This is a genomic window from Collimonas sp. (assembly GCF_039923675.1).
In the GTDB taxonomy this organism is placed as follows: domain Bacteria; phylum Pseudomonadota; class Gammaproteobacteria; order Burkholderiales; family Burkholderiaceae_D; genus Collimonas.
Genome location: NZ_JBDTCG010000015.1, coordinates 1 through 57671, shown reverse-complemented (window position 1 = coordinate 57671; position 57671 = coordinate 1). Strand labels below are relative to the sequence as shown.

At 58.1% G+C, this 57671-nt stretch carries 50 protein-coding genes; 27 read left to right on the top strand and 23 right to left on the bottom strand.

The annotated features are described in order from the left end of the window. Window positions 1-723 precede the first annotated feature (723 nt). Window positions 724-2025: an aspartate carbamoyltransferase gene (locus tag ABI171_RS03130; RefSeq protein ID WP_348091152.1), complete on the top strand. Its 1302-nt coding sequence runs from the start codon at window positions 724-726 to the stop codon at window positions 2023-2025. Window positions 2026-2078: 53 nt separating this feature from the next. Here ABI171_RS03130 and ABI171_RS03125 read toward each other — a convergent pair whose 3' ends face one another. Next, window positions 2079-4100 carry an AsmA family protein gene (locus ABI171_RS03125; protein WP_348091151.1) on the bottom strand — a complete coding sequence of 674 codons (2022 nt, stop codon included), beginning with the start codon at window positions 4098-4100 and terminating at the stop codon, window positions 2079-2081. Between the two features lie 277 nt (window positions 4101-4377). On the opposite strand from ABI171_RS03125, the gene ABI171_RS03120 reads away from it, so the two are divergent. Continuing rightward, entirely contained in the window at window positions 4378-6360 is a 1983-nt protein-coding gene (locus ABI171_RS03120; RefSeq protein ID WP_348091150.1) for a DUF3300 domain-containing protein, read from the top strand. 131 nt (window positions 6361-6491) lie between these two features. Here the strand turns inward: ABI171_RS03120 and putA are convergent, their stop codons facing one another. Then, complete coding sequence (putA, locus tag ABI171_RS03115) at window positions 6492-10220, bottom strand: trifunctional transcriptional regulator/proline dehydrogenase/L-glutamate gamma-semialdehyde dehydrogenase (protein WP_348091149.1); 3729 nt, start codon at window positions 10218-10220, stop codon at window positions 6492-6494. 23 nt (window positions 10221-10243) lie between these two features. Here putA and ABI171_RS03110 point away from each other — a divergent pair, with 23 nt between their 5' ends. From ABI171_RS03110 to ABI171_RS03100, 3 genes are all read left to right on the top strand, one after another. After that, window positions 10244-10450, top strand: a complete 207-nt coding sequence (locus tag ABI171_RS03110; protein ID WP_348091148.1) for a hypothetical protein — start codon at window positions 10244-10246, stop codon at window positions 10448-10450. 80 nt (window positions 10451-10530) lie between these two features. Continuing rightward, window positions 10531-10989: an Lrp/AsnC ligand binding domain-containing protein gene (locus tag ABI171_RS03105; RefSeq protein WP_061945582.1), complete on the top strand. Its 459-nt coding sequence runs from the start codon at window positions 10531-10533 to the stop codon at window positions 10987-10989. A 44-nt stretch (window positions 10990-11033) separates the two neighbouring features. Next, a complete protein-coding gene (locus ABI171_RS03100) occupies window positions 11034-11345 on the top strand; it encodes a hypothetical protein (protein WP_348091147.1) in 312 nt (103 codons plus the stop codon). Between the two features lie 289 nt (window positions 11346-11634). Here ABI171_RS03100 and ABI171_RS03095 read toward each other — a convergent pair whose 3' ends face one another. Continuing rightward, window positions 11635-12669, bottom strand: a complete 1035-nt coding sequence (locus tag ABI171_RS03095; RefSeq protein ID WP_348091146.1) for a LacI family DNA-binding transcriptional regulator — start codon at window positions 12667-12669, stop codon at window positions 11635-11637. 384 nt (window positions 12670-13053) lie between these two features. Here ABI171_RS03095 and gntK point away from each other — a divergent pair, with 384 nt between their 5' ends. Next, window positions 13054-14610 carry a gluconokinase gene (gene gntK / locus ABI171_RS03090; RefSeq protein ID WP_348091145.1) on the top strand — a complete coding sequence of 519 codons (1557 nt, stop codon included), beginning with the start codon at window positions 13054-13056 and terminating at the stop codon, window positions 14608-14610. 111 nt (window positions 14611-14721) lie between these two features. On the opposite strand, the gene ABI171_RS03085 is transcribed toward gntK, so the two are convergent. Continuing rightward, window positions 14722-15687, bottom strand: coding sequence for a LysR family transcriptional regulator (locus ABI171_RS03085; RefSeq protein WP_348091144.1), 966 nt, complete (start codon window positions 15685-15687; stop codon window positions 14722-14724). A 419-nt stretch (window positions 15688-16106) separates the two neighbouring features. Between ABI171_RS03085 and ABI171_RS03080 the strand changes: the two genes are divergently transcribed. Next, on the top strand, window positions 16107-16424 hold the full coding sequence (locus ABI171_RS03080) for a hypothetical protein (RefSeq protein WP_348091143.1): 318 nt from the start codon (window positions 16107-16109) through the stop codon (window positions 16422-16424). A 307-nt stretch (window positions 16425-16731) separates the two neighbouring features. Here ABI171_RS03080 and ABI171_RS03075 read toward each other — a convergent pair whose 3' ends face one another. After that, window positions 16732-18603 carry a phosphoenolpyruvate carboxykinase (GTP) gene (locus ABI171_RS03075; RefSeq protein WP_348091142.1) on the bottom strand — a complete coding sequence of 624 codons (1872 nt, stop codon included), beginning with the start codon at window positions 18601-18603 and terminating at the stop codon, window positions 16732-16734. A gap of 515 nt (window positions 18604-19118) precedes the next feature. Here ABI171_RS03075 and ABI171_RS03070 point away from each other — a divergent pair. Beyond that, entirely contained in the window at window positions 19119-20111 is a 993-nt protein-coding gene (locus ABI171_RS03070) for a D-2-hydroxyacid dehydrogenase family protein (protein ID WP_348091141.1), read from the top strand. Between the two features lie 21 nt (window positions 20112-20132). Here ABI171_RS03070 and ABI171_RS03065 read toward each other — a convergent pair whose 3' ends face one another. Beyond that, a complete protein-coding gene (locus ABI171_RS03065) occupies window positions 20133-20885 on the bottom strand; it encodes an L-asparaginase (protein WP_348091140.1) in 753 nt (250 codons plus the stop codon). Between the two features lie 153 nt (window positions 20886-21038). Between ABI171_RS03065 and ABI171_RS03060 the strand changes: the two genes are divergently transcribed. Genes ABI171_RS03060 through ABI171_RS03045 form a run of 4 tightly spaced genes read left to right on the top strand, consistent with a single transcriptional unit; the run spans window position 21039 to window position 25213 of the window. Next, window positions 21039-21662 (top strand): sorbitol dehydrogenase family protein, encoded by a 624-nt coding sequence (locus ABI171_RS03060; RefSeq protein ID WP_348091139.1) that lies wholly within the window; start codon window positions 21039-21041, stop codon window positions 21660-21662. Window positions 21663-21664: 2 nt separating this feature from the next. Next, on the top strand, window positions 21665-23266 hold the full coding sequence (locus tag ABI171_RS03055) for a GMC family oxidoreductase (protein ID WP_348091138.1): 1602 nt from the start codon (window positions 21665-21667) through the stop codon (window positions 23264-23266). Continuing rightward, a complete protein-coding gene (locus ABI171_RS03050; RefSeq protein ID WP_348091137.1) occupies window positions 23263-24687 on the top strand; it encodes a cytochrome c in 1425 nt (474 codons plus the stop codon). Before ABI171_RS03055 ends, ABI171_RS03050 begins: the two co-directional genes overlap by 4 nt. Before the next feature lie 40 nt (window positions 24688-24727). Beyond that, window positions 24728-25213, top strand: coding sequence for an asparaginase domain-containing protein (locus ABI171_RS03045; RefSeq protein ID WP_348091136.1), 486 nt, complete (start codon window positions 24728-24730; stop codon window positions 25211-25213). 81 nt (window positions 25214-25294) lie between these two features. Here ABI171_RS03045 and ABI171_RS03040 read toward each other — a convergent pair whose 3' ends face one another. The 6 genes from ABI171_RS03040 to ABI171_RS03015 all read right to left on the bottom strand — a co-directional run bounded on the left by ABI171_RS03040 (window position 25295) and on the right by ABI171_RS03015 (window position 34109). Further along, complete coding sequence (locus tag ABI171_RS03040; RefSeq protein WP_348091135.1) at window positions 25295-27487, bottom strand: M3 family metallopeptidase; 2193 nt, start codon at window positions 27485-27487, stop codon at window positions 25295-25297. Window positions 27488-27661: 174 nt separating this feature from the next. Next, entirely contained in the window at window positions 27662-28738 is a 1077-nt protein-coding gene (locus tag ABI171_RS03035; RefSeq protein ID WP_348091134.1) for a porin, read from the bottom strand. A 112-nt stretch (window positions 28739-28850) separates the two neighbouring features. Next, window positions 28851-29936 (bottom strand): ABC transporter ATP-binding protein, encoded by a 1086-nt coding sequence (locus ABI171_RS03030; RefSeq protein WP_348091133.1) that lies wholly within the window; start codon window positions 29934-29936, stop codon window positions 28851-28853. A 32-nt stretch (window positions 29937-29968) separates the two neighbouring features. Then, the gene (locus ABI171_RS03025; RefSeq protein WP_348091132.1) at window positions 29969-31774 is read right to left on the bottom strand and encodes an iron ABC transporter permease; all 1806 of its coding nucleotides are present in this window, start codon (window positions 31772-31774) and stop codon (window positions 29969-29971) included. Between the two features lie 72 nt (window positions 31775-31846). Further along, on the bottom strand, window positions 31847-32947 hold the full coding sequence (locus tag ABI171_RS03020) for an ABC transporter substrate-binding protein (protein WP_348091131.1): 1101 nt from the start codon (window positions 32945-32947) through the stop codon (window positions 31847-31849). Window positions 32948-33119: 172 nt separating this feature from the next. After that, window positions 33120-34109 carry a tripartite tricarboxylate transporter substrate-binding protein gene (locus tag ABI171_RS03015; protein ID WP_348091130.1) on the bottom strand — a complete coding sequence of 330 codons (990 nt, stop codon included), beginning with the start codon at window positions 34107-34109 and terminating at the stop codon, window positions 33120-33122. A gap of 191 nt (window positions 34110-34300) precedes the next feature. Here ABI171_RS03015 and ABI171_RS03010 point away from each other — a divergent pair, with 191 nt between their 5' ends. From ABI171_RS03010 to ABI171_RS02980, 7 genes are all read left to right on the top strand, one after another. After that, window positions 34301-34984 (top strand): response regulator, encoded by a 684-nt coding sequence (locus tag ABI171_RS03010; RefSeq protein WP_348091129.1) that lies wholly within the window; start codon window positions 34301-34303, stop codon window positions 34982-34984. Then, window positions 34981-36492 (top strand): sensor histidine kinase N-terminal domain-containing protein, encoded by a 1512-nt coding sequence (locus ABI171_RS03005; protein WP_348091128.1) that lies wholly within the window; start codon window positions 34981-34983, stop codon window positions 36490-36492. Before ABI171_RS03010 ends, ABI171_RS03005 begins: the two co-directional genes overlap by 4 nt. A gap of 82 nt (window positions 36493-36574) precedes the next feature. Continuing rightward, on the top strand, window positions 36575-36886 hold the full coding sequence (locus ABI171_RS03000; protein ID WP_348091127.1) for a metal-sensitive transcriptional regulator: 312 nt from the start codon (window positions 36575-36577) through the stop codon (window positions 36884-36886). A gap of 117 nt (window positions 36887-37003) precedes the next feature. Next, the gene (pilV, locus tag ABI171_RS02995; protein WP_348091126.1) at window positions 37004-37546 is read left to right on the top strand and encodes a type IV pilus modification protein PilV; all 543 of its coding nucleotides are present in this window, start codon (window positions 37004-37006) and stop codon (window positions 37544-37546) included. Further along, window positions 37543-38109 carry a PilX N-terminal domain-containing pilus assembly protein gene (locus ABI171_RS02990; protein ID WP_348091125.1) on the top strand — a complete coding sequence of 189 codons (567 nt, stop codon included), beginning with the start codon at window positions 37543-37545 and terminating at the stop codon, window positions 38107-38109. The genes pilV and ABI171_RS02990 overlap by 4 nt, the downstream gene beginning before the upstream one ends. Window positions 38110-38154: 45 nt before the next feature. Beyond that, window positions 38155-39987, top strand: coding sequence for a PilC/PilY family type IV pilus protein (locus ABI171_RS02985; protein WP_348091124.1), 1833 nt, complete (start codon window positions 38155-38157; stop codon window positions 39985-39987). A 13-nt stretch (window positions 39988-40000) separates the two neighbouring features. Next, window positions 40001-40429: a type IV pilin protein gene (locus ABI171_RS02980; protein WP_348091123.1), complete on the top strand. Its 429-nt coding sequence runs from the start codon at window positions 40001-40003 to the stop codon at window positions 40427-40429. An 81-nt stretch (window positions 40430-40510) separates the two neighbouring features. On the opposite strand, the gene ABI171_RS02975 is transcribed toward ABI171_RS02980, so the two are convergent. After that, complete coding sequence (locus tag ABI171_RS02975; protein ID WP_348091122.1) at window positions 40511-40855, bottom strand: hypothetical protein; 345 nt, start codon at window positions 40853-40855, stop codon at window positions 40511-40513. A 223-nt stretch (window positions 40856-41078) separates the two neighbouring features. On the opposite strand from ABI171_RS02975, the gene ABI171_RS02970 reads away from it, so the two are divergent. The 4 genes from ABI171_RS02970 (at window position 41079) to ABI171_RS02955 (ending at window position 44053) form a co-directional block, all read left to right on the top strand. Beyond that, the gene (locus ABI171_RS02970) at window positions 41079-41654 is read left to right on the top strand and encodes a TMEM175 family protein (protein ID WP_348091121.1); all 576 of its coding nucleotides are present in this window, start codon (window positions 41079-41081) and stop codon (window positions 41652-41654) included. Window positions 41655-41687: 33 nt separating this feature from the next. After that, window positions 41688-42029, top strand: coding sequence for a DUF6404 family protein (locus tag ABI171_RS02965; protein ID WP_348091120.1), 342 nt, complete (start codon window positions 41688-41690; stop codon window positions 42027-42029). Between the two features lie 309 nt (window positions 42030-42338). Continuing rightward, complete coding sequence (locus tag ABI171_RS02960; RefSeq protein ID WP_348091119.1) at window positions 42339-42968, top strand: histidine phosphatase family protein; 630 nt, start codon at window positions 42339-42341, stop codon at window positions 42966-42968. 17 nt (window positions 42969-42985) lie between these two features. After that, window positions 42986-44053: an AI-2E family transporter gene (locus ABI171_RS02955; protein WP_348091118.1), complete on the top strand. Its 1068-nt coding sequence runs from the start codon at window positions 42986-42988 to the stop codon at window positions 44051-44053. A 78-nt stretch (window positions 44054-44131) separates the two neighbouring features. Here the strand turns inward: ABI171_RS02955 and ABI171_RS02950 are convergent, their stop codons facing one another. Both ABI171_RS02950 and ABI171_RS02945 read right to left on the bottom strand, forming a co-directional pair. Beyond that, the gene (locus ABI171_RS02950; RefSeq protein ID WP_348091117.1) at window positions 44132-45217 is read right to left on the bottom strand and encodes a glycoside hydrolase family 5 protein; all 1086 of its coding nucleotides are present in this window, start codon (window positions 45215-45217) and stop codon (window positions 44132-44134) included. 60 nt (window positions 45218-45277) lie between these two features. Continuing rightward, a complete protein-coding gene (locus ABI171_RS02945; RefSeq protein ID WP_348091116.1) occupies window positions 45278-45709 on the bottom strand; it encodes a hypothetical protein in 432 nt (143 codons plus the stop codon). An 86-nt stretch (window positions 45710-45795) separates the two neighbouring features. Between ABI171_RS02945 and ABI171_RS02940 the strand changes: the two genes are divergently transcribed. After that, on the top strand, window positions 45796-46155 hold the full coding sequence (locus ABI171_RS02940) for a MerR family transcriptional regulator (RefSeq protein ID WP_348091115.1): 360 nt from the start codon (window positions 45796-45798) through the stop codon (window positions 46153-46155). Window positions 46156-46200: 45 nt separating this feature from the next. Here the strand turns inward: ABI171_RS02940 and ABI171_RS02935 are convergent, their stop codons facing one another. The 8 genes from ABI171_RS02935 to rpmH form a co-directional block, all read right to left on the bottom strand. Then, window positions 46201-46815: a cold shock and DUF1294 domain-containing protein gene (locus ABI171_RS02935; RefSeq protein WP_348091114.1), complete on the bottom strand. Its 615-nt coding sequence runs from the start codon at window positions 46813-46815 to the stop codon at window positions 46201-46203. Between the two features lie 828 nt (window positions 46816-47643). Continuing rightward, entirely contained in the window at window positions 47644-47946 is a 303-nt protein-coding gene (locus ABI171_RS02930; protein ID WP_348091113.1) for a DUF3761 domain-containing protein, read from the bottom strand. A 48-nt stretch (window positions 47947-47994) separates the two neighbouring features. Next, window positions 47995-48891 (bottom strand): restriction endonuclease, encoded by an 897-nt coding sequence (locus ABI171_RS02925; RefSeq protein WP_348091112.1) that lies wholly within the window; start codon window positions 48889-48891, stop codon window positions 47995-47997. Between the two features lie 265 nt (window positions 48892-49156). Then, window positions 49157-50554, bottom strand: a complete 1398-nt coding sequence (gene mnmE, locus ABI171_RS02920) for a tRNA uridine-5-carboxymethylaminomethyl(34) synthesis GTPase MnmE (RefSeq protein ID WP_348091111.1) — start codon at window positions 50552-50554, stop codon at window positions 49157-49159. Between the two features lie 116 nt (window positions 50555-50670). Beyond that, window positions 50671-52347 (bottom strand): membrane protein insertase YidC, encoded by a 1677-nt coding sequence (gene yidC, locus ABI171_RS02915; protein WP_348091110.1) that lies wholly within the window; start codon window positions 52345-52347, stop codon window positions 50671-50673. A 19-nt stretch (window positions 52348-52366) separates the two neighbouring features. Continuing rightward, the gene (gene yidD / locus ABI171_RS02910; RefSeq protein ID WP_348091109.1) at window positions 52367-52654 is read right to left on the bottom strand and encodes a membrane protein insertion efficiency factor YidD; all 288 of its coding nucleotides are present in this window, start codon (window positions 52652-52654) and stop codon (window positions 52367-52369) included. A gap of 105 nt (window positions 52655-52759) precedes the next feature. Then, window positions 52760-53167 (bottom strand): ribonuclease P protein component, encoded by a 408-nt coding sequence (rnpA, locus tag ABI171_RS02905; protein WP_348091108.1) that lies wholly within the window; start codon window positions 53165-53167, stop codon window positions 52760-52762. A gap of 28 nt (window positions 53168-53195) precedes the next feature. Further along, window positions 53196-53330, bottom strand: coding sequence for a 50S ribosomal protein L34 (gene rpmH, locus ABI171_RS02900; protein ID WP_061535510.1), 135 nt, complete (start codon window positions 53328-53330; stop codon window positions 53196-53198). A gap of 425 nt (window positions 53331-53755) precedes the next feature. On the opposite strand from rpmH, the gene dnaA reads away from it, so the two are divergent. The 3 genes from dnaA to ABI171_RS02885 form a co-directional block, all read left to right on the top strand. Continuing rightward, a complete protein-coding gene (dnaA, locus tag ABI171_RS02895) occupies window positions 53756-55198 on the top strand; it encodes a chromosomal replication initiator protein DnaA (protein WP_348091107.1) in 1443 nt (480 codons plus the stop codon). Window positions 55199-55626: 428 nt separating this feature from the next. Continuing rightward, a complete protein-coding gene (gene dnaN, locus ABI171_RS02890) occupies window positions 55627-56733 on the top strand; it encodes a DNA polymerase III subunit beta (RefSeq protein WP_038483788.1) in 1107 nt (368 codons plus the stop codon). Window positions 56734-56959: 226 nt separating this feature from the next. Then, window positions 56960-57671: ATP-binding protein (locus ABI171_RS02885; RefSeq protein WP_348091106.1), on the top strand; the 712-nt coding region annotated here is incomplete at its 3' end.

The following is a 57671-nucleotide window of genomic DNA, read 5'->3' as shown; positions in this document are numbered from 1 at the left end:
CTGTGGATAAGTCTACATTTGACTATTCATTCAATCACTTACAGCTTGGATAAGCGCTGAGTAAACCTTGTATCTGGAAAGAACATTTCTTGGATAAAAATAAGGTTGTGCATAACTGCTTCGCTTATGCACATTGGATTCCTATAGTTATCCAAAGACTTATCCACAGTTGTATTTCTGCATCTCTTTAATCTCAACTTTCTTTGCAATTTCTTTCCTTGATTTACCAAAGCCCGTTCTTAAAAAAACAATTTTCTGAAAAAATTGTTTTTTTAACTTCATTTTTAAAATTCTTTTTTTTAAAGCAACTTCAACAGAAAAAGCTTTTCGGTTTTGTAGTTAAAGATTTATATATATAAATAGTAATAGTAGTTAACACCCTGTTTTTCTGTGGATAACCAGAAATTTGACCGTTCATTCAATGACTTACTGCCTGGATAAACGCTTGGTAATCGGTGTATCGAATAAGAATAATTCTTGGATAAAAAGTCGCCGGTGGAAAACTAAGTACGATATCCACAATGAGAAAACAGGATGTCCACAGCCTTATCCACAAAATGGCAAAAACAGCACATTTATAATGTTTTTAAAGCAATAAATAATTCAGTGTTCATGAAATTAGTAAACTGCACAAAAAATGAGCAGTGCAACGGCAAGAGAAAAATCTAGGCAAGTGAAATGCGATCCTTTAATGTACGCAAAGCGTATATAAAGGAGAAGCGAATGATCGATCAGCAGACATTTCTTCGCGACGCCATGCGTCGCCTGAACCTGACCCGGGAAAATTTCTCGGACAGGATCGGTATTAGAAAACGTGCGCTGGATACCTGGCTGCTGCCTGAAACATCAGGTGAATTCAGGGTCATGCCGGATATTGTGACCAAATTTGTCAATGAAATACTGCAAGGCGGCGTAGCTGGATCAGGCGATACGCAGAGCGTATATATGCCCGATCCCAATGCACCTCTCCACTCGCGCATCGGCCGCGACGGCAAGCCACAACTACTCTCGGTGGATCAATTTTCACGTGATTCGCTGGAAGAGCTGTTTCGCATCGCCGACATCATGCAGCCCATTGCAAGGCGCCAGAAGGTCTCGCGCATCCTCGAGGGTGCCGTACTAGCCAATTTGTTCTTTGAAGCCAGCACGCGCACGCGTATCAGCTTTGGCGCGGCTTTTTGCCGGCTGGGTGGCTCGGTGTGCGATACCACCGGGTTTACGTTCTCATCGATGACCAAGGGAGAATCGATTTACGACACCAGCCGCGTCATCAGCGGCTATGTCGACGCGTTGGTAGTGCGGCATCCGGAGCAAGGCGCGGTCGACGAATTCGCCCGCGCCACCAATATCCCGGTGATCAATGGTGGCGACGGGCCCGGTGAGCATCCGAGCCAGGCAATTCTCGACCTGTACACCATCCAGCGTGAGTTTTCCCGGTTGGGCAGGCTGGTCGACGGCGCTCACATCGTCATGGCCGGCGATCTCAAGTACGGCCGCACGGTGCATTCGCTGATCAAGCTGCTGGCGCTGTACCGCGGTCTCCGGTTCACGCTGATTGCGCCGACCGGCCTGGAGATGCCGGCACATATCCTTGAGCGCATCGCCCGCGGCGGCCATGTGGTGGAAACCTCGACCTCGTTGGCGCATGGTTTGAAAGGCGCGGATATCGTCTACGCCACCCGGATCCAGAAAGAACGCTTTGCCGACGAGGCAATCGAAGGCTACACACCGGACTTCCAGATCAACCAGACACTGATCGACGCCACCTGCAGCGCCGACACCATCGTCATGCATCCGCTACCGCGCGACGGCCGCCCGGGAGCCAACGATCTCAGCACAGACCTCAACCACGACCCGCGCCTGGCCATATTCCGCCAGACCGACAACGGAATTCCGGTAAGAATGGCGATTTTTGCAACCTTGCTAGGAGTGGAAAACCAGGTGCAGCACTCGATGCGTGACGTCACCTGGCGCTCGCCGCACCATGTGGGGCCGGACGACGCGGCGTTTGACGGACTGGATTGAAATTTGCAGGCCCGGCCGTTGCGAGAACGGCCGGGCGCTGGCAGGACCGGAATCTATTTCTTGGGACGGCTGGTTTTACCAGGGGGCGGCGCCACCGGTTTCTGTTTCGCCTGCGCCAGTAGCGCGGCACAATCGTTTTCGGGTGCAGGCGTGACATTGATCAAGGGGATCACCGCCGCCACCGGCGCCAGCACACCCAGCGCAATCGCGCCGCCAGCCTTCAAGGCCAGCACACCCTTGTCCACCCCCACGTCGGGATTTTTAAAGCTGCCAGTGACGTGCAGCGGTGATCTGAGCGAGAAAATCCGCATGCCCTTGGATTCCGGCTTGACCAGCAGCGCCAGCGTCTCCTGCGCCAGGTTGACCTGGCCCTGGACATTGATGACCGCGTCCTCGGTATCCATCACGAAAGTGCGGGCGTTCATCACACCGTTTGTCACTGCAAAGTCGCTGGCCAGGCAATTCAGCTTGACCTGCTTGTCGCCGAACAGCTTGCTGATCAAGACATTGCCGATATTCAGGCCGGCGGCCTCCAACAGGAATTTACTGATGGTGCCATGGTCGATCAGCGTCTTCAGTTCGCCATTCGAGGTACCAAGCAATGTCGCCACCGAATTGCCTACACCGCTCAGGGACGCATCGCCGTTGACTTCACCCAGGCTGGCCTGGGCCGATTCAAAGGTTGGAAACAACTGCTTGATCTTCAGGTGACGCGCCGAAATCTTCATTTCCGCCTTGATCTGCTTGTTGTTGCCATCCAGTTTGATGGTGGAAACCAGATTGCCGCCCGCCACGCCGAAATTCAATGGGGTAAAGGACAGCACGCTGTCTTTCAGATGCAGATCGGCGACCAGGTCCTGGATCGGCAATTCCTTGCCGCGGACGATCTTGCGTCCGGTGAACTTGACGTCGGCGTCGATGCTGCCCCAGCGCGTAGTATCGAACTGTTCCACCGGCAGCACTTTGTTGCTGGGTTGTGCCGCGCCGTCGCCACGATTGGCCTTGCTGGCGTTCGAGTCGGCGCCGATCAGCGGCGCCAGGTCTTCCAGCTTGAGCTGGTTGGAAAGCAGCGTACCTTTCAACAAAGGCCGCGGTTTTTGCGCGACATATTCCAGCGTTCCCGATAAGTCGCTGGAGCCGACGCGGCCGCTGAATTTTTCGTAAGTCCAGTCACCGCCGCCGCTGGCGAGCTTGCCGATCAGCCGGCCCTCGGTAGAAAACGGCGGCGTCGCCGGCAGCACGATGCCGGTCAGCGGATACAGGTTGGACATGCTGGCGCCCGACAGTTTCAGGCGCAGGTCGAGCGCAGCCAGATCGCTCGGCTTGGTCAGCGTCCCTTTAATGCCAATCGCGGTCTTGCCGATCCGGACATTGGCCTGCAGTGGAAATGGTGTGCTACTGTTTTGCAGAGACAGCACAGCTCCAGCCTTGCCGTCGCCGCTGACCGCCGCTTTATTAAACGTACCGCTGACTTTCCAGCCGATGCCGTAACCTTCCGCGCTGGTGGCCGGCAAACTGTCGACATCGGCCCTGATATCGACCTTGCTGATCGGGTCCAGCAAGCGCACCGTGCCTTTGGCCAGTATCAGTTTTTGCAGTTCCAGCTGCCAGGCTGAAGGCCCGTTCGACTTGACGGTCCAGTTATTCTCGCCATCCGCTTTGCGCTCCAGCGCGACCGTCGGCGAATCCAGTTCCAGGGACGGCACCATAATACGGTGCGCCAGCAGCGGCAGAGGGCTCAACGAAAACGTCAGCTGGCCGATTTCCGCCGTGTGCGGCCCGGTCTTGGCCCAGGCGGGATTGTCCAGCACGACGTCTTTCGCGCTCAGGCGCGGCCACGGCACCCAGCGCCGCCAGCTATCCGGGTCGGTCTGCGATTTTTGCCAGGTCAGCGACAAATCGCCGCGAATCGCAAATGGCCGACCGGTAGCCTCGCTGACTTTCGCATTCAGCCACGGCTTGGCGCGGTTCCAGTCGAAGGTGAGGAGCAGCGCCGTGCACACGGCAAGCAACATTGCGAGCGCCGTAAACGACCATAAAAAAAGTCTCGCCGAACGAAATTTGGATGTAGTCATGGTTTTGGGATGATAGGCGATGCCAAAAGGTTCAATCCGACAAGTATCCTCCGGATCAGGCGATTGTTGCTTTATCAATTTCAAATTCACGGGAGCGCCACATGCCACAGCGCGTGTCATCGGGATCGGGCAAGCAGGCGTTAACCCGTGATATTGCCAAGTCTCGCTGCTCGTGAGTATTTTGTTAGACATGCAATAGTTTGTAACCCATTGTAGTCGATACAAATTGCCGTGCTAGCTTGTAAACACTATCCATTCCCGTTGTATGGAGTAAAAAATGACCAACAATAAAAATTCCAAGTCCTTGCTGCTCGGTGCTTCCATTTGTGTGGCGCTGCTATCGCTTGCCGGTTGTGACAAGAAACTCGACACCCCCGCACAGGCATCCGTGCCGCCAGCGCCAGTCCCTCAGGCGCAAGCCGCGCCTGCCTATGTGCCGCCAACCGCCGACCAGCTGTACCAGCTGGTCGGACCGATTGCCTTGTTCCCGGACAAACTGGTGGCGCAGGTGCTGGCCGCATCCAGCTATCCCGAGCAGATCACCGCCGCCGACAGTTGGCAGGCGCAAAACAAAAACCTGAAAGGCAGCCAGCTGCAGGACGCCGCCAATCAACAGCCATGGGATGTCAGCGTCAAAGGCTTGACCCAGTTTCCTAGCGTGCTGGACCAGATGGCGCACAATATTCCCTGGACTTCAGCCCTCGGCGACGCCTATGTCAACGATCCGACCGACGTCATGAACGCGATCCAGGTGATGCGCCAGCGCGCAGCCGCCAGCGGTAACCTGAAGAACAACAAGCAGCAGCGGATTGCCGTGGCGCCGCGGGTGCAGCTCGAGCCGCCGAGCGGCTACGCGCCGCCGCCGAACGAACCGCTGATCTATGACGGACCGGAAATGATTCCGCCGCCGCCGCAAACCTATGTGATAGAACCGGCCGAACCCGATATGGTGTACGTGCCAGCCTATAATCCGGGCGTGGTCTATGGCGAGCCGTTGCCTGTCTATCCCGGTTATGCTTATGAACCGCCGCCGGCTTACTATCCGCCTGGCGAAATCGTCACGGCCGGCGTGCTGACTTTCGGCCTGGGGATTGCCGTGGGAGCACTGATCGATCACCACAGCGGAGGCTGGAATTCCTGGGGTGTTCACTGGGGTGGCGGCGGTGGCGGCGGCAACTGGAATGGCGGTGACGGTGATGGCGGTGGGCGCTGGCACCGGCCGGCGGTGGTGTACAACAACAACACCTATGTGTCGCGTTCCACCACGATCGTCAACCGCGTGACCAACAATTACAACAACAGCACCGTCATCAACAACAACACGCGAAATAATTTCGGCCCGGGCCAGGCGAACAACCAAGCCTTGCCTAATCGCGGTCCGGGCGGCCAACCGGGCGGCGGCGCTGCCAATTTCGCCACAGCCCGGCCGAACTTTGCAGCGCAAGGCAATCCGCAGCAAGCGCAAGGCAACTCGCAGCAAGCGCAAGGCAACTCGCAGCAAGCCCATCCGGGCCCGAACGCAGCGCCATTTGCGGGCGCGCCACAGCAGCCTCATGCGCGGCCGGATTTCAACAACATGACACGGCCTAACTTCGGCAAGGTGCCGCAAGTGAGCGGCCCGTCGGCCACGGCCAACGCCAACCAGCTGGCGCGGCCGGGTTTTGGCCAGCCGGGACAGAATGGCCATCCGCTGCCGAACCAGTTGCAGCAAAATGCCCAGAGCCACACCCCCGCCATGCAAAGAAATCTTGAGGGTGAAAGGCCGCCGGTGAATTTGAACCAGCATCCGTTCGGCGGCAACCAGCCGCGGCCTGAATTGAACCATCAGGCTCCGGCCCCTGCGCCGATGGCCAAGCCACAGCCGGCACCGCAAAACGTGCAAAACCGGCCACCTCAGCAATTCGAGAACAGGCCTAACGGTGGCCAGCAGATGCATCAGGAAATGAGCCGGCCTGCGCCCGCTCCTGCGCCTGCCTTCAACCGCCCGCAACCACAACCGCAGGCGCGGCCGGAACCACAAGCCCGCCCGCAACCACAACCGCAGGCGCGGCCGGAACCACAAGCCCGTTCGCAACCACAACCGCAGGCGCGGCCGGAACCACAAGCCCGCCCGCAACCACAACCGCAGGCGCGGCCGGAACCGCAAGCCCGTCCACAACCACAACCGCAGGCGCCGCATCCGGCCCCGCAGCAAAATCACGAGGTGCATCACGATGGCGGCAATGGGCATTCCGGCAAGAAGGAAGAAGAGCATAAATAAGCAAGTGGGAAAGAAATCCCGGCGGCAGGAGCACTTTGCCGTCTGACAAAAAAAGCTGGCTGAACTTATGCTCAGCCAGCTTTTTTATTGCGCGCGACGCGTGTCAGCTACAGTGACATCAGCAAAGTGTTTTACGCTTGCAGGGTCATCAGGCTGGCATTGCCGCCGGCGGCGGTGGTATTCACGCAAACGGCGCGTTCTGCCAACAAGCGCCACAGCGGAATCGAGGCGTATTCCGAGGTTTCCAGCAACGGCACCAGCGACCCGGACTTTTCACTCAGCGCAGTCAGCATGGGGCGCAAGCGCCAGGTGCCGGCGCCATCCACCAAGGCCAGTTGCAGGCGCAGGGAATGGCCGTCGTCCTCTAGTTTAGCAACCATGCGAATGGCTGTGCGCACCGATTTTGGCAAACCGTCCGGTATCATCGCCGCCGATGCCGTTTCGACCACCGGGAAATTACCTGTGGCAAATACCGCCGCCAGTTGATTCAGCATGGCGCCGACATTATCGGCGCTACACAGAATCGCGCCACGCGGCGCAAACGACAGGCTGTTGCGCTCACCGGTCGGGCCTGGCAGCACCAGCGAGGTACCGAGCCAGCTAGCGTGCATGTATTCCTCGCCGAGCGCCGCAATCCGTTGATGGCCGTGGGTCTTGGCCCAGCTCAGCAAGGCTTGCAAGACCGGTGTATCGATCGCCGCGTCGGCATTCGGCGCATGGATCGTATGCGCGCCCAGCGACACCGAAGGATTGCGTTGCAAGCGCTTCAGGTACAAAGGACCGCCGGCTTTCGGACCGGTGCCGGATTTTCCTTCGCCGCCGAACGGCTGCACCCCGACCACCGCGCCAACGATATTCCGGTTCACATAGATATTGCCGACATGGGCGTGGCCGACGATGTAATCGATGGTTTCATCGATGCGCGAATGGATACCCAGCGTCAGGCCGTAGCCGCTGCCGTTGATCGCTTCGATCAGTTGCGGCAATTCATTGCGGGCATAGCGCAGCACGTGCAATACCGGGCCGAAGACCTCGCGCTTCAGCTCCGCCAACGAACCGATTTCAATCAGCGTCGGCGCCACGAAAGTACCGTTGCTTTGTTCTGGCGGCAGCGGCAGCTGGAAGAAGTCCTTGGCAGTGCCGCGCATTTTTTCGATATGCGCCAGCAACTGGCCCTGTGCCTCGGCATCGATCACCGGCCCGATGTCTGTCACCAGGCGGTCAGGATTACCAATGCGCAGTTCTTGCATCGCGCCCTTGAGCATATGCAAGGTACGGTCGGCGATATCGTTTTGCAGGCACAGCACGCGCAGCGCCGAGCAACGCTGGCCGGCGCTGTCGAAGGCGGAATTCAGCACGTCTTGCACCACCTGTTCCGGCAAGGCGCTGGAGTCCATGATCAAAGCATTCTGGCCACCGGTTTCCGCGATCAGCGGCAAGTCCACCGACTCTTCCAGCGAGCGCTTCGCCAGCGTGCGGTTGATGATCTGCGCGACCTCGGTCGAGCCGGTAAAGATCACGCCCTTGACGCGCGGATCAGCAGTCAGCGTGGCGCCGACGGTATCGCCCTGCCCCGGCAGAAATTGTAAAGCCGCATGCGGCACGCCGGCTTCATGCATCAGTTGCACCGCGCGTGCGGCGATCAGCGGGGTTTGTTCCGCTGGTTTCGCCAGCACCACATTCCCTGCAGCCAGCGCGGCGCTGACTTCGCCCACGAAAATCGCCAGCGGGAAATTCCACGGGCTGATACAAACCACCGGACCCAGCGCCAGCGCGTTTTGCGTGTGGCGGATCTGCGCCGCATAGTAGCGTAAAAAATCGACCGCTTCGCGCACTTCGGCGATCGCGTTAGGCAGCGATTTTCCGGCCTCGCGGATTGCCAGGGAAATCAATTCCATCTGATGTTCTTCGAACAGGACGGCGGAGCGATCCAGTTTTTCGGCGCGTTCCGCCGGCGGCAGGGTTTGCCAATCCATGGCGTAGACGCTGGCCGCATGCAAGGCTTTGTCGACATCGCCAACGCTGGCTTCGATCACGCTGCCGACCACGTCGCGATGATCGGCCGGATTCAGCACCGGACGCGCGGCTTGATCATACGTTTGCAGATCGCTCAACAGTGGCGTGACATGCCATTGCTGCTGGCCGAACATGCTGAAAGCGGTATCGATCTGGTGCAGCACATCTTCGTTGCTAAGATCGAGCCCGGCCGAATTTTTACGCTCCACGCCATACATCGCCGACGGCAAGGAAATTTGCGGATGCGGTTCGCCGCCCAGCTGCTGTGCGGCTTGCAGAGGATCGGCAATCAGCGAATCGATCGAGACATTTTCATCGACGATCTGGTTGACGAAGGAAGAATTGGCGCCGTTTTCCAGTAAACGCCGCACGAGGTAGGCCAGCAAAGTCTGGTGCGAACCGACCGGCGCATAAATCCGGCAAGGCTTGTCCAGCATGTCTTTGCCGACCACTTGGTCATACAAGGTTTCACCCATGCCGTGCAGGCACTGGAACTCGTAATCGGTGATGTTTTTTTCCTTGGCCCAGCTGTAGATGGTCGCCAGTGTGTGCGCGTTATGCGTAGCAAACTGCGGATAGATCACATCGGTGGACGCCAGCAATTTCTGCGCGCAAGTCAGGTAGGACACATCGGTGTACACCTTGCGCGTGTATACCGGGAAACCTGGCAAACCGTCGACCTGCGCGCGCTTGATTTCAGAATCCCAATACGCGCCCTTGACCAGCCGCACCATGAACTTGCGGCCGCTGCGGCGCGCCAGGTCGACCAGATAATCGATCGCAAAAGGACAGCGTTTCTGGTAGCCCTGCACCACGAAACCGATGCCCTCGAAACCTGCCAGATCGGCGTCGAAAGCCAGCGCTTCCATCAGGTCCAGCGACAGTTCCAGGCGATCCGCTTCTTCGGCGTCGATATTCAAACCGATGTTGTATTGCTTGGCCAGCAGCAGCAACTGCTTCAATCGCGGCAGCAGTTCCTGCATGGTGCGCTGGCGTTGTGCGCGCGAATAACGCGGATGCAGCGCCGACAGCTTGACCGAGATGCCCGGGCCTTGCTTGATGCCGCGTCCGTCCGACGCTTTGCCGATGGCGTGGATCGCATCTTCATAAGAGCGGTAGTAAGCTGCCGCATCTTCTTCGGTCAGCGCCGCCTCGCCCAGCATGTCGTAGGAATAACGATAGCCGCGCTTTTCATTATCGCGGCTGTTGCTCAGCGCTTCAGCGATGGTCTGGCCGGTGACGAACTGGTTGCCCAGCATGCGCATGGCGACATCGACGCCCTTGCGGATCAATGGTTCGCCGCCGCGGCCGATCAGCTTGGTCAGCGCCGAGCCCAGGCCGCGCTCGCTATTGGTGGTGACCAGCTTGCCGGTAATCAGCAATCCCCAGGTTGCCGCATTCACGAACATCGATGGCGATTCACCCAGGTGGCTGCGCCAGTCGCCCTTGCTGATCTTGTCGGCGATCAGGCGGTCCGCGGTTTGATGATCCGGAATGCGCAACAAGGCTTCCGCCAGGCACATCAAGGCCACGCCCTCTTCCGACGACAGGGAAAATTCATGCATCAAAGCGTCCACGCCTGATGCGCGTGTACGTTTTTCACGCACCGACTGCACCAGCTTGCGCGCCAGCGTCTGGCTGGCGGCATACGAACTGGCGCTGGTTTGCACTTGCGACAGCAACCATTGCACCGCCAGCGTCTCGTCGCGGCGATAGGCGGCGGTAATGGCGGCGCGCAGCGGCGTGGCGTCGGCCATCATTTCGGCGTGGAAAGCGCTAAAGGCAGTGTCGAACGAGGATGGGATAGTGCTGGACGGCGGGGATGCGGGCTGTAGCGGCGGCATGGCGATTGTCTCGGTAAGGGTATTTGTTTTATCAACTTGCTATGTTTTCAAACAAGCTGCGGGCAAACCGACGCCAGGCGGCAATGCCGGATTTCCTGCGCGATGCGTGGCGGGAAATGCAACATCGCTGCCCGGCGTTCGATTTGCCGGCAAGCATTGTTCTCAATGACTCTTCCAGCCTTCAAGGAAAGCTGAGTTGTTCGATTGTAGGCGGCATCGGCATGGATTAATTCTGGTAATAATGCCTGCTATCAAAATTTTGTTATTGGTGAGAAAATTTAACCGAATAAAATTTTTCGGAAGAGTCTGCATGCTTGACAAGATCAGCAAGAAAATCCTGGCCGAACTGCAAAATGATGGCCGCATCAGCAATGTCGACCTCTCGTCCCGCGTCAACTTGTCGCCCGCCGCCTGTCTCGAGCGCGTGCGCAAGCTGCAGGAGGCCGGCTACATCCTGCATTACACCGCCCAGCTTAATCCGCAGCTGCTGGACGTCGCTCTGTTGGTGTTCATCGAAGTGGTGCTGGACCGCACCACCCCGGAAGTATTCGAAGCCTTCAGCCAAAGCGTACAGATCATCCCCGAGGTGCTGGAGTGCCACATGGTGGCCGGCGGCTTCGACTACCTGGTCAAGGCGAGGGTCAAGGACATGAACGCCTACCGCGAATTCCTCGGCAAATCGCTGCTGCAGCTCAAGGGCGTGCGTGAGACGCACACCTATGCGGTGATGGAAGAGGTCAAGCACACCACCAAATTGCCGATACGCTGAAACGCGGCGGACAACCCATTGGACCATGATGAAAGAGAGTCACGATGAATCGATTGATATTGGCGGCCGCATGTTTCGCCGCCCTGCAAGGATGCGCCAGCATGGCTGATCCGGCGCCGGCTCCCCAATCCGAGCCGCACGCGGCCAATTCCGCAGCAGGCTGCGCGGCGGACAAGCAAGATGACAATGCGCTGGTCGGCAAGACCGAGCAGCAGGCCATTACGCTGCTGACTGGATGCATGTGGCGCATCGGCGAGCGCGACGGCGAACAGTTTGCCGGGACCATGGATTACCAGGAAGCGCGGCGGACTTTGGGTATCGCTACCGGCAAGGTGATCTGGGTGCGGCGCGGTTGATAATCTGGAGGATGACGATGAAAATATTTTTCTGGGTACCGGCTGGGCTCGTGACGATTCTGATGGCGGCTTGCACCAGCCCGCCGCCCGCAGCAATGCCAGGCAGCGACCGAGATGCCCACGGGTGCATTCCGTCCGCCGGCTACCAATGGGATGAAACGCAACAACAATGCATCAGGCCGTGGGAGAAAAAATAGCCGTTTGCATTGGTTCAACCAGGCGCTGGAAATTAGCAAGTGCGTCAGCAACTGCGCGCCGGGTTGATTGCATTTCAGGAGATTTCCGCCGCTCAGGTACTACTGCGTATCGCCAGCCGGAAACCCAGATCGACGCTGGTTTTATCCACGGCTTCGCGCCTGAGCATCTTGATCAGCAATTGCGCCGCCGTGAAGCCGATCTCATAACGCGGCGTGACGATGGTGGTGATGCCGGGATTGGCGTAGGCCGACCATGGCAAGTCGTTGAAGCCGGCGATCGCCATCTGGCTGGGGACCGACAGGCCGCGGCGCTGGCATTCAAATAGCACGCCCAGCGCCAGATCGTCGTTGCAGCAGAAAACCGCGTCGCAATCCGGCGTCTGTTGCAGGATCTGGCCAAGCATCTTGGTGCCGAGTTCCACGGTCGAGGGCGTCGGCGTCAGTACTTCTATGGTGTCGTCCAGGCCGGCTTCAGCCAACGCCCGACGAAAGCCGTGCCGCCGCTTCATCATGCGCGGATCGAGCTGGGCGCCGAGAAAGCCTGGACGATGGTAGCCGCGTTCGATCAGGTGGCGGGCGATGCTGTAACCGGCTTCCTCATGCGAAAATCCCACCGCGACGTCGCCACCGTCCGGGTTGATATCGAACATGCGCACCGCCGGCACATTGTGCGCCGCCAGTTGTTCGCGCAGCGCGTCTTGCTGCTCTATCCCGCTTAGCAGAAAACCATCCGGCGCATGCGCCAGGTAGGTGGTGATCAGCTGGCTTTCCTTGTCCGGCGAATAGCCGCTTTCACCGATCAGGAATTTATAGCCGTGCTGGTTCAGGCTGTCGCGGATCCCGGTCAGGGTTTCGACGAACACCGAGTTGCTGAGCGACGGCACGATGACGCCGATCACCTGCGATTTGGCCGAGGCCAGCGTACTGGCGGCCTGGTTCGGCACGTAGCCGAGTTGCTTGATCGCTGCGGTGATTCGTTCGCGCGCTTCGAGTTGCACCAGTGTCGGCGTTTTCAGGGCCCGCGATACGGTCATCGGGCTGACCCGCGCCAGGCGCGCGACATCAACGATTGTTACCCTGCCGCTGGCGCGGCTATGGCGTGGTTGCTTGAGTTCCGGGCTGTTCATGGGGCGATGGGATGGTTATGGTCTCTGTGCACTTGGTCTTTTGCCTGTAGCTGTTTTGTTTTACTTGTTTTTCGGCGGCTTGCCGTGCTTGCCAGCTTTGCCAATCGTGCCCGGGCAGCAAAATCTTGTCCGTTTGGCTAGCATGGCCAATGTTACACGCAAGCTTCGCCATATTGTTATGGTTTCCTTGGAGTAAGGATACTACCTGCGTCTGTAGCCTCGTTTCGGATTTACTTAGAGATACAATGTTAGCGCTAACATCCGTTGTATCATCGCAGTTTTCGGCAGGCGCTGCGCAAGTACTAAAATAGGCGGTTACCGCTGGCCTCGCGCCAGTTCCGCCGCAGCCGGCCCGTCAATCAATCATCGATCAAGAGGACGCTCATGCACCATCAGCCAGAATACATGCTCGGCGTAGATATCGGCACCACCAGCACCAAGGCGGTGCTGTTCACCACCCAGGGCAAGATCATGGCGCAGCATGCCGTTGAATACCCCCTGCTGTGCACCATGCCGGGCATGGCTGAGCAGGATCCCTTGCAGATTTACGACGCGGTGCTGGACGCGATCCGCAACGCTGTCAGTTCCAGCCAGGTCGACGCCGGCCAGATCGCGCTGGTATCCTTCAGCGCCGCCATGCATAGCGTGATTGCGGTCGGCCAGGAGAACAATTTGCTGAGCAACAGCATCACCTGGGGCGACAACCGCGCCGGTGCGTGGGCCAACCGGATTCGCGATGAGCTGGACGGCCACGCAATCTATTTGCGCACCGGTACGCCGATCCATCCGATGTCGCCGCTGTGCAAGATCATGTGGCTGCGGCACGACCAGCCGGCGCTGTTTGCGCGCACCGCACGTTTTGTCGGCATGAAGGAATATGTGTTATACCGGTTGTTTGGCGAGTGGCTGGTCGATCATTCGATCGCCTCCGCTACCGGCATGTTCAATCTGCAGCAGCTGGATTGGGATGAGGGCGCGCTGGCCCTGCTCGGCATCAGCCGGGCGCAATTATCGAAGCTGGTGCCGACCACGCATCACCTGACCGGCCTGGCGCCGGCAATTGCGCAGCAACTGGGGTTGTCGCCGGATACGCCGTTTGTGATCGGCGCCAATGACGGCGTGCTGTCCAACCTGGGCGTCAACGCCATCGGCCCAGGCCAGGTCGCCGTCACCATCGGCACTTCCGGGGCGATGCGCACAGTGGTCGACAAACCGGTGACCGACCCGGCCGGCCGCACGTTTTGCTATGCGCTGACCGCCAAACATTGGGTGGTCGGCGGTCCGACGAATAACGGCGGCAGCATTTTCCACTGGGTGCGCGACGAGCTGGCCACCGCTGAATCTGCGGCCGCCAAGCAGGCAGGAAGCGATCCGTATGACGCCTTGACCAGGATTGCCGAGAGTGTGCAGGCCGGCGCCGAAGGTCTGCTGTTCCATCCTTATCTCGCCGGCGAACGGGCGCCGCTGTGGAATGCCGATGCCCGCGGTTCCTACATCGGGTTGGCGACGCACCATGGCAAGCCACACATGATCCGGGCGGCGCTGGAAGGCGTTATTTTCAGTTTGTACAGTATCTTGCCGGCGGTCGAAGACCTGATCGGACCGACCACCCGCATGATGGCGACCGGCGGCTTTGCCCGTTCCGCGCTATGGCGGCAAATGATGGCGGATATTTTCGAGCGAGAAGTGGTGGTGCCGGAAAGCGTGGAATCGTCCTGCCTCGGCGCTGCCGTGCTGGGTTTGTACGCGTTGGGGAAAATCGACTCGCTGGATGCGATTGGCGGCATGGTGGGCGCCACTCACCAGCATTTGCCGAATCAGGAGAATGTCGCGCTATATCGGCGTCTGTGGCCGATCTACGAGGCGATTCCGAAGCTGCTCGAGCAGCAGTACCGGCAGTTGTCGCAATTCCAGCGCGAGACAGCAGTGAAAACATTGTAGGGTCGGCATGCAATGCCCACGCGTAACCGTGGCCCGTCGAACGCACATTGATCGCACATCGGTCGCCGCCATGCGTGGGCAAAAAAGCCTGCCCACCCTACTCACGTATCTTTAATCTTCGTCTTCCGGATCGATCAGGTTGAATTTCTCATGCGCTGTTTCGCTCAGGTGTCCGCGCAGCCATTTGTGTGCCGGATTACGGGCATCCCGTTCGTGCCACAGCATGTCGACGTGCACTGCCGGCGTCGGGAACGGCAGCTCGCGTGCGACTAGCACATCGGTCATGCCGGTGGCGCCGATCAGGTGGCGCGGCAACACCGTCAGCAAATCGGAACTGGCGACCACCCGGCCTGCCGTAAAGAACTGGTTAACGGTCAGCAGGATGCGGCGCTCGCGTCCCATCGCCGCCAGTGTTTCATCGATCAAGCCGTGCGCGCGGCCGGAAAAACTCACCAGCAAGTGATGCGATGCGCAGTAGTTGTCCAAGGTCAGCACCTGGCTGGCCAGCGGATGGTCCTTGTGCATCACGCAGACGTATTCGCCGGTGTACAGGCGCTCGTGGTGAATCGGCGACGCGCTGGTTGTCTGGCCGCCTGCCAGTTGCGCAGCCACCCCCGGGAAAAAACCGACCGCCAGGTCGACATCGCCGCGCAACAGCATTTGCCGCGGGTCGCGCGTGGTCAACGGCACCATGCGCAGATTCATCTGCGGCGCATTGCGTTCGATGGTGCGCACCAGCGCCGGCAGCCACAGGGCGGCAGTGGCGTCCGCCATCGCCATCTGGAAGGTGGTGTGGGCGCGCGAGACATCGAAGGTCTCAGGCGTGATGGCGGTTTCCAGATCGGTCAATGCGCGCCGCACCACCGGCCACAGTTCTTCGGCGTGCTGGGTCGGCTTGACGCCATGCGCGGTGCGAATCAGCAATTCGTCGTTGAGGGTATCGCGCAGGCGCTTCAAGGCGTTCGATACCGCCGGTTGCGTCATTGCCAGCCGGCTGGCTGCACGGGTCAGGTTTTGCTCGGTCATGACGGCATCGAAGACGCGCAGCAAATTCAAATCAAGCGTTAAAAAACTCATGGTCGGATTTATCGTTAATCGTTAATTATTTTTGTAAATTTATTGTGCAAGTGTTGTGCAAGATGCGGCGGAAATAATTTGGTCTGAAAGTAATATTCACAGATTCTATAACTGTTATATGAAAACACAATGACAGATTTCAAGATGTGCCAGAATATTGCATCGCCGCATAAATTGCATATCAGGCTGGATTATGTCTGATATACAAAAATATTTCCTACGTGAAACCAGGACAATCGGACATCGACTGCTTGCCCTTTCATATTACACGTGTGGCTGCGGAGCGGTTGTTGAGTAAATTACCAAATCCAGCCGCCATTATTCGTTGAACACATAACTGATATCCCAAATCGAAATTGGATAGTCGCATCAGCAATGAATATACTGCAATGCAACAACACCATTGAGAAGTCGTTTGTATGTCTTTATTCGCTTTTGCCCTGCCAGCTGAAATGGCCCTGTTCGATGCATCGGCCTTGCTTGCCGCTGCTGCAAGCGCGCTGCGGCCGTTGCTGGGTTTAGGCGCACTGGCGACCTTGATGGTGTATTTCAGACCGCTTTGGATGGGGATCTTGCGTGCAGCCTTGATGTTGATCAAGCCGCGTAAATCGCTGGAACAGCGGATTGCCCGCAGTAAGTTCAAAGGGCAGCAACTGATGCGCCGCCTGGCTAACGACCAGGCCCTCAGCCAGCCTACGCTGGCTGCCGAACTGCGCATGCTGGCTGGCCGCGATTAATCTTAAGGAGTTTGCCATGCACCAATACATCTATCACGACGAAGACGGCTTTCCAACTTTTGCAGTCATGCAATGGCTGCGCGCACAAGTGACTCGCGCACTGGCCTGGATGGGTTTGAACGGTCTGTAAGGTTTTGTCTTCAGCTTCGCCGCATTTTGATTTTCTGACGTCTCCTCTTTCCCGCGATGGAAGGATTCACCCTACTGTCTTCTAGCCAGTAGGGATTTTTTTGGGCTCAGGACGCGCAGCATAAAAAAACGCCCGCAAATTTTGCGGGCGTTTTTTATTCAACAGAGCAGTTCAGAGTTATTGCGCCAGACGCTGTTCCAGCGCTTGCTTCACATCCGCGAGTTCTTGCGGCAAGTGATGCTTCAGCTTCTCGAACAATTCGGTATGCAAGGCTGTTTCAGCTTTCCAGGCAGCCTTGTCGATTGCAGTGATCGTATCGAATTGCTGTTCGCTGAAGTCCAATCCTTCCCAGCTCAGGTCGGCATAGCGCGGCGTCACGCCGAACAGATGCTCGACGCCGCCGGCGCTTGCTGCGCTGCTGCTGTCCAGACGTTCCAGCATCCATTTCAGCACCCGCATGTTGTCGCCGAAGCCTGGCCAGACGAATTTGCCGTCGGCGTCGGTGCGGAACCAGTTGACGCAGAAAATCTTCGGCAGTTCGGCTTTGCCTTGCGCTGCCAGTTTCTGGCCCAGGGTCAGCCAGTGCTGGAAGTAGTCGCTCATGTTGTAGCCGATGAATGGCAGCATGGCGAACGGGTCGCGCCGCACGATGCCTTGCTGGCCTGCAGCCGCGGCAGTGGTTTCCGAACCCATGGTGGCAGCCATGTAGACGCCTTCCACCCAGTTGCGGGCTTCAGTCACCAGCGGCACGGTAGTGGAGCGGCGGCCGCCGAAAATGAAGGCGGAAATCGGCACGCCGGCCGGATCGTCCCAGGCGGCGTCGATCACAGGATTCTGTGTCGCCGCAACCGTAAAGCGCGCATTCGGATGGGCGGCCTTGGCGCCGCTTTCCTTGGCGATCGCCGGCGTCCAGTCTTTGCCTTGCCAGTCGATCAGATGGGCCGGCGCTTCCTTGCTCAGGCCTTCCCACCAGACATCGCCGTCGTCGGTTAGGGCGACGTTGGTGAAGATGGTGTTTTCACGCATCGACGCCATGCAGTTGAAGTTGGTCTTGTCGTTGGTGCCCGGGGCCACGCCGAAATAGCCGGCTTCCGGATTGATCGCATACAGGCGGCCGTCGGCGCCCGGTTTGATCCAGGCGATGTCGTCGCCGATGGTGGTGACTTTCCAGCCCGCGAATCCGGCTGGCGGAATCAGCATGGCGAAATTGGTTTTTCCACAGGCAGACGGAAATGCCGCCGCCACGTAGTGTTTTTTGCCTGCAGGCGATTCCACGCCGAGGATCAGCATGTGTTCGGCCAGCCAGCCCTGGTCGCGGCCCATGGTGGAGGCGATGCGCAAGGCGAAGCACTTTTTGCCAAGCAGCGCGTTGCCGCCGTAGCCGGAACCGTAGGACCAGATTTCGCGGGTTTCCGGGTAGTGGACGATGTACTTGGTAGGATTGCACGGCCATGCCACGTCTTTCTGGCCGGCTGCCAGCGGCGCGCCGACGCTGTGCACGCATGGCACGAAGTCGCCGTCGCTGCCTAGCACGTCATACACGGCCTTGCCCATGCGCGTCATGATGCGCATGTTCACCGCCACGTAAGGAGAATCCGAGAGTTCGACGCCGATGTGTGCAATCGGCGAACCCAGCGGGCCCATCGAAAACGGCACCACGTACATGGTGCGGCCTTGCATGCAGCCATCGAACAGGCCGTGCAGCGTGTTGCGCATTTCTGCCGGATCGGTCCAGTTGTTGGTCGGGCCGGCGTCTTCCTTGTTGGTCGAGCAAATGAAAGTGCGGTCTTCGACCCGCGCCACGTCCGACGGATCGGAGCAGGCCAGGTAGCTGTTCGGACGCTTTTCCTGGTTGAGTTTTTTCATGGTGCCGGTGGCGACCATTTCGCCGCACAGGCGATCGTATTCGGTCTGGGAACCATCGCACCAGTAGATACGGTCCGGCTTGGTCAGGGCCGCAACTTCGGCGACCCAGTTGATCAGCTTTTGCTGTTTGACATATTCAGGCGCGTTAAGTGTGGCGATGCCACCCATGCGGGGTTGGTTCATGACTACTTACCTCCAATACCAATAAAGAAATCGTCTTCTTGCCAGCCGGAGGGTCGCGGATGAAGGGCGCGGTCGGCTGGCTGAATTCTGTTGCGCTTACTGTTAGGAGTCTGTCGGACTTAGGATGATCGGCTGCAAAAACAGCTGGCCGATCCATATTTCACCAGCTTCTTGGTCAATAGCTCGCTATTGACACTGCGAATCCGGCAAAATCTGGCTTCGCCCAGCCATTTTTTCGCTTCGATCCCCTAAGTCCGACAGCCTCCTAGCGGCAAAAAATGAAATAATGGTCTCGATCAACAAGCATCGCCAAGGTTTTACTGCTGGCAAGGGCCGCACACCATAGGCTGAAGCTGTTTGTTTTATATACATTGTCTTGGAAAAGTCGGCCGATTGTACACCCGATTTGTAGTGAAAATGACCAACTATTGTAGTAAGGTATTTCCCGTTTTCCAGATGCTGTTGCTTTATTACGCGGCAGCCGTTTTTTTACTGTTTTTGATTGAAAAGCCGCTATGAAAATTGCCGTATTGGATGATTATCAAGATTGCGTCCGTCAACTCGATTGCTTCAAACTGTTGGATGGGCATGAGGTCAAAGTGTTCAACAATACTGCGCGCGGGCTTGGCCAGCTAGCGATACGCCTGGCCGATTTCGAGGCGCTGGTGCTGATACGCGAACGCAGCGTTTTTTCCAAAGCCTTGTTGCAGAAATTGCCGAAGCTGAAGCTGATTTCGCAAACCGGTAAAGTCAGCGGCCATATCGATGTTGTAGCCGCCACTGAGGCCGGTATAGCGATCGTGGAAGGCGTCGGCGACCCGACTGCGCCCGCCGAACTGACCTGGGCCCTGATCATGGCCGCTAGCCGCCGTATCCCGCGCTATGTCAGCAATTTGCAGGAAGGCCAGTGGCAATCGGTCTCGGCGCTGCCGCAAAACAACGTGCTCGGCGCCGTGCTCAAGGGGCGCACGCTGGCGATCTGGGGTTATGGAAAAATCGGCCGCATGATTGCGGGATATGGCAAGGCCTTCGGCATGTGCGTGCTGGTCTGGGGCCGTGACGCCAGCCGCGCCGCTGCAATAGAGGACGGCTACCAGGCCGCGGAATCGAAACAGCAGTTTTTTGCCGAAGCCGATGTGCTGACCTTGCATTTGCGCTTGAATGACGCCACGCGCGGCATCGTGCAAGCGGCCGATCTGGCCCTGATGAAAGCGAGTGCGATTTTCGTCAACACCAGTCGCGCAGAACTGGTCGCTGAAGATGCCTTGCTGTCGGCGCTGCGGCAAGGGCGTCCGGGCTACGCCGCCCTGGACGTCTATGAAACCGAGCCTTTGGCACCGGATTCACCACTGTTGAGGATGGAGAATGTGCTGGCTTCGCCGCATCTGGGTTATGTGGAGAAAGACAGTTACGAGCTCTACTTCCGCGCAGCGTTTCAGAATGTGGTCGAATTTGCGAAGGGAACGCCAAAGAATATCTTGAATCCGGATGCGATGCTGCCTAAGTAAGCGGCAAGGAGACGCTGGAAATCAATCGTCGTCGGCGCCGTTAGGCAGGATCAGTTTATTTAGCCTGGCGGCCGGCATCGCCAGCGTCGTGTCGCGCCACATGCCTTGCCAGCCAGGCGGCCACGGCAGTGCAGGGCCGCTATATTCAGGCAGGTTGCCGCGCACCGGGATGACCGGCAGGCTGTCCGGCATCGGACCTTCGCTCCAGCCCAGGCTGAAGGCGTAGTCGGGCAGCAAGGCGTCGCATACCTTGGCGAACCAAGCGCTGTGATCCTCATCGCGGCCTAGCGCTTGCGCCAGCCCGTGCGGATCGAACTGCGCCAGCGCGCTGGCCAGTTCCGGGATGGCGGCGCCAGGCTGGTCGCCCCAGCCCATGATCGGATTGAAGTTGTAATCGGCGCCGGAACCATACCAGCCCTCGCGCCGCGCTCTTTCCATCCAGCTGCGGCGGCCGCAGAACAAATGCCAGCGCCAGTGCAGGCCGGACGGTTTGGGCCAGCTGTACAGGTACAGCCGTTGATAGCCGGCGCGGTGCAGTTCGCGCACCATGGCCATCAGGCGCGCATGCGGCATGCGGTCCGGCGGCGCGCGGCGAAACAGGATAGGCTCGCCGTCCGCATGCTGCAATTCGTCCGATGACAGGCTCAGGTCCAGCGTCCGCTTCTCGCTGCCGAAGCGCGCAGCGACCCAGCCGGTCAGCAGGTTGACCGACGTGATGACGCCATAGCCGCGAAAGCGGTGAAAGATGACGGTGCCGGGAGCGATGGGTTTCATGATCTGGAATACCTGCAAAAAGCGCGCGAGCAAAAATCAAATGTTACCAGTGTAGACGCTGCGGCGGTTTTTCCAAGCTTGGCAGAAGGCCCAGCAATCATTTGTGTAGCTGAGTATAATCAGCCTACTCCCAAGGCAGAAAGGACTAGCCACATGAAGCAACGTCCATCCATAGTCGACGAGCGATCAAGCGACCAGCCCATCGGTAAAACCGGCGATGCGTTCTCCGCCGGCAGACGCAAGCTGATGTTGCTGGCCGGTGCAAGTCTCGCGATGATGAGCATCCCCCACTGGCTGCAGCAAGCCTCGGCCCAGAACGTTACCCCCGCCAACCCGCCTTCCGCGGCCAACACCCAGCAACAATCGGATTTCATGGCCTTGTCGGCATTGCTGACGGCCACCCCGAAACTCAATCCGCGCATCGGCGCCAGGATCTACAGCGCGCTCGGCACGCAGGCGATCGAATTTGAAAAGCAGGCGGCGGAGCTGTGGCAGTACAGCCAGGATCACAAGATTCAGGATGTGGATAAACTGGCCTCCGCGCTGGCCAACGACAGCGCCTTGTCGCTGCTGCTGCATCGGATTGTCAGCGCCTGGTATCTGGGCGTAGTTGGCGACGGCGGCATAACTAACGGTAGCGGCGGCCCCAAGGTAATCGCATTTGAACAGGCGTTGATGTTCGACCAGGTGCGCGACGCAGTCGTGGTGCCAACCTATTGTCGTGCCGCTCCCGGTTACTGGGTGACCCAGCCGGCAGTCTTGAAAGCGAGGGTTTGACAATGGCTGATAACTTGTCCGCAGATGTTGTAATTGTCGGCTCCGGCGTTGCCGGCGCCCTGGTGGCGCATCAACTGGCCTCGTCCGGCGCGTCGGTGCTGGTGCTGGAAGCAGGGCCGCGCCTGGAGCGCTGGCGCATCGTTGAAAACTACCGGAATACGCCGAGTAAAGACGATTTCATGGTGCCCTATCCGTCCACCAAATATGCGCCGCATCCTGAATACACACCGGAAAACAATTATCTGATCCTGAAGGGATCGCACAAATACAACTCGCAATACATACGCGCAGTCGGCGGCACCACCTGGCACTGGGCGGCGGCGGCCTGGCGTTTCCTGCCCAACGATTTCAAGATGAAAACGCTGTACGGCGTCGGCCGCGACTGGCCGATCAGCTACGACGAACTGGAACCCTACTACTACCGGGCTGAAGTCGAACTGGGCGTCTCCGGTCCCAATGATGGCACCGATCTCGGCTCGCCGCGCAAGCAGCCTTATCCGATGGATCATTTGCCGCTGTCGTGGAACGATCAGCGCTTCAGCGCCGTGGTTAGCGCCAACGGCCACAAAGTGGTGTCGGAACCGGTGGCGCGCAACAGTCGCGCCTATGATGATCGGCCCAACTGCTGCGGCAACAACAACTGCATGCCGATCTGTCCGATCGCCGCCATGTACAGCGGCATCATCCACGTCGAGAAAGCCGAAAAAGCCGGCGCCAAAGTGCTGGCCGACGCCGTGGTGTACCGCATCGAGGTGGACGCCAAGGAACGCATCAGCGCGGTCCATTACAAGGACCCGGAAGGCGTTACGCACCGGGTCACCGGCAAGTATTTCGTGTTGGCGGCAAACGGTATCGAGATTCCCAAGCTGATGCTGATCTCGACCGATGACCGCCATAAGAACGGTATCGGCAACAGCTCGGACCAGGTTGGCCGCAACCTGATGGACCATCCCGGCACCGGCGTTACCTTCCTGGCCAATGAAGACTTGTGGCCGGGCCGCGGGCCGATCGAGATGACCTCGGTGGTGGATATGCGCGATGGCCCTTTCCGTGCGGAATATGCCGCCAAGAAATTGCACCTGAATAATATGGCGCAGACCAATCACGCCGCGCAGACAGCCTTGAAAGACGGCCTGGTCGGCCTCAAGCTGAACCAGGAAATCCGCCGCCGCGCGGCGCGCACGGTCAACATCAACAGCTTCCACGACATCTTGCCGAATCCGGAAAACCGCATCCGGCCGAGCAGCGAGAAGCGCGATGCGCTGGGTATTCCGCAGCCGGAAATCACCTATTCGATCGACGACTACGTCAAGAAAAGCGCGCTGCTGACGCATGACACCTACGCCAGCATCGCCGCCATGTTCGGCGGCACCGAAGTCAAGTTCGACGACGATTTCGCGCCCAACAACCACATCATGGGTGCTGTCATCATGGGCGGCGATCCGCGCGATTCGGTGGTCGACGCCCATTGCCGTTCGCATGACCACGAAAACCTGTTCATCGCCAGCAGCGCGGTGATGCCGGTAGCCGGCACGGTCAACTGCACATTGACGATTGCGGCGCTGTCGCTGCGCATCGCCGACACATTGAGGACAGTGCTATGACGGCCCGCTCCCAACTCTCGCTCTGGTTCGGCGGTGTCACCCTGGCTGCCGGCATGGCGCATGCCGCCGTTGCGGCAGATACGGTGGCGGCCGCGCCGAGCGTAGCGCCCAACGCTGACCAGATCAAACGTGGCGAGTATCTGGCCAAAGCGGCGGACTGCATCGCCTGCCACACGGTCGACAAGGCCAAGCCTTTCGCCGGCGGCTATCCGCTGGCGACGCCATTCGGCACCATCTATGGCCCCAATATCACCGCCGACAAGGAAACCGGCATCGGCAACTGGAGCGATGAGGATTTCATTCGCGCACTGCATAACGGCGTCGACGACGAAGGCCAGAATCTCTATCCGGCCTTCCCTTACACCTCGTTCACCAAGCTGTCGCGCGACGACGTTCTGGCGATCAAAGCCTATCTGTTCAGTTTGCCGGCGATCTCGCAAAAGACCCCGGAAAACAAACTGCCGTTCCCGCTCAACCAGCGCTGGATCCTGTCCGGCTGGAAGCTGTTCAACTTCACCCCGGGCGAATGGAAGGCAGATCCCGCCAAGAGCGCCGAATGGAACCGCGGCATGTATCTGGTGGAAGGCCTGGCGCACTGTCAGGAATGCCATACGCCGCGTAACGTCACCATGGGCGTCGACGGCAAGCGCGCGTTCGGCGGCGCCCAGCTGGGCGGCTGGACAGCCTTCAACATCACGCCGGACCCGGTCAGCGGCGTCGGCGGCTGGAAAGACGAAGAGCTGCTGCAGTACCTGAAAACCGGCCTGGTGCCGGGCAAGGCTTCCGCCGCCGGCGGTATGGCCGAAGCGATCGAGCATAGCCTGCAATATTTGAGCGACGACGACCTGAAATCTATCGTTACCTATGTGCGCAGCGTACCCGCCATCAACGATGCGGCCGACAAGAAGCCGCGCTATGCCTGGGGCCAGCCAGCCGATGACGACGCCGATTTGCGCGGCGTCGCCGCGGTATCGGTCAGCAGCAATGCCGCCAGCGGCGCGGAACTGTTCAGTGGCAACTGCGCCAGCTGTCACTCCGCCAGCGGTAGCGGCGTGGTCGGGGGCTATTATCCTTCGCTGTTCAGCAACAGTGTGGTCGGCGCGCGCGATCCTGGCAATCTGCTGATGGTGATACTGCATGGCGTGCAACGCCGCGGTGCGAAAGAAGACACTTTCATGCCCGGTTTTGCCGACCATCTGAATGACGGCCAGATCGCCATGCTGGCAAATTACATAGTCAAGCAATACGGCCATGCAGATACGCCGCCTGTTACGCCGGAACAGGTCAAGGTCCAGCGCCAAGGGGGACCGGTCTCGCCCTTGATAACATTATTGCCTCTGGGACTGGCGGCGGCGGCCTTGATCGTGGTATTTATATTGTTTTCGCTGTTCCGGCGCGGCGGTCGTCGACGGCCCAAGTAAGCACGGCACAGCTATATTGTAGAAAAGGAAATAGATTCCCATGGCTTTACGCATCATCGCCACCGGCGGCACCTTCGACAAGCACTACGACGAGATCGCCGGTAAATTGACCTTCGCCGCCAGCCATTTGCCGCAGGTGATCCAGCGCGCCCGCATCACTGCGGAAATCGCGCTGGAGGAATTGCCGCTGCTGGATTCGCTCGACATGCAGGATATAGACCGTCGTCGCGTGCTGGCCTCGTGCACCCACGCCAAGGAAGAGGCTATCGTCATCATCCACGGCACCGACACCATGCGCGAGACCGCTGCCGTGCTGGGCGCGGCAGCGCTGGAGAAGACCATCGTAGTGACCGGCGCGATGATTCCCTACGCCATCGCCAATTCCGACGCCCTGTTCAATTTCGGCTTCGCCTGTGGCGTGGCGCAAGCCTTGCCGCATGGCGTGTATGTGGCGATGAACGGCAAGATCTTTGCTTGGGACAAAGTGGAAAAGAACCGGACTGCGGGCGTTTTCGAGCCGCTGTAATTTCGTCGCCGGGATAAAACAAACGAAAAAAAACGGGGCAGAATTTCTGCCCCGTTTTCATTTCCTGCCAATTCCCACCGATTACTTGGCCGCGCCAGTCAGGCCACGTGCATCAAGCAAAGGCCCGACATCCGGTCCGCGGCCATAAAAATCCTTGAACAATGCGCTTGGATCTTCACTGAAGCCGCGCGACAGCACCTTGGCGCGCAACAGGTCGCCGTTGGCGCGCTTCAAGCCGCCATGGGTATTCATCCAGTACTCGGTATCCTTGGCCAGCACGTCGCTCCAGATATAGGCGTAGTACCCAGCGGAATAGCCGTTGGCGAACACATGTGAAAAGTAAGTCGTGTGATAGCGCGGCGGCACCACGTAACCCTTGGCGTTGGCGGTGCCCAGCGCTTTGGCTTCAAACGCCATGACGTCGGTGACATCCGGGGTCTGGTTGACCGACAGCTGGTGCCAGGACTGGTCCAGCATCGCCGCCGACAGATATTCGGAGGTGTCGTAGCCGGCATTGAATTTGCGCGCAGCCAGCACCTTGTTGACCAGCGCCTGCGGCATCGGTTTGCCGGTTTCATAGTGCTTGGCATAGTGCGCCAGCACCTTCGGATTGTGCGACCACATTTCATTGAATTGCGAAGGATATTCGACAAAGTCAGGCGGCACCGAGGCACCGGAGAACATCGGATATTCAACATTCGAGAACAAGCCGTGCAAGCCATGGCCGAACTCGTGGAACATGGTGTTGACTTCATCGAAGCTGAGCAGCACCGGCTTGCCTGCCGGCGGTTTGGCGATGTTGATATTGTTCGATACGACAGGCTTGGTGCCGAACAAGCGCGATTGTGCGACATAGCTGTTCATCCAGGCGCCGCCCTGCTTGTTGTCGCGTGCGAACGGGTCGAACAGGAACAAGCCCAGCGCAGAACCGTCCGCGTTGAACACTTCGAACACGCGCACATCCTGCTGGTATACCGGCAAGTCGGTGCGTTCCTTGAAAGTCAGCCCGTACAGCTCATGCGCTGCGTAGAACACGCCATCCTGCAACACGTTGTTGAGCTCGAAGTAAGGCTTGATCTGCGATTCGTCGAAGTTGTAACGCGCCTTGCGTACCTGCTCCGAATAAAAGCCCCAGTCCCATGGTTGCAATTTGAACGGCTTGCCATGTTTCGCCTTGGCCTGGCGGTCGATCAGTTGCTGCATGGCGGCCGCTTCCTTGCGGGCGTTGGCGGCGGCAGGTGGCGCCAGTTGCGCCAGCATCTTGTTCACAGCGGCAGGCGTGCCGGCGGTTTCTTCTTCCAGCACATAGGCGGCATGGTTGGGATAACCCAGCAACGCGGCGCGCTGGGCCCGCAGCTTGACGATTTGCGCAACATTGCCGACGTTGTCGCCGGCACCGCCATCGCCACGGCTGATCGAGGCTTTATAGATGCGTTCGCGCAGCGCGCGATTCTTGAGTTGCGCCAGCACCGGCTGGTCGGTGGTGTTTTGCAGCGGGATCAGCCATTTTCCGTCCAGCTTGCGGGTTTCCGCAGCCTGTGCGGCGGCAGCGATTTCTTCTTTCGATAAACCGTCCAGATCGGCTACGTTGTCGACCACGATCGCGCCGTCGTTGCTGGCTTTCAGCAGGTTTTGCTGGAATTGGGTGGTGAGCAAGGAAATCTGCTGGTTCATCTTGCGCAACTGATCTTTGTCGGCGGGCGACAAGCGCGCGCCGGCGCGGACAAAGTCGGTCCGGTAGCGTTCCAGCAGCCGCAGCGATTCCGGATCGAGGCCGAGGCTGGCGCGTTGCTGGTACAGCGTCTCGATGCGGGCGAACAGGATCGGATCGAGGAAGATGGCGTCTTCATGCTCCGCCAGTTTGGGCGCCATGTCTTGCTGGGTCTGGTCCATCACCGGACTGGTGTTGGAACTGATGAGATTGAAAAAGACGTCTCTGACGCGGGTCAGCATCTGGCCGGAGCGTTCCAGCGCCACAATCGTGTTATCGAAGGTCGGGGCCGCCGGATTGGCCGCAATCGCATTGACTTCCTGGCGCTGCTGCGCCATGCCCGCCTCGAATGACGGTTTGTAGTCGCTATCCTTGATCTTGCCGAAGGGTGGCAGGTTGTACGGCAAGGAGCTGATCTGGGCAAAGGGCGAGGATGTCGCATAGGCTGCGGTCGCGGCGGCAGTGGCCTTCTCGGCCTTGGTCGGCATATCGCAACCCATCAATCCTGCGGCGGCGGTCAGCATCAATCCGCATACCGAGATACGTCTTGTAGAAACTTGCATCAATTCTCCTAGTGTTGATATCGGCGATTGTTTTTTTGACGAAACATTTTACGCCGCATTCAGCGAGGAGTGTTTGCCATATTTTCCCGCACATTGTGTGCATCGTAGGTCGGAGCAGCATTACGTAAGTTACTTAATCCGACGAAGTGCCAATCCAACCTACGTCTGCAAAAATCAGAAACGGTGCTGCATCCCCGCAATCACGCCAGTCTGGCTGCTGCCAAACGCAATATCGTCACGCGACAATCCGACCAGCTGCTGGTTCTTGGCTTTGGCATACGCGGCGCTCAGGTACAGGTCGGTGCGTTTAGACAGCGCATACTTGCCGCGCACCGAATACATGATTGGATCCGCATCTTTGCCGCTCGGGACGTTCTTGATGTTCTGGTAGTAGATTGCGCCGATCAGCGTCACCACCGGCGTCACCTTGTAGCTGGCGCCGCCCCAGAAGAAATCGCTGCGCAAATCGGGTGCATGCGATGCCAGCGTCTTCTTGTAGTTCCGATAACCCAGATTCAGGTCCAGGTTGCCGCCCAGCTGATAGTCGCCGGCCAGGTGGATGCTGGTGGCCTTGTCATAGGCGCTGTTGGCCGGGTTGGCCGCCGCGCCGTTGACCCGGTCGAAGGTCGCCGCAATACGGAACGGCCCGCTTTCGTAGCCGATGCCGAGGTCGTACTTGGCGCTGTCGCTGGTGCTGCCGGCAACTTCGCCGAAGCCGTATGTCGCGCCCAGCTTGAAGTTGCCGAATTTCCCCTGGTACTTGAGGATGTTTTGCAAATTGGTCGGCATGCCATCCTTGCGGCCGCCGGTGGCGCCGGCCGAAGTCACCCAGGAATACTGGCCCGAATAACCCATGGGATCGAACGGCAGAATGAAATCATAGGTGGTGGTAAACGAGCGCCCTGCGACCAGCCGTCCGAAATTACCTTCCAGGCCGACATTGGCCTGGCGGTTGAACAGCACGCCGGTGCTGTCGAACTCGCCGGTATCGACCTTGAAACCGTTTTCCAGCTGGAATACGGCCTTCAGGCCGCCGCCCAGGTCTTCTGTGCCGCGAAAGCCGATGCGCGATGTGTTCATCGCGCCGGAGCTAAGGCGTAGCAGGCCATCCTTGTTGGCGTTGGCGTTATTCACATACTCGACCCCGGTGTCGATGATGCCGTAGATGCTGACATTGGTTTGAGCGTAAGCGCTGCTCGCCAAAGCCCCGAGTGCGGCGAAGGTTGCCGTCGCCAGGTATTTTCTTTTCATTGTGTTTCCTCCGTTGTAGTATTTTTGATTGTGCGGACTGTGCAATTACGGCCGGCTGCACATAGCCTGTGATGCGAAATTTCCTTGCTTTTCCTGCGTGATAAACCCTGGCCTAGAACGCCCACAGCGCATCTTTCGGCAATTGCAGCCAGTACTCGCCCGGCGCCAGCCGTTGTCTTGCGTAAGCCCGCAAGACGCTGCTGTCGGCGCCGCTTTCCGCCGTGTTGCGAAACACACATTCCCAGCGGTCGCCCAGATACATGCAAGTCGCCAGTGGCAGCCTGATGCTGTTTTCTACCTGGGTATCGGAAATGTTGACCTGCTCGACGCGGATGATGGCGATTGTGTCCTTGCCACCGGCGCCAGGACCACGCAGCGTCGCCGTGACATTGCCACCCTCAACTTGCAGCGAGGCATGCGAGTCGTCGCTATGCAGCACCTTGGCCGGCAAACGGTTGTTGCTACCCATGAATTCCGCGGTGAACAAGGTATCCGGCGTTTCATACATGCGCTGCGGCGTACCTTGCTGTTCGATCTTGCCGTTGTTGAGCAACAGGATACGGTCCGAAATCGCCATCGCTTCGGCCTGGTCGTGGGTCACCATCAATGCCGACAGACCGAGCCGCACGATCAGTTCGCGCAAGAAGGCGCGCGCTTCTTCGCGCAGCTTGGCGTCCAGGTTGGACAACGGTTCGTCCAGCAGGATCACCGGCGGGTTGTATACCAGCGCACGGGCGATGGCGACGCGTTGTTGCTGGCCGCCGGAGAGCTGGTGAGGAAAGCGCTCGCCCAGGTGGCCGAGGCCGAGTTGTCCCAGCACGGTTTTGACGCGTTCGGCAATATCGCTGCCGTTCATCTTGCGCAGCTTCAAGCCGTAGGCGACGTTATCGAACACCGTCTTGTGCGGCCACAAGGCATACGACTGGAACACCAGCCCGAGATTGCGTTCTTCCGCCGGAATTTCCAGCTTGCGGCTGCCGTCGTACATGGTTCGCTCGCCGATCTGGATGCTGCCCGATTTCGGCGATTCCAGCCCCGCCACGGCGCGCAGCAAGGTGGTCTTGCCGCTGCCGGAAGGCCCCAGCAAAGCCACTACTTCGCCGCGCTGCAATTCCATCGATACGCCTTTGAGAATCGGATTGGCGCTGGCGCCGCTGCCGTAGTCGAGGTGCAGGTTGTTGACGCTTAATTCGCTCATGATGATTTCCTGTGTTTGTGTGCTGTGCACGCTTAGTCGTGCAACTTGATGCCGAAGCGCAGCGCGATGCCGAGGCCGATGGCCACTAGCGTGATGTTGATAAAGGACAGCGTCGCCACCAGGTCGACCGAACCGGAAGCCCAGAGCGAGACGATCAGCGCGCCGATGACTTCGGTGCCGGGCGACAGCAGATAGACGCCGGTGGAATACTCGCGTTCGAAAATCAGGAACACCATCAGCCAGGCCCCCAGCACGCCGTAGCGCACCAGCGGCAAGGTGACGTCGCGCGTCACTTGCGAACGGCGGGCGCCGACCGCGCGCGCCGCTTCTTCCAGTTCCGGCCCGACCTGCAACAGCGCCGTCGTAATCAGGCGCAAGCCATAAGCCAGCCACACCACCGAATACGCCAGCCATACCGAGAAAATGGTGGAGCGCAGTTCGCGCAATTGCGGAATGAAATTTTCCACCAGCCAGTTGGCAACGGCGTTGTCATACCCCTTGAGGAAGCTGTCGAGGAACGACGGCACGAACAGGAACACCCACAAGAACGACAAGCCGGCCAGCAAACCCGGCACGGCACGCGGGATCAGCACGCTGTAGTCGAGGAAACGGGTGATGCCGTCCGCCTTGCGGTGCATGGCCAGCGCAATACAGCAATAACAAGCCACTGCGATCGCACCGCCGATGACGCCGATCAGGATGGTGTTGACGATGCCGCGCATCAGCGACGGCTGTTCCCAGATATCGCGGAAATGTTGCAAAGTCATTGCATCCAGCAGCGACACGCCGTAACCCCAGTGCGACACGAAGGCGCGCAAGGCGATGCCGGACAACGGGATCACGATGGTGAAGATCAGCCACGCTGCGATCAAGCCGAACGCCAGCCATTTCCACTTACCCAGCGGCAGCGCCTTCTGCCGCGCGCCCTTGCCCTTGATCGAGACATATTTGTTGGCCGAACGCAGCAGCCAGCGTTGTATCATCACCAGCGGCAAGGTCACCGCCACCAGGCACACCGCCACCGCCGCCATCAGATGATAAGAAGGCGTGCCGAGCTTGTTGGTCAGTTTGTACAGATAGGTCGGCAATACCAGATGGCCTTCCGGATCGCCCAGCACCAGCACCAGCCCGAATACTTCAAAGCCGAGGAAGAACACCAGTACGCCGGCATACGCCAGCGCCGGCATGATCATCGGCAGCGAGACGTTCAGCGCGACCTGCAATGGCGAAGCACCGGCTACGCGCGCGGCTTCTTCGACATCAGCCCCGAGGCTCTTCAGGGCTGCGGAGGCGTACAGGTAAACGTGCGGCACGTGGGTCAGGCCGGCGATGATGACGATGCTGGGAAAGGCATACACATTCCATGGCGTCGCCTCGATGCCGACCATGCGCAGCAAGTCTTGCATCCAGACCGTATAGAAACCGACCGGCCCCATCGATACTACATAACCGAAAGCGATCACCATCGGCGACACGAAAATCGGCACCAGCAGCATCGGCGCAATCCAGTTGCGGCCAGGCAGGTCGGTGCGCACCATCAGGAAAGCCAGCATGCCGCCCAGCGGCACCGCGATGAAAGCCAGGCCGCTGGCCAGCAGCAGGCCGTTAATGAAAGCCTGGCGGAAATCCGGATCGTCGAAGATGAAGCGATACGGTTCCAGGCTCAGGGTCTTGACTGGCGCAAAAAAAGGCGCGGATAAAAAACTTTGATAAAAAATCAGCACCAGCGGCAGGAAGATCGCCACCGCCGCCAGCGTAACCACCAGTCCGCGCGGCCAGTTGAGGCGCGCCAGCCGTGAGCGGCTGGCTAGTGGATGGGGGGAGGAAATAGAAGTCATAGTGTGTACCTTGCAAAAACCCAGCTTGAATTCACAGGTCCCGGCGGGACCGCCGAGACCTGTGTCGTGCCCCTACTTCTTGCCTGCCGCGGCTTTCCACTGCTTAAGGAACGCCAGACGCTTGGTCTGATCCAGGTATTGCAGCAACGCCGGCGTAATCGGAATCGGCTTGAGTGCACCGCCGAGCTGGGTCGTCAGGCTGGTCAGCGTCGCGTTGCCGCTGACATCAGAACGCAAGGCATACAGTTGCGAATCGGTCGAGATGATGGTCTGGCCGCGCTTGGACAACAGATAGTCGATCCACAGCTTGGCCGCGTTCATGTTCTTGGCCGACTTGTTGATGAACGCCACGCGCGACAGCACCAGGTTGTAGTCCTTGGTGAAAGCCACGCCGAGCGACGGATCCTTGGCCGCACGCGCTTGCGCATAGGAGCCGATGACGTTGTAGCCGATCAGATTTTCGCCGGAAGAAATCCGCTCCAGCATGGTGCCGGTGGACGATTGCACGCGGATGCCGACATCACCGAAAGTCTTGGCCAGTTCCCAGAACTGCGGGTTGATCTGGGCATCTTCGGTAATGAAAGAAAAGCCGACGCCGGATTTTTCAATATCGTAAGTAGTGACCTTGTTGCGGAATTTGTCAGCCTTGGCGGTCAGCAGCTTGACCAGGTCGGCGTGGGTGGTTGGCACTTCGTCGGCGCTGACCAGCCGCTTGTTATAGACGATCGCCAGCGGTTCGAAAGTCGTGCCATAGGCGCTGTCCTTGTAGTTGGCCCAGGCCGGAATCGCCGCCGCTTCCTGCGATTTGTACACCGCGCCGTAACCCTCGCTGACCAGCTTGAATTGCAGGTCCATCGCCGATGACCATAGCACGTCGGCGGTGGCGCCGCCGGCGGCCGCTTCCGAAATGAAGCGGTTGTAGACTTCGGTCGAATTCATGTCGTTGAACTCAACCTTGACGCCCGGATAGAGCGCGCTGAAATCCTTGATCAGCGGTTCCGCTGCCTTCGAATCGGTGGCGCTGTAGATCACCAGCTTGCCCTCCTTCTTGGCGCCGTCGACGATCTTGGCGTAATCCGCCGGATAGCCGGCAGGCGTTTGCGCCGAGGCGTTCAAGGCCAGGGTGAATGACAAGACAGCGAGTGCTGCGGCCAAAGGTTTTTTGATCAACATGGGTGTCGTCTCCTGATGGTTATGATTGTTGCGAACGGGTTAAATCGAGTTAGGTCCGGTTGCATCGGGTTGCATCTTTTCAAAAGACGCAGGCGTGCCGGCGCCAGCCTGGATATGGCTGCCATTCGCTATTGCCTGCGGGGTGTTGCCGGACCTGAAGTCGCGGCGCGGTTTACCTGATCAAGCCAAGCTGGTCCGATTGCTTGCGGTAGTCTTCCACGGTTTTCTTTATATATACGGTCAGTTTTTCGCCGCTCATGGCGAATGGTGACAACCCGGTGGCGGCGCGCAGGCGGTCAAATTCAGGCGTCGCCATCATGGCGTCAAAGCGGCCTACCCAGCGCTTGTAGGCGGCATCGCTGACCTCAGGCCCGACATAAACGCCGCGTATGATCGGCCAGCTGACCGCCAAGCCTTGCTCGTGCGCGGTCGGCACCGCTGCCAGTGCGCCGGGCAAACGCCGCTCGGACAATATTGCGAGGATCCGGATCTCGCCGTCCAGCGTATGCAGGGTGGCTTCCGACGCATCGCCCGAGACTACCTGCACATGGCCGGCGCGCAAGGCGGTAAATGCCTCGCCGCCGCCTTCCAGCGCAACGAAACGCAAGTCCTTGGGATCGATCCGGCTCTGTTTGGCCAGCATGGAAATCTTCAGCCAATCCTGGCTGCCGACCGTGCCGGCCGCGCCTATCGTGATTTTCGAGGGATTTTTCTTGAGCGCGTCCAGCAAGTCGCGCAATGTTTTATAGGGCGAATCGTTGCGCACCGCAATCATGCCGTAGTCAACGCCGATGGCCGCCACCCAGCGCACATTGCTGACATCGGCATCGCCGTATTTACCCTGCGCCAGGTTCATCAGCGAGCCGCCGGAAAACGCCACCAGCGTATCGGCTTCGGCGCGCCGTTGCGTGACGATGGAGTTCCAGGCGACGGCGCCGATGCCGCCGGGCAAATAACTGATCTTGAGGGGATTTTCCTGCGGCTCGGCGACGGCGGGTATCTGCAAGCCTTTCTGGATCAGCTTGCAGGTTAAAGCCATGCCGCCGCCCGGCTTGGCGGGCGCGACGCATTGCAGCGGCGCCGCCTGCGCGCCGAGCGTGAGGGATGCACTGAGCGCACTGAGTGCACCGATTGCATAAATCCTGGTGATTGCGGAATGCATTGTCTCCTACCCATTCTGTTGTTATTCCTCCTGCAATGCTCTGGCGGCTGCAGGGGTGAAACCGGGCTTTATACGTTTTTTTGCATCATAACGACCCCAGTCTTTCATTTTCCTTTCACTCACGTTTTGCCAACGACGGCATTCTGTGTGAGTATTGGCGACCCATTTTAAAACTCTACTCGCCCCAAGCCATGCGGATTTTGCTGATCGAAGACCATGTCGAGCTATCGCGCTGGCTGACCAAAGCCTTGCAAGATGCGCATTGGTCGGTCGAATGCGCCATGAACGGCGCCGACGCCGACAGCCTGTTGCACACCCAGCAGTATGCCTTGGTTATCCTCGATCTGAGCTTGCCGAAAATGGATGGCCTGGAAGTCTTGAAGCGCTTGCGCGCGCGCGGCAGCAAGACCCCGGTGTTGATCCTGACAGCGCGCGGCGGCTTGCAAGACCGGGTGCAAGGCTTGAACCTGGGCGCCGACGATTACCTGGCCAAGCCCTTCGAACTGGTCGAGCTGGAAGCGCGCGTCAAGGCCTTGCTGCGCCGCGCCCAGGGCGGCGAAGCGCCGGTGTATAGCTGCGGCGCGCTGCAGTTCGATACGGTCACGCGCATGTTCAGCTACGGCGGCGCGGCACTGGCGTTGACGCCGCGTGAGCATGCCGTGCTGGAAGTGCTGATCAGCCGCGCCGGCCGCGTGGTCTCCAAGGAAAAATTGTTCGACGAAGTGTTTTCGCTCGTCGACGACGCCAATCCCGATGCGATTGAAATCTATATCCATCGCCTGCGGAAAAAACTGGTGCGCAACGAGCCGCTGGCAGTCGCCATCACCACCCTGCGCGGCCTCGGCTATCTGCTGGAAGTCGTCGCCGAAAAATGAATCTGCAAGTCGCCGCCGCCAAGCCCGCAAAATCGCTGGGCAGTTTGCGCAGCCAGTTGCTTAGCTGGCTGTTGATACCATTGTTGCTGGTGGTGGCGCTGGACGCTTTTTCGGTTTACCGCAATGCGCTGGATGTGGCCGACCTGGCCTACGACCGCGCCCTGCTGGCGTCGACCCGGGCGCTCGCAGAGCGGGTTTCGGTGGTCGACGGCAAGGTGGTCGCCGACGTTCCTTATGTGGCGCTGGACAGTTTTGAAACCGACACCCTGGGCCGCATCTACTACAAGGTCACCGGGACGCACGGCGAATTTGTCTCGGGCTATGAAGACCTGCCGGCATTGCCGCCGGATGTGCCGCGCTCGGAAATCTACCCGGCGCTGGTGCGTTTTTATCACGCTAATTATCACAACCAGCCGGTCCGCATCGCCGCTCTGTATCAACCGGTCTACGACGACTCGATGCGCGGCATCGCCTTGATCCAGGTCGGCGAGACCATGGACGCCCGCAGCGCCCTCACCCGAAAAATCCTGTTCAGCACCTTATGGCGGCAAGGTTTGCTGGTGATGGTCGCGGCGCTGCTGGTCTGGTTTGCCGTACGCTTTGTGCTGGGGCCGCTGATGCAGCTGAAAGTCACGGTGGAAGCGCGCGCCACCTCGGATCTGAGCGATTTCGATGCCAACCAGGTACACAAGGAAGTCAGGCCGCTGGTGGTGGCCATGAACGGCTACATGGGCCGTTTGCAAGCGCTGATCAGCGGCCAGCGCCGTTTCATTGCAGATGCTTCGCACCAGCTGCGCACGCCGCTGACCGTGCTCAAGACCCAGGCCGAGCTGGCCTTGCGTGAACTCGACCGTAACCCCAACGATGCACGGGCCTGGCAAGACATACGCGAAAACATGCGCGAAATTGTCGCCGGCATCGCCGGCACTACTGACGCCACGGTGCATCTGGCAAACCGCTTGCTGACCTTGGCGCGCGCCGAACATGGCGTGGCTGAGAGCGGCGTGACACCGGTATCGCTGACAGACATCACGCGTCAGGTCGGTCTCGAGCATGCACTCGCGGCGGTGAAAAAGCAGATCGATTTGTCGTTCGACGCCGAGCAGGAACTGCTGATCGACGGCAATGCACTATTGCTGCATGAACTGGTCAGTAATCTGCTGGATAATGCGATCCGCTACACACCCGTCGCAGGCAAGATCATCCTGCGTGTGCGGCCCGACAGCATTGCCCAGTGCGCCATACTGGAAGTGGAAGACAATGGCATGGGCATCGCGGAAGAAGACCGGGAACGGGTTTTCTCCGCCTTCTACCGCGCGCCGTCGGCGCAGCAGCAAAACCCCAGCGGCGCCGGTCTCGGTTTATCGATTGTGCGCGATATCGCCAGCGCGCATGGCGCCCGGATCACGCTGTCGAGTGCGGACGATAGCAAGGATGGCAAGGTTGACGCCGTCGGCCTTAAGGTGACGCTTAGTTTCCCGCTATCGCCATCCATGCATTCCGTCTGATTCAGCGAACTTGTAATTTGCGCTGGCCTTGGTAAGCTGCCTGCATGATGTTTGCGGCGCAGGAACAATGAGGAGATTGGCTTTGAGCGATACGCCCACAAAAATGGTCCACGGTACGGCACTCACCGATGAGCAGAAAAAAGATTTGCTGCACCGGCTGGCGCGGGTGGAAGGCCAGATCCGCGGCGTCCAGAAACTGATTGCCAACGCCGCCGGGCCGGCTGATTGCAACGGTGTCGCGCAGCAGCTGGCGGCTGCACGCAAGGCGCTCGACCGCGCGTTTATCACATTGCTGACTGGCGCCATCGTGACCCACACGGCGGCGGCCGCTACACCGGAAGATGCGCAGCAAAGTGCAAAAGATATTGCGGCGTTGCTGGACAAATTTTCCTGAAACCGTCTTCTTGAAAAATTTTTCGACGCGCTTTAGGTACATGCCCTATTCCCTTACCCTCGTGTGATTTCTATAATTCCCTTCAGAAGCGGTTGCGCTGAAAAACGGGGGTAAGACATGATCGTGGCCGGCAATCACACTGCTGCGCAATCCGGGGTAGGCATGATAGAGGTGCTGGTGGCGATTGTGATCGTTGCTTTCGCCTTGTTTGCCTTGATCGATGTGCAGACCGCCGCATTGCGTTATCAGAAAGCGGCACATGTACGCGCCACGGTCAGCCGGTTCAGCGCAGATCTTGCCGACCGCGTACGCGCCAATATCCGCGGCGCGCATGACGGCGCCTACAACTTGTCGCAACAAAGCTATCCCGCGCTCGACGAGATGCCGCCAACTTGCTTTAATCCAGACGACTGCACCGCGCGCGAACTGGCGGCCAAGGATATCCACGAATGGCGAAGCCGGTTAAGCGAGGCGATCAGTGGCGGCTGGGGCGAGATCAGCGGTTCGGTGGTTGACGGTTTCACGACGCGCGTGTACTTCCGCGAGATGCATACTCGAGGCAGCGACTCCAGCGTGATCGCTGAAAATTGCCAGCCCGGGGCGGCCGATCCCTCAAGCCATAAGGATGTGCGCTGCTTCTCGATCGCTTTCTCCCCATGAGGATAACGACAAGCCGGTTGCTGCGTTTGTCGACCGTCCCGGCCTCAGCTCACCTATTTCCGCAAGGGTTCTGGCAACACGGCGTGGTGTTGCCGATGCTGCTGATCTGCCTGCTGGTGATGGGTTTTCTCGGTATCAGTTCTTTGCGCACCGCAGTGTTTGAAGAAAAAATGGCGGCCAACGCCGGCAGCCAGCAATTGGCGTTCCAATCCGCCGAGCATGCCTTGCGCTTTTGCGAAAACCAGCTGCAGCTGACGCCGATTGCGATTCCGTTGCTCAAACAGGGACCGCATGCGGGAGTTGGCGCAGACGGCAAGCAATACTGGGAAATGGCCGACAGCTGGCGCAATGACCAGGTATCCGTGCCGGTGCCGCGGATCGGCGCTGAAGGCGTCACGCCTGCCTCACCCGCACGCTGTATGGTTGAACGCCTGGAGTTTGAAACGGATCTGCAATTTCATCTTGACGTTCCGCAGCCGCGGCCGGCTTTCCGGATTACGGCACGCGGCATCGGCGCCAGCAGCGCGGCGGTGGTGTTATTGCAAAGCTATCTGCTTCTGTAAGTTTGGCTGTTGACAATCGTGCTCTTACCGAGAAGGCGCTGTTCCATGAAAGCCGTGTTTTCCAGCATCTGCGCCATCGCCCTGATGCCCTCTCTAGTGCTAGCCGCAGAGACACCGGATCAGCCGCCCTTCATCTATACCGGCAGTTATGACGTCGTCTCATGGCAGGGACATATCAAAGCCTATCCGATCGGCAAAGATGGCGTTTCCAAGACCGCGCAATGGGATGCGGCCGACCTCATTCCGCCATGGCAGACGCGCCAAATCGGAACGACAGCGGGCGGCGCAAACGCCATTGCATTCGAATGGCGGCAACTGACAGATGCGCAAAAAGCCGCCCTGTCATCTGAGGATGTGCTGGAATACCTGCGCGGCAACGATAAGCTGGAAACGTCTCACGGCGGCGGCTTCCGTCATCGCAAAGGCAAGCTGGGAGATATCATTTACTCCGCGCCGTTGTATGTCGGCCTCTCTGATTCCGCCTATAACCTGAGTCCCGCCAACGATGGTGGCAACAAGTATCTGGAGTACGTCAAAAGCAAGAAACATCGTCAGGCGATGCTCTATGTCGGCGCCAATGACGGCATGCTGCACGCGTTCGATGCCCATGACGGCGTGGAAACCGCAGCCTTCATTCCGCAGGCGATATTTGATACCCTGCCCGCATTGAGCGCCACGGATTACATTCATCGTCCGTTCGTGGATGGACTGCTCACGGTGGGCGATGCGTATCTCGACAATCCTGGCAGTGCGGCATGGAAGACCATCCTGCTCGGCTCGACCGGCGGCGGCGCCAGGAGCCTGTTTGCGCTTGACGTGAGCAGTCCGCCTGCTGCGCCATCGTTGCTCTGGCAAAGAAGCGCTGCAGACGACGGCACGGGAGCAAGCGATAGCGATATGGGCTACCTGACTGGGGAAGCTTTCGCTATCCGCCTGTCGAACGGCAAGTGGGCGGCGATGTATGGCAACGGTTATCAAAGCGAGAATCTGGACGCCGTGCTGTATCTGGTCGAGCTGACCGGCGGCCGCCTGATCAGGAAAATTTCCATCGGGGTTGGCGATCCGGAATCACCGAACGGCCTGGCGACGCCCGCCCTGGCGTTCAACCTGCTGCGCGCAGTCAATGCCGTCTACGCCGGCGATTTGCAAGGCCGTTTCTGGAAGGTCGATCTGAGCGCCAGCGATCCTCTACGCTGGCAAACCGCGTTCAACCGGCAACCCCTGTTTATTGCAGAAGACGTCGCCGGCAAGCTGCAATCGATTACGCAACAGCCCTTGCTTGAATTGCATGCCAAAGGCGGCACTCTTGCCATGTTTGGCGGCGGCAAAGCCGACGATGGCCGGATTCCCGGCGCGGCGCAACAGCAAAGCCTGTATGGTATCTGGGAAAAACCCGGCGACGGTCCGGTGAGCGGAAGACGAGAGTTGCAGCGGCAGACGCTGACCGAAGCCAGCGATGGCCAATGGCGGCTGAGCAGCAACGGCGTCAATTGGAGCACCCTGCGCGGCTGGTATATCGACCTGCCCGCCAAGCTCGGCTACATCGTCGGCAAATTGCAGATTATCGATGGCGTGTTGTGGGTGCAGACTTATGCGCCGGCTCAGGAAAAATCCTACCTGATTGCAATCGACTACAACACCGGCGGCGCCACCAGTGACGCCGCGCTGGCTGGCCATCCAAAAGACACGTCGGTTATGGAAGTCCCGGCTTCCATCGTTTCGCCGCTTTTCATCAAGCTGCCGGATGGCCGCAAGCAACTCGTGATCAGCGGCCGCGACGGTTTGCCGCACACGGTTGAGATCAACCCGGCAAACCAGCGCCCGGTAAGGACCTGGCGCCAACTGCCGGTACCGCCGTCTATTGTCGATCCAGACTGAAAATCAGCCGTTCATGAACAAGCAATGCGCAAACGGCTTCAGCTTGCTCGAATTGATGATAGTGGTGACACTGGTCGCCATCCTGAGCAGCGTGGCGTTAGCCAATTACAGCGAATATGTCAGACGCAGCGAAAGAGTCGCCGCGCGCGCGGTGCTGCTGGAAGCCGCCAACTGGATGGAGCGCCGCTTCTCGGTGCAACACAACTATCTCGGCATGGATAGCCAACCACCTCTCCTGCCTGCCGACCTGAAACAGTCGCCGAAGAACGGCGCAGCAAAGTATGAAATCAGCCTGGCAGCCGGACAAACGCAAGCCACGGCCTATGAGTTAAGAGCGGCCCCGCTCCGTGCGGATAAATGTGGCATCCTGAGCCTGGACCACACCGGCGCGCGCGGGCTGATCGGCAATAGCGCGACGATGGAAGAATGCTGGGGACGTTGACGCTGAACCTGCTTGATGCGCGCAAGGCGGGCAAGCACTGCAACCATAAAAAAGCCCGCTGGCCGGCGGGCTTCGGATGGCTTAATCCCTGTCGTCACGGTAACGGCGGCGGTCATACCGTTCATGCTGGCGACGCCATTCTTCGCGCCGCCATTCGTCGTCGCGGCGCTCGCGCCAGCCCGGCACGACATAGACTTCCTGCGGCGGCGGGTAATACACCGGCGCCGGAACGTAACGCGGCTCGTATTGCACCACTGGCGGGTAATATGGCTGAGGCGGGGCGTAGTAGGGTTGAGGCGGAGGGTAGTATGGCTGCGGTGGCGGCGGCACGTAAAAGCCGAGGTCGACATGCACGCCAGCCGCAGCGCTGCCGCATGCGCCTGCAGCGAGGGCGCCAAACGCCAGACATGCTAAAAGTTTTTTCATTTGATTTCCTGTTGTGCTACCTGCGGCGATTTCGCCATTTCACAACCTCAGTCTACGGGCTCGCGCGCGTCAATGTTCTTCCAAGGAGCAACAATTGTAACGTTAAGTAAATTATTGTGGCAAAAACCAATGCGCGCTAGCATGCGGTTTCGGGAAAACGCACAAAATACCGGTGGCGCCTTGAGAGCGGCGCATAGGTATTTGAATCAAAAAGGAAGCATGCATGGGCAAGACTCGTCTGGAAGCGTTTAGCGATGGCGTCATCGCCATCATCATTACCATCATGGTGCTGGAGCTGAAAGTCCCGCACGAAGCCAGCCTGGCGGCGCTGTGGCTGATCTATCCGGTGTTTGTCAGCTACATACTGAGCTTTGTGTACACCGGCATCTACTGGAACAACCACCATCACATGCTGCATGCGGTACAGAAAATCAACGGTCCGGTGCTATGGGCCAACCTGCACCTCTTGTTCTGGCTATCCCTGATTCCTTTCGCTACCGGCTGGATGGGTGAAAACCATTTCTCCGAAGTCCCGGTCGCCTTGTACGGCGTGGTGCTGCTGATGGCCGGCGTCGCCTATTACATCTTGAGCCGCATGCTGATCAAGCTGCATGGCGCGGAATCGGCCCTGGCCAAAGCCATTGGCAACGATCTCAAAGGCAAGCTCTCGGTGATCGGTTATGCCCTGGCGATCCCGTTGACTTTCGTCAATCGCTGGATCGGGCTGGGGCTCTACGTGCTGGTAGCCATCATGTGGCTGATTCCGGACCGGCGCATTGAGAAAGTCATTGGTAGCTGATAATGGTCTTGCATCTTCATGGGAGTGGCTCGAATGGCGTATCCGCAAGCAGTAAATGAAGCCTTGGAAAAACTGGCAACCACCGCCATCTGGCGCAGTAACTACGCGCCGCCGATATATCGCTTGCCGTGGAGCGCCGGCATCAGCGCAGCGCCGCCGCATTTCGCCGGCTTCGCCCGCAACTTTGTATTCAACGGCCTCTTTTTTGGCATTTCATGGGGCGCGATCATGTGGTTTAGCATCTGGTCCGACAGCGCGCTGACGGGCTCTGATGCGGTATGTACCGCGCTGCTTGCCGGCCTATCCTTTGGACTGGTCATGGCGTTTTATTACCGGCGCGGGGCCCGCAAATACCAGCTTTCGCAATGGAAATGAAAAAAGCCCCGCGTAGTGCGAGGCTTTGGAAGTACCGATATGTGAGAAGATTCTAGCCATCCAGTGCTATCTGCAAAGTGACAAGGCTATGAATGAATCTACTCACATATCGACAACCTGGAGCAATTCAGCAAGGCTATCTTAGCGGGCTAATATGACAGGAGTTTGACAGGGCATGGTTTCTTGATCGTGACCCAATCAGCATTCCTCGACATCGACTCCTCTTTGGCGGACTTCTTTGATAGAAATTTTTCGAAAATTCCCTTCATAATCAACGAGCTATTCGGCTTTTATCTCATTCAGATCTTCATGAAACTCTCATCGTCACGCATTGCACAGCTTCTCATCAGTATTTCCGTAGTCGCCAGCATGCAGGCTTCTGCAATTGCAGCAAACTCCGATGTTGAAACCATCGTACTGCTACGCCACGGCGAAAAACCCGACGCCGGCCTCGGCCAGCTGAATTGCCGGGGCCTCAACCGCGCACTGGCGCTGCCGCGCGTCATCGAAGCGAAATATGGCAAACCGGATTTCATTTTCGCCCCCGATCCAGCCACCCAAAAGAAAGACCATGGCACCCGCTACGACTATGTCCGCCCGCTGGCCACGGTCGAGCCCAGCGCCATCTATTTCGGCTTGCCGGTGAATGCGTCGATCGATTTTTCCAAGATCGACGATCTGCGTAGCGCGCTGCTGGCGCCGCAATACCGCCGCAGCCTGCTGCTGGTCGGCTGGGAACACAAGATCATCGAGAAACTGGCGCGGCAAATCGTGGTGGAATACGGCGGCGACCGCGCCAGCGTGCCGCACTGGGATGACGCCGATTTCGACAGCATCTATCTGTTGCGCATCACGCGTGACAACGGCGCGACAAAAATCAGTTTCAGCGTTGACAAACAAGGCTTGAACGACCGTCCATTGACCTGCCCTGGCGGCTAACCGAGAAAAGAGATTCCATGATCCAACGCAAACAAGGTGAAGCTGAGCCGGCCGGCAAGAAAATCCAGAACGCCGCATCGACCGGGCTGTACGCCCTGCTGGTGTTGCTCGCGCTGTGGGTCATGCGCGATTTCATTCCCGCTGTGGTGTGGGCCGGCGTGATTGCCATCGCCTTGTGGCCACTGCTGCTGCGTCTGGAAACCCCGCACGGATCGCGCACCCGCAACACCGGCGTCGCCTTGCTGCTGACTGCCGCAGTCGCCTTGTTCGTGGTGCTGCCGTTTGCACTGGTTATCACGCAAGCCGCGCGCGAGTCGCATGATTTCATCGAATGGTTCAAGCAAGCCGAAGCCAACGGCATTCCCCTGCCCGGCTTGGCCGAGCATCTGCCTTTCGGCGCCCCGCAAATCGTCAGCTGGTGGCAAGAAAACCTCGCCCGGCCATTGCACGACTCGCCATTCATCAAAGGATTGCATGTGGAAGCGGCGGTCACCGTCGGCCGGCATTTCGGCGCAGTCGCCGCCCACGGCCTGATCCTGTTCGGCTTCATGCTGTTGACGCTGTTCGTCATCTTCCAGGCTGGTTCCAAGATGAGCGGCAACCTGGTCAAGGCAACCCGCCGCGGCTTCGGCGCCGACGGCGCCCTGCTCGCCAATCAGATGACGGCGGCCGTGCGCGGCACCGTCGCCGGCCTGGTGGTGGTCGGCATCGGCGAGGGCGCGCTACTGGGCATCGCCTATGCGATCGCCAGCGTACCGCACGCCACCCTGCTCGGCCTGCTGACGGCGATCGCCGCCATGCTGCCGTTTTGCGCACCTGTGATCTTTTGCGGCGCCGCCCTCTGGCTGTTTGCACAAGGCGCCACGGCCGGCGCCATCTGCGTGGTGGTGTTCGGTTTCGTCGTGGTCTTGATCGCCGAGCACTTCGTGCGGCCGCTGCTGATCGGCAGCTCGACCCGCCTGCCCTTCCTGCTGGTCCTGTTCGGCATCCTCGGCGGCGCCCAGACCTTCGGGCTGCTGGGCCTGTTCATCGGGCCCGCGCTGATGACGGTGCTGACGGTGTTGTGGCGCGATTGGGTGCGCTAATGTTTACAGAGGCCACAAACATGGCGCGCATTGGCTGCCACCAGGAAACGCGAGAGGCTTCCTGAAGATCGACAGGGATCACATGCCGTTTTTCAAAATCGCCATTTGCGGCTTGTCGCCGTTCGCATCAGGCTGGATGGTAAAAGGGTATGTGGCAAGCCAGGCGCCTGCGGCCCAGTATGTCCAGCCGCCCCAGACCGGACTGCTGCCGGCGCCGTTGACAATGGCGGATAAAGCGCTCAGGCACGGGGCGTTATCGGGCACGCCAAACTCGCCAAGGAACAAGCGCTTCTGCGTCGTATTTGCCCATTGCGTGATGTTCGCCATGATGGCGCTCAGGCTGGCCGGATCAACACAACTGTCGCCGGTTCCTGAAAAATCCGCATCGGCATATTGATGCACTTCGATCATGTAATTGTTTGCAGGATCCTGAAACGACTGGAATGCATCTGCATTCGATATGCCATTACTCTTTGCATACCAGGAATGCGCACCGCTCCAGCTGCCGCCGGCAACCAGGACCAGATGCCGCGCGCCATATAACCGCAACACGTTTAACGTATTCTGCGCCGCGTTCGCCCAATCCCCGATTGACATATAAGCGGGTTCATTCATGAGGTCGAACGCAACGTTTGCGGGATCATTGAAAGCGTTTAGCAGACGTACCCATAAGTCGGTCAATGCCCAGGCAGGCACTGCAGCCGAATTGAGAGGCTGGCCTCTGTATTGGCCAAAATTGTGAACATCAAGAATGATGCACATACCCAGCGACCGGGCGGCGGCGACGGCATCCACGATCCTTTGCAATTCGGCTGGATCAAGCGGCGAGAATAATTGCGGCTGTATCCTCTCCCACAGAAACGGCAGCCGGAAAGTATTCATGCCATCCGTTTGGAAATGACTCATCTCGGTCACATCGGGATAGATGTAGTCCTGCGCATAGGTTCCCGGCAATTTGTCAGCCGCGAATTCTGCGCCGCTTAAATTGACGCCGACCATCCGGCGGCCGTCCATGCAATTGGCGCTGGCGAGCTGGCAAAACAAAACACATGCCACAACGGCCATGATTTGCCGCCAGTTCCCCAGGAAACGATCAGCGTTGCTACTTTCAGCAAATAACCTAAATATCTTCATCTGATATCGCTTCATTGCGGCAGGAAACAATTTGATTTTAGGAAAATATTGCCGTATGTCAATTTAAATTGTGCATCGCAATGTAACGCCTCATTGGCGGACTGGATTTGTATTGGGCGGCGACGAAGCCGCTACCGGCCACCACTGCACAACACCCCATGCGAACTCGGGCACGACGAACAACCACAGCAATGGCGCTCCCGTGGTAACCAGAGCCCACGCCATCCAGACGGAGAAAAGAAAACGCGCGACGCCATCGAAGCGCCCAAGCCGCAGAGCCGGATCGACAATGCGCAGCGCTGACCACACCACCACAATGCTGCCCAGCAAGCAAGCGATCAGTACATGAAACGGCCCGAAAGCGGGCAAGGCAGCGCCGCCTAACCATTGATTGGTTGCCGACATTTGATTCCACAGCAATGCAAAACTCCACGGGGTAGCGAAGGGCGCGGTAAGCAGCAGGTCATAAATCGCGCTCGCGCGCACGATCCGTAAATAGGTTTGTAACGAGACTGGCGGCATGGATGTCATTCTGAAAGGTTGCGGTCATTCATTCTCAACCTTGGAGTACACTTGAAGGTCAAGCCCTTTCGACGTGACGGTAACCTATGCAAATTGGCGCACTTTCCTCAGCCACCGGCCTGAGCCGCGATACCTTGCGTTTCTATGAAAAGCGCGGCTTGCTGATCCCCGGTCGCCGCAACAACGGCTACCGCGACTATCCTCCCGAAGCTGTTGATTGGATGCGCTACCTGCGTATAGCCCAGACGCTAGGCTTCACTTTGGCCGAAATCGAAGCCGATTTGCCCTTGCTTGCCGCACCCGACGCCTCTGCGCCCATGCTGCGCGAAGCACTACTGTGCAAGCTGGCGGATATTGACGAACGGATTGCCGGGCTCGCTACCTTGCGCGGCGAATTGGCGCGGCGGCTCGCAGAGCCGATGGCGGCTTGTCCGCTCAGCGGATAGCGTCCATTTCAGCTGCCCCTTGTCCTGTTGATTGCTGAATCACGCTCAAAGAATGCCGGCGAGAGGGTGAATAAACACCGAACCGTCCTTGGTGAAAAGCCAGCCGAGCGCGCAGCAATTCAGAATCACCGTGATCCAGAATATCCACTGGAATGCCTGTTTCCTGGATTTGTGGCGCAATATTTTCTGAGCCACCACTGCGCCCGGCCACCCGCCTATCAATGCCAGCATGTGCAAAGTGCTTTCCTTGGTTCGCCATTGCTTGCTTTGGGCGGCTGATTTATCGATGGCGTACACAATGAAGGTAATGACGCTTGTCACAACATAGAGGGCTGGCAGAGCGAGTGGAAGCCGGCCCAAAAGACTGGCCAGGACCAGGAAACAGCAAAACACAGCGGTGAAAATCATCGCAAGCGAGCCGGATTCGGAAGGCGCCGGCGCGATGGCCCGGTCCGCTGCGAACCTCACCTTATCCGCGCGATATCGTCCTTTTTCTTCCAGGATCAACTCGTAGCTGATGAGGTCCCCCTCCACAGGCCGTCGCCCACGGCTGGCAAACGCCTTGACATGGACAAAGGCTTTTTCGCCGCTACCGCTGGTGGCGGCAAAGCCGAAACCTTTGTCGTCCTTCCAGCTGGTGATTTTTCCTTGATAGCGCATGGGGTTTGAGTGGTTGCAGGAATCGTATTAAAAAAGCCCGCCTGCCTTGCGGCGGCGGGCTAAATCCAAAACTTAGGGAGTATTGGAGGAGACTTGACAAACATTGTGTCATCCAGCCGATTTTCAATATCCCTGCCCGGTCATTTTTGCCTGACTTTGAACGATCTCCGAAGATCTGGGCGATTTCAGTTTGTTCGCGATACTGCAATAAGCCGCAATGGCTCACCCACATTTAGAATTATGGATGCGTACAAAGAACTTTCTAATCAGTGCGATGGGTTAGCGGGGTAACCAATCGAAATGAATGGCAATGGCCACGCCGGCCGCTATCAATGCAATAGATCCCAGGAAAAATAACAAATTTTTGCGATTGCCAGATACTTCAGAAATCCCCCCGCCAGATAGCGTGAGGATCAATACTATTAATACGCCTATGCGCGTAAGTAGGTTGGCGATGCCTCGGAATATCCATTCGGCGTCGCGTCGCCATCTTGGCTTGTGATACTCAATCGGCCTGGGGCGTTCGAATACTGGCGGTTTGTCGAAGATCATAGAGGGATATTTGTAAGTCGCTCCGACGAGTTCAGGACAATGACTCGTTATCAGCAGGCCATTTTTTAAACGCAAATACCCAGTACAGCACAATATTCACAACCGGGACGATTAGCACAAGTGCCCAGAACGGGGAATGACCTGTACGCTTCAAAATTTTTGCGGCTGGAATAAATAACACCACGAGGTATGCAAGAATAATGATCCAGTGCCAGATGCTAAATGATCCCATGATTCATTCCTAAAATAAGTATGTTGATTTATCTAATGCACCGGTCATTGCAGCCACTCAGCAACGCCACCGTGCCGGGAGCATGTACCTCTATGGTTCTTACTGAAGCTATAAGACCCGTCGCGACACTGTGCTGATGCTCCTACTGGGGCGCGACCATTCTTAACGTGGGCTGGCGAATGAACAGTTTGTCCGCTCTTGTTTGCGTAATGCCCATGTTCGACAAGCTGTGATTCGTCAGGCTCTGCTTGATACGAGTTCGTTGCTTTGGCAAACACCTGAGTTGAAAGTGCTGCGGTAAGAATGATTGAGGCCGCGGCTATTGCAATAATTCTGGTGACGGACATTCTAAAATTCCCCTGTTTTTATTTTTATCTGTACGCCGGTGCGCCTTGTTATTCTCTTGTTCCGAATTTGCTTTTACAACGCGGATAGTTACGACAGCCCCAAAACACGCCGCGCGGACTCTCTCGCTTTACCATCTTGATTCCACACGACGCGCAAGTCGGAGTGGTGTAATCGCCCTCGAATGCGAAATCGAGAAGCTCCGCTTGGCTTTCCGCTGACAGCTCTTGAATTTTCTTTACGAAACCAGGTCCGTCCAACAGTTGCATGGGATTGGCAGCGCCAAATGTCACTGCATCTTTGCTATATGAGCCAGTAGTGAGAAACACACCGCGTGAAATTTTCTCAGAGGCCATTACCCCTAAAAGCTCACGTACCTCTTTCACTCCAACCAAGCGGGCATTCCAGGCCTTGCATTGCACGACGGCCAGCGGCTTAGACGGATTGTGTTTGAATAATTTCACATCAATACCACCATCGGCGCCACACCGTATCGTTTCGGATTTAAACCCGACAACCTCGTAATACTTCGCGCACAGCAGCTCGAATCGCTTCCATTCCAGAGCACGTAATGCTTCCACGCTCCAGACATCAAATGTATTTTTGCCGCGGACAGATTCAGTGATGTTTTGATTGGAAACACCCCAGCGGTTGTCCAGGTTTGTGGGGGCGGCAGTGATTATGGGTTCACGTTTGGCATGTGTTCGTTGACGCGGTGCTTCAATTTTTTCCGCGCTATTGGTGGTTTTAGCCACTGCGAAAGCAATGAGCCCGCAGAACCAGAAAAACACTAAGGGAAGCCATGCCGCTGAATGAGAAAGAGAGGCAATGCCATTCAACATTGGGCTGCTTGAGAGAAACGACGGTAATATCCAGCGCAGCACGGCAAAGAACACACACCCGAGCAAAAGACTCACTTGCCATGGGAGCGCTAATACATCTGTCATTCCTGTATTTGACCGTCGGCGCCCCATCATTTCCTCTTGCAAAGCGGTTTTCTGAAATGTCTTTTGATCAATATGTTGTCAAGTTACATCATTGATTTGCGCTGGGCAACATAAATTAGCTAGAGCAAGAGTTTTTCGTTCAAGACGTCTGTTGCTAAGTACGTTCGAAGGCGGCCCATATTGCATAATATGGGCAGCAAATTCTAGGTTTGATAAGGGTTTTGAGAGATTTGTTCGACGTTATTGAACAGTGCTGGATGACTACTTACTTCCCAATACAAAACCGCGAAAAAATCACCCCCAGCAAATCATCCGGCGTAAACGCCCCGGTAATGCTGCTCAGCCGATCCTGCGCCAGCCGCAACTCTTCCGCAAACAAATCCAGCGCCTGGTCGTTCACCCGGTTATCCAGATTCGCATGCTGGTCCGCAATCTCCAGATGGTCGCGCGCCGCCTTCAGTGCAATCAGGTGCCGCTCGCGCGCCAGGTAGCGCGACTCGCCGGTTTGCTGCCAGCCGGCGATGCGCAGCAGTTCCGTGCGCAGCAGATCGATGCCGAGGTGGTCGGTGGCCGACAGGTAAATATGGGTGACGTCGCCCATCATGTCCACTGCGGGTTTGTGGCCCGACTGGTCGATCTTGTTCCAGATGCGGATCACCGGCGCATTGCTCGGGAAACGCGCGACGATCTTCTCGTCGGACAGCGCCGGGCCGTGGTTGGCGTCCAGCATGTGCAGGATCACATCGGCCTTGGCCACTTCCGCCCAGGTGCGTTCGATACCGATCCGTTCGACGTCGTCGTTGGCGTCTTCCGCCTCGCGGATGCCGGCGGTGTCGATGATGTTGAGCGGGATGCCTTCCAGCTGGATGGTTTCGGTGACCTTGTCGCGGGTGGTGCCGGCGATCGGCGTGACGATCGCCACGTCGGATCCGGCCAGCACGTTCAGCAAGGACGATTTGCCGACGTTCGGCTGGCCTGCCAAGACGATGTTCAAGCCGTCGCGCAATAGCGCGCCTTGTGCGGCCTGGCTGAAGACATTGTCCAGCGTGCTGCGGATGGTCGCCAGCTGGCCGCGGGCGTCGGATTTTTCCAGGAAGTCGATTTCTTCTTCGGGGAAATCCAGCGTCGCTTCCACCAGCATGCGCAAGTTGATGACTTGCCCGACCAGCGCATGGATCACTTTGGAAAACGCGCCCGACAGCGATTCCGACGCTGACTTGGCCGCGGCTTCAGTGGAGGCCTCGATCAGGTCGGCCACTGCCTCTGCTTGCGCCAGATCCAGCTTGTCGTTGATGAAGGCCCGTTGCGTGAATTCACCCGGCTCGGCCATGCGCAAGCCGAGTTCCTGGCCGGCCGCCAGGCAGCGGCTCAGCAGCATCTGCAACACCACCGGACCGCCATGGCCCTGCAGCTCCAGCACGTCTTCGCCGGTGTAGGAATGCGGCGCCTTGAAATAGATCGCCAGGCCCTGGTCGATGACGCTGCCGTCGGCATTCTTGAACGGCAGGTAGGTAGCGTGACGCGGGACCAGCTTGTTTTCCGCAATGCCGCAAACGGCTTCGATGACGCTGCCGAGGTTTTTACCGGAAATGCGTACTACGCCGATGCCGCCGCGTCCGGGAGCGGTGGCGATGGCGGCGATGGGGGAGGAATCGAAAGACATGGAATTATTCTACGAGTGTTGTTGGATAATAGAAACAGCGGCAAGCGCAAGCCAACAAAAAAGCCCGTGAATTCTTGATTCACGGGCTTTTTTACGACAAACGAACTATATCGTTTTTAAGCTTTCGCAGGGGCCGATCCCATCTTGCGGGTAATCACCCATTGCTGCGCGATCGACAGCACGTTGTTGGTAACCCAGTACAGCACCAGGCCCGATGGGAAGAAGAAGAACATGACCGAGAAAATCAGCGGCATGAACAACATCACCTTGGCTTGCATCGGATCCGGCGGCGTCGGGTTCAGCTTGGTCTGGATGAACATCGAGACAGCCATCAGCACCGGCAAAATATAGAACGGATCGGGTGCGGCCAGATCGTGGATCCAGCCCAGCCACGGCGCGTTACGGAACTCCACGCTCGACAGCAGCACCGAATACAGCGACAGGAACACCGGGATCTGGATCACGATCGGCAGGCAGCCGCCGAGCGGGTTGATCTTTTCGGTCTTGTACAGCTCCATCATGGCCTGGTTCATCTTTTGCGGCTCAGACTTGAAGCGCTCGCGGATCGACGTCATCTTCGGCGTCACCAGCTTCATCTTGGCCATGCTGCGATAGCTGGCGGCCGACAATGGGAAGAACGCCAGCTTGATCAGCACCGTCAAGGCGATGATGGTCCAGCCCCAGTTGCCCAGCGCCTTGTGGATCTGCGTCATCAGCCAGAAAATCGGCTCGGCGATGATTTTCTGCCAGCCGTAGTCCTTGACCAGAGTCAGGCCCGGAGCGATCTTTTCCAGCACGGCGGTTTCTTCCGGACCGGAATACAAACGCGCATCCAGCGTAGCGCTGGCGCCCGGTGCAATCGTGCCCATCGGCAGGATGTTGCCGACAGCGTACAGGTTGGTCGCCAGTTTTTTCGTGAAGATTTCGCGCGGTGAATTGCCTTGCGGGATGAACGCCGACACAAAGTAATGCTGGATGATCGCAAACCAGCCATCGTCAGCCTTGGTTGCATGATCCGCCTTGCCGCCTTCGATTTTGTCGAAAGCAAATTTCTGGAACTTGCTGCCATCGGTGTACACCGCAGCGCCGGTGAAGGTATGCACGAAACGCTGTTCGCCTTCAGGGGCATTGCCGTCACGCACCAGTTGCAGGTACAGCGAAGGCGAAACCGGCGCGCCGCTGTCGTTGGTCACGGTGTGCTTGACGTCGATCGAGTAGTCGCCACGGGTGAAGGTAAAGGTCTTGGTCAGCTTGACGCCGCCTTCGGTCGATTCCAATACCAGTTGCACCTGGTTGCCGTTGTCCAGCGTACGCACGCCGGGCAATGCGGTGAACAGCGACTTGTGGTTAGGGAAAGGACCGCCGATCAGGCCGGTTTCCGCCAAGTAGGTACGGGTCGCGCTGGAATCGAACAACACCAGGTTCTTCGACGAGTCGACAGTGTCTTTCTGCTTCAGCAGTTCCAGGCGCTTCAGTTCGCCGCCGATGGTATCAATGTCGGCTTTGACGACATCGGTAGTGATGGTGATGATCTGACCCTTGACGTCAGTTGCGGCAACAGCAGGCACGGCGCTGGCCGATGCGGCCGGCGCACCGCTAGCCGAAGCTTGCGGGACATCGGTGCTGGCGCTGGCGCCGGCGGCTGCACCGGCAGGGCCGGTAGCAACAGGAGCAATCTGGGTAGTGCCTGGGAAGAACAGCGACGGCTGGCCGTTATGGCGCTGCCACTGGTCCCAAAGGAACAATAGCGAGACCGAAAATACAACCCACAGGACGGTACGTTTGATATCCATAAGAGTATTTATCTATGATTCAGGAATGGCTGCAGCCGCAGGATCGGGAAGCCGAACTTGCGGGTTTGATAGCAGATGGAGATGTGGATGACGGGTGCGGCGGCACCGGATCGAGTCCGCCGGCATGCCAGGGATGGCATTTGCACAGGCGACGTCCGGCCAGCATGCTGCCCTTCAGGGCGCCATGCGTGCGGATTGCTTCGGCTGCGTAATCGGAGCAGCTGGGATAAAAACGGCAATTCTGTCCCAGAAACGGGCTGATGCCCAGTTTGTAGAGTCGCAACAGGAACAGTAGAGGCATTTTCATGACAGCTTTTTTCCTTCTTCTTCCAATCCGCCTTATATAAAGGCAGATCGAAACAAAACAAGCCGGTGATATTACAAGCCTGGATTCGGACTACAGCGATTCGGACTACAACGAACCAGCCGCCAGACGTTGCGATGCGAACAGCTGTTTCAGCTCGCCGTGCAATTCTCGCTTCAAGCGCGCGGTGGTAGCCGGGCCTGCCTTGGTGTTTACCGGTTTCGATAAACGCACAATACAGTCGATAGGCGGCAACGGCGTCAGACGAAACAGCTCGCGCGTAACCCGTTTTACGGTGTTACGCGTCACAGCGCGCGGCGCCAGCCGCTTCGCCGCCACTACGCCCAGACGGGCATGCGGCAACGTATTGCGGCGGGTATACAAGACGAAATGCGCTGTTCTAAAGACAGGGCGCAAACGAAAAACGGATGAAAACTCATCCGTTTTAACGATGCGCCGGTCGCGTGAAAAATCCTGGACGGAGTTTTTGGAACAGTCGTCTGGTTTATCTGTCACGCAAGCAACGCCTTAGCGTCCGGCTTGATTAAGCTGCCAGACGTTTGCGGCCTTTGGCGCGACGTGCATTCAGCACAGCGCGGCCACCGCGGGTTGCCATACGGGCGCGGAAGCCGTGAGTGCGCTTACGGCGCACGACGGAAGGTTGGTAAGTACGTTTCATGTTGGTCTCGCTAATCAGCAAAAATAAATCGGATCTTCACACTCAGAGCGCTGAGTTTCTACCCTTTCGCTACCTGATCTGGGCCTGGGTATCACGACGTACAACTACGAAATCGGGACAGTGGCAGGAGACAGTCAACGCACAAACGAGCAATTCAGCGGACAGTGAACCTTGAATTAGAACGCATTTTCTGCTTGTTTGTCAATCACTTAGCGCTCTTTTCCACAAGGTCTTTTTCGCCGGGCCACCCGCAATAATTGGCTTTGCCTGTGGATAACTTACGCCAGCAAGGGTAGAATAGCGACTTATGTGTGGCACGCCCGCCAGTTATGCATTGCGCAGTACTACTGAACACCGCGTGCAATAAAAACATCAAGCCAGGGCGTAAAGAACCTCATCCCGCACACCTTCACTTAGAACGATTCATGGAAAATTTCTGGCAGAGCTGCTCTACCCAGTTGGAGCAGGAATTGACGCCTCAACAATTTAGCGCGTGGATAAAGCCGCTGATGCCCCTCGACTACGAGGACGGCCGCCTGCGCATAGCAGCGCCAAATCGCTTCAAGCTGGATTGGGTCAAAACGCAATTCGCCAGCCGCATCACCACCCTGGCGCACCAATATTGGGAAGCGCCGGTCGAGGTGCTGTTCGTGCTCGACCCGCGCAAATCGACGCCGGCGCCAGCCATCGCCCACATGCCGGTAGCGCACGCTAATAATAGTAGCGAACAATCCGGCGCGCAGTCGTCGGCTGCCAGCGGCGGCAATTATGGCAATAGCAACTTCGACCGCCTGCCGGACGTGCAGACCGAGAACAGCGCCAGTAGTGCAAGCCTCGCGCGGCGCGACCAGTCGCGCATCAATACCGCACTGAGTTTTGACAGTTTCGTCACCGGTAAAGCCAACCAGCTGGCCCGCGCGGCAGCGATCCAGGTCGCCAATAATCCCGGCGTTTCCTACAATCCGCTGTTCCTGTACGGCGGTGTGGGCCTTGGTAAAACCCACTTGATCCACGCTATCGGCAACCAGCTGCTGGCCGATAACCCTAACGCCAAGATCCGCTACATCCACGCAGAACAGTACGTTCGCGACGTAGTGACTGCTTACCAACGCAAGGGTTTCGACGACTTCAAGCGCTATTATCATTCGCTCGATTTGCTGCTCATCGACGATATCCAGTTCTTCGGCGGCAAGAGCCGCACCCAGGAAGAATTCTTCTACGCGTTCGAAGCTTTGATTGCAGCGAAGAAACAAATTATCATCACCAGCGACACCTATCCGAAAGAAATCACTGGCATGGATGACCGCCTGATTTCGCGTTTCGACTCCGGCCTGACGGTCGCCATCGAACCGCCGGAACTGGAAATGCGGGTCGCCATTTTGCTCAAAAAAGCAGCATCCGAAGGCGTGACTTTCTCCGACGACGTGGCGTTTTTTGTTGCCAAACATTTACGTTCCAACGTCCGCGAACTGGAAGGCGCACTGCGCAAGATTCTTGCTTACTCCCGTTTCCATGGCAAAGACATCAGCATCGACGTTGTCAAGGATGCACTAAAAGATTTGCTGTCGGTACAGAATCGCCAGATCTCGGTAGAGAATATCCAGAAGACGGTAGCGGACTTCTTTAACATTAAAGTTGCCGACATGTACTCGAAAAAGCGGCCGGCCAATATCGCCCGTCCGCGCCAGATTGCAATGTACCTTGCCAAAGAATTAACGCAGAAGAGCTTGCCGGAAATCGGCGAATTGTTCGGCGGCCGCGACCATACCACGGTGCTGCACGCGGTCCGCAAGATCGCCGCCGACCGCACAAAAAATCCGGAATGCAATCACGAATTGCATGTGCTGGAACAGACACTGAAGGGTTGATTTCGGCATTGTTGGCGATTGTGCACTTTGCCTGCCGCCCTGTGGATAAGTTTGTATAAGGCAATTTCAAGTTAAGACAGGAAGTGTGGTTTTTTTGCTGATTTGGTTAAATCAAGTTGCTTGTAACCAGCTTGTTAAAAATAGCAAAAAAAGCCGCAAAGCGGCGCTGTTTTACACGGTTTGTGAGTCGTAGAGGGTCGATTTAAGTTACATTTACAGACTGTAGGAAGTATTCAAATACGTAGACAGCCAAGGTCATTATTAACCTCCCCGTCATCCCCGCGCACGCGGGGATCCATGGGGGCGCACAGTCGTGCAGCGCAAATTGGGTTCCCGCGTGCGCGGGAACGACACAGCGGGAGTGACCAGTGTCTCTTTAAAGCACACACAGCAGCAATATTTGATTTTTAAATAACAAGGATATAGCTATGCAATTGGTCAAAACCAACCGAGATACCCTTCTCCGGCCACTGCAGATCGTGAGCGGTATTGTCGAGCGTCGGCACACTTTGCCGATTCTGGCCAATATCCTCATTCGCAAAGACGGCGAAAAGGTCTCTTTCTTGTCTACCGACATCGAAGTGCAAATCACCACCAACGCCAAGGTCGGCAGCGGTAGCGAAGTTGCAGCCACGACCGTCGCCGCCCGCAAGCTGCTCGACATCCTGCGCGCCCTGCCCGACACCGGCGAAGTCTCGCTGACGCTGAGCAACAAGCGCATGACTGTGCAGTCCGGAAAATCGCGTTTTGCGCTGCAAACCCTGGCCGCCGAAGAATTCCCGACAGTGGCCCAGGCAGACCACTACAACGCCACCGTCACCCTGCCGCAAAAGACGCTCAAGCACCTGTTCAACATGGTGCACTTCTCGATGGCGCAGCAAGATATCCGTTACTACCTCAACGGCCTGCTGCTGGTCCTCGACGGCAAGAACGTCATCGCGGTTGCCACCGACGGCCACCGCCTGGCGTTTTGCCAGGTCGCCACCGAGCAAGAGTTCGCGCGCCAGGAAGTCATCATCCCGCGCAAGACCATCATCGAACTGCAACGCCTGCTGGAAGAAACCGACGAACCTGTCCAGCTCGAAATCGCCAACAACCAGGTCAAGCTGTCGTTCGCCGATATCGAACTGATCTCCAAGCTGGTCGAAGGCAAGTTCCCCGACTACACCCGCGTGGTGCCGAAGGGCTACAAGAACGACTTCACCATCAGCCGCGACCAGCTGCTGCGCTCGCTGCAACGCGCCGCCATCATGACCAGCGACAAGTTCAAAGGCGTGCGCTGGGTAGTCACCCCAGGCAGCCTCAAGATCAGCTCCACCAACGCCGATCAGGAAGAAGCGATCGAAGAACTCGAAATCGACTACGGCGGCGATAGCGTCGACATCGGTTTCAACGTCACCTACCTGCTCGACGTACTCAACAACCTCAAGGGCGACAACGTCAACATCGCCCTCGGCGACGCCAATTCCTCCGCACTGATCACCGTGCCGGAAAACGCAGACTTTAAATACGTAGTCATGCCAATGCGGATCTAGCAATGACGCTCGCCGTCAACCGCCGTCATCCCCGCGAACGCGGGGATCCAAATTAGTGAGTCAATCAGTAAAATGGATTCCCGCGTTCGCGGGAATGACGTGGTCGGCGAGACGCGGTCGGCCAGACGCGGTCGGCAAGTAGCAGCGAAAGTAATAGATTGTCCCGTGACGCAAATTCAGCGTCCCGAAACCAGTATTCCCGAAGTCAGTTTTTCAGAAGGTAGCCATGTCATCAGCCCCAGATAACACCAATCAGCCGCAACCCAATGCATACGGAGCGTCCTCGATCCAAATTCTCGAAGGCCTGGAAGCGGTACGCAAACGCCCCGGGATGTACATCGGCGATACCTCTGACGGCACCGGCTTGCACCACCTGGTATTCGAAGTGCTGGACAACTCCATCGACGAATCGCTGGCCGGCCACTGCACCGAAATCCACGTCACGATCCATTCCGACAACTCGATCTCGATCACCGACAACGGCCGCGGCGTGCCGACCGGCATCAAGTTCGACGACAAGCACGACCCCAAGCGCAGCGCAGCCGAAATCGTCATGACCGAGCTGCACGCCGGCGGTAAGTTCGACCAGAACTCCTATAAGGTATCCGGCGGCCTGCACGGTGTGGGCGTGTCTTGTGTTAACGGCCTGTCCAAGCTGCTCAAGCTGACCATTCGCCGCGACGGCAAAGTGCATTACATGGAATTCGTCCGTGGCGTCCCGCAAAACCGCGAAACCGAAACCATCGACGGCATGCTGGTCTCGCCGATCAAAGTCATCGGCGACACCGACAAGCGCGGCACAGAAGTGCACTTCTGGGCCGACGAAGAAATCTTCACGCACGTCGAATTCCACTACGAAATCCTGGCCAAGCGCATCCGCGAACTGTCCTTCCTCAACAACGGCGTGCACATCAAGCTGACCGACCAGCGCACCGGCA

Coding starts and splice junctions, on each gene's coding strand:
- ABI171_RS03130 (WP_348091152.1), top strand. CDS start 724: ATGATCGATCAGCAGACATTTCTTCGCGACGCCATGCGTCGCCTGAAC.
- ABI171_RS03125 (WP_348091151.1), bottom strand. CDS start 4,100: ATGACTACATCCAAATTTCGTTCGGCGAGACTTTTTTTATGGTCGTTT.
- ABI171_RS03120 (WP_348091150.1), top strand. CDS start 4,378: ATGACCAACAATAAAAATTCCAAGTCCTTGCTGCTCGGTGCTTCCATT.
- putA (WP_348091149.1), bottom strand. CDS start 10,220: ATGCCGCCGCTACAGCCCGCATCCCCGCCGTCCAGCACTATCCCATCC.
- ABI171_RS03105 (WP_061945582.1), top strand. CDS start 10,531: ATGCTTGACAAGATCAGCAAGAAAATCCTGGCCGAACTGCAAAATGAT.
- ABI171_RS03100 (WP_348091147.1), top strand. CDS start 11,034: ATGAATCGATTGATATTGGCGGCCGCATGTTTCGCCGCCCTGCAAGGA.
- ABI171_RS03095 (WP_348091146.1), bottom strand. CDS start 12,669: ATGAACAGCCCGGAACTCAAGCAACCACGCCATAGCCGCGCCAGCGGC.
- gntK (WP_348091145.1), top strand. CDS start 13,054: ATGCACCATCAGCCAGAATACATGCTCGGCGTAGATATCGGCACCACC.
- ABI171_RS03085 (WP_348091144.1), bottom strand. CDS start 15,687: ATGAGTTTTTTAACGCTTGATTTGAATTTGCTGCGCGTCTTCGATGCC.
- ABI171_RS03080 (WP_348091143.1), top strand. CDS start 16,107: ATGTCTTTATTCGCTTTTGCCCTGCCAGCTGAAATGGCCCTGTTCGAT.
- ABI171_RS03075 (WP_348091142.1), bottom strand. CDS start 18,603: ATGAACCAACCCCGCATGGGTGGCATCGCCACACTTAACGCGCCTGAA.
- ABI171_RS03070 (WP_348091141.1), top strand. CDS start 19,119: ATGAAAATTGCCGTATTGGATGATTATCAAGATTGCGTCCGTCAACTC.
- ABI171_RS03065 (WP_348091140.1), bottom strand. CDS start 20,885: ATGAAACCCATCGCTCCCGGCACCGTCATCTTTCACCGCTTTCGCGGC.
- ABI171_RS03060 (WP_348091139.1), top strand. CDS start 21,039: ATGAAGCAACGTCCATCCATAGTCGACGAGCGATCAAGCGACCAGCCC.
- ABI171_RS03055 (WP_348091138.1), top strand. CDS start 21,665: ATGGCTGATAACTTGTCCGCAGATGTTGTAATTGTCGGCTCCGGCGTT.
- ABI171_RS03050 (WP_348091137.1), top strand. CDS start 23,263: ATGACGGCCCGCTCCCAACTCTCGCTCTGGTTCGGCGGTGTCACCCTG.
- ABI171_RS03045 (WP_348091136.1), top strand. CDS start 24,728: ATGGCTTTACGCATCATCGCCACCGGCGGCACCTTCGACAAGCACTAC.
- ABI171_RS03040 (WP_348091135.1), bottom strand. CDS start 27,487: ATGCAAGTTTCTACAAGACGTATCTCGGTATGCGGATTGATGCTGACC.
- ABI171_RS03035 (WP_348091134.1), bottom strand. CDS start 28,738: ATGAAAAGAAAATACCTGGCGACGGCAACCTTCGCCGCACTCGGGGCT.
- ABI171_RS03030 (WP_348091133.1), bottom strand. CDS start 29,936: ATGAGCGAATTAAGCGTCAACAACCTGCACCTCGACTACGGCAGCGGC.
- ABI171_RS03025 (WP_348091132.1), bottom strand. CDS start 31,774: ATGACTTCTATTTCCTCCCCCCATCCACTAGCCAGCCGCTCACGGCTG.
- ABI171_RS03020 (WP_348091131.1), bottom strand. CDS start 32,947: ATGTTGATCAAAAAACCTTTGGCCGCAGCACTCGCTGTCTTGTCATTC.
- ABI171_RS03015 (WP_348091130.1), bottom strand. CDS start 34,109: ATGCATTCCGCAATCACCAGGATTTATGCAATCGGTGCACTCAGTGCG.
- ABI171_RS03010 (WP_348091129.1), top strand. CDS start 34,301: ATGCGGATTTTGCTGATCGAAGACCATGTCGAGCTATCGCGCTGGCTG.
- ABI171_RS03005 (WP_348091128.1), top strand. CDS start 34,981: ATGAATCTGCAAGTCGCCGCCGCCAAGCCCGCAAAATCGCTGGGCAGT.
- pilV (WP_348091126.1), top strand. CDS start 37,004: ATGATCGTGGCCGGCAATCACACTGCTGCGCAATCCGGGGTAGGCATG.
- ABI171_RS02990 (WP_348091125.1), top strand. CDS start 37,543: ATGAGGATAACGACAAGCCGGTTGCTGCGTTTGTCGACCGTCCCGGCC.
- ABI171_RS02985 (WP_348091124.1), top strand. CDS start 38,155: ATGAAAGCCGTGTTTTCCAGCATCTGCGCCATCGCCCTGATGCCCTCT.
- ABI171_RS02980 (WP_348091123.1), top strand. CDS start 40,001: ATGAACAAGCAATGCGCAAACGGCTTCAGCTTGCTCGAATTGATGATA.
- ABI171_RS02975 (WP_348091122.1), bottom strand. CDS start 40,855: ATGAAAAAACTTTTAGCATGTCTGGCGTTTGGCGCCCTCGCTGCAGGC.
- ABI171_RS02970 (WP_348091121.1), top strand. CDS start 41,079: ATGGGCAAGACTCGTCTGGAAGCGTTTAGCGATGGCGTCATCGCCATC.
- ABI171_RS02965 (WP_348091120.1), top strand. CDS start 41,688: ATGGCGTATCCGCAAGCAGTAAATGAAGCCTTGGAAAAACTGGCAACC.
- ABI171_RS02960 (WP_348091119.1), top strand. CDS start 42,339: ATGAAACTCTCATCGTCACGCATTGCACAGCTTCTCATCAGTATTTCC.
- ABI171_RS02955 (WP_348091118.1), top strand. CDS start 42,986: ATGATCCAACGCAAACAAGGTGAAGCTGAGCCGGCCGGCAAGAAAATC.
- ABI171_RS02945 (WP_348091116.1), bottom strand. CDS start 45,709: ATGCCGCCAGTCTCGTTACAAACCTATTTACGGATCGTGCGCGCGAGC.
- ABI171_RS02940 (WP_348091115.1), top strand. CDS start 45,796: ATGCAAATTGGCGCACTTTCCTCAGCCACCGGCCTGAGCCGCGATACC.
- ABI171_RS02935 (WP_348091114.1), bottom strand. CDS start 46,815: ATGCGCTATCAAGGAAAAATCACCAGCTGGAAGGACGACAAAGGTTTC.
- ABI171_RS02930 (WP_348091113.1), bottom strand. CDS start 47,946: ATGTCCGTCACCAGAATTATTGCAATAGCCGCGGCCTCAATCATTCTT.
- ABI171_RS02925 (WP_348091112.1), bottom strand. CDS start 48,891: ATGACAGATGTATTAGCGCTCCCATGGCAAGTGAGTCTTTTGCTCGGG.
- mnmE (WP_348091111.1), bottom strand. CDS start 50,554: ATGTCTTTCGATTCCTCCCCCATCGCCGCCATCGCCACCGCTCCCGGA.
- yidC (WP_348091110.1), bottom strand. CDS start 52,347: ATGGATATCAAACGTACCGTCCTGTGGGTTGTATTTTCGGTCTCGCTA.
- yidD (WP_348091109.1), bottom strand. CDS start 52,654: ATGAAAATGCCTCTACTGTTCCTGTTGCGACTCTACAAACTGGGCATC.
- rpmH (WP_061535510.1), bottom strand. CDS start 53,330: ATGAAACGTACTTACCAACCTTCCGTCGTGCGCCGTAAGCGCACTCAC.
- dnaA (WP_348091107.1), top strand. CDS start 53,756: ATGGAAAATTTCTGGCAGAGCTGCTCTACCCAGTTGGAGCAGGAATTG.
- dnaN (WP_038483788.1), top strand. CDS start 55,627: ATGCAATTGGTCAAAACCAACCGAGATACCCTTCTCCGGCCACTGCAG.